45 protein-coding genes and 2 pseudogenes (1 of these 47 only partly in view) are annotated in these 53673 nt (G+C 59.8%); 26 read left to right on the top strand and 21 right to left on the bottom strand.

Features of this window, described 5'->3' with window-relative positions; translation table 11 throughout:
• A partial coding sequence (locus tag O8B93_RS15495; RefSeq protein ID WP_269710818.1) for a UxaA family hydrolase occupies nucleotides 1-242 on the bottom strand: 242 nt, incomplete at its 3' end.
• Between the two features lie 268 nt (nucleotides 243-510).
• Nucleotides 511-1653 (bottom strand): Gfo/Idh/MocA family protein, encoded by a 1143-nt coding sequence (locus O8B93_RS15490; protein WP_269710817.1) that lies wholly within the window; start codon nucleotides 1651-1653, stop codon nucleotides 511-513.
• A 67-nt stretch (nucleotides 1654-1720) separates the two neighbouring features.
• Here O8B93_RS15490 and O8B93_RS15485 point away from each other — a divergent pair, with 67 nt between their 5' ends.
• From O8B93_RS15485 to O8B93_RS15470, 4 genes are all read left to right on the top strand, one after another.
• Nucleotides 1721-2773: an aldo/keto reductase gene (locus tag O8B93_RS15485; protein WP_269710824.1), complete on the top strand. Its 1053-nt coding sequence runs from the start codon at nucleotides 1721-1723 to the stop codon at nucleotides 2771-2773.
• Nucleotides 2774-2813: 40 nt separating this feature from the next.
• On the top strand, nucleotides 2814-3863 hold the full coding sequence (locus O8B93_RS15480; RefSeq protein ID WP_269710816.1) for an ABC transporter ATP-binding protein: 1050 nt from the start codon (nucleotides 2814-2816) through the stop codon (nucleotides 3861-3863).
• Between the two features lie 81 nt (nucleotides 3864-3944).
• The gene (locus O8B93_RS15475) at nucleotides 3945-4367 is read left to right on the top strand and encodes a GntR family transcriptional regulator (RefSeq protein ID WP_269710815.1); all 423 of its coding nucleotides are present in this window, start codon (nucleotides 3945-3947) and stop codon (nucleotides 4365-4367) included.
• A complete protein-coding gene (locus O8B93_RS15470; protein WP_269710814.1) occupies nucleotides 4285-4944 on the top strand; it encodes a GntR family transcriptional regulator in 660 nt (219 codons plus the stop codon). The genes O8B93_RS15475 and O8B93_RS15470 overlap by 83 nt, the downstream gene beginning before the upstream one ends.
• Before the next feature lie 29 nt (nucleotides 4945-4973).
• Here O8B93_RS15470 and O8B93_RS15465 read toward each other — a convergent pair whose 3' ends face one another.
• The 3 genes and pseudogenes from O8B93_RS15465 to O8B93_RS15455 form a co-directional block, all read right to left on the bottom strand.
• Entirely contained in the window at nucleotides 4974-5315 is a 342-nt protein-coding gene (locus O8B93_RS15465) for an L-rhamnose mutarotase (RefSeq protein WP_405049066.1), read from the bottom strand.
• Nucleotides 5281-5436 (bottom strand): annotated as a pseudogene (locus tag O8B93_RS15460) (L-rhamnose mutarotase); the annotation flags it as partial. The pseudogene O8B93_RS15460 and the gene O8B93_RS15465, both read right to left, overlap by 35 nt.
• Before the next feature lie 10 nt (nucleotides 5437-5446).
• A pseudogene (locus O8B93_RS15455) lies at nucleotides 5447-5539 on the bottom strand (3-oxoacyl-ACP reductase); the annotation flags it as partial.
• Nucleotides 5540-5711: 172 nt separating this feature from the next.
• On the opposite strand from O8B93_RS15455, the gene O8B93_RS15450 reads away from it, so the two are divergent.
• On the top strand, nucleotides 5712-6119 hold the full coding sequence (locus tag O8B93_RS15450) for a low affinity iron permease family protein (RefSeq protein WP_269710813.1): 408 nt from the start codon (nucleotides 5712-5714) through the stop codon (nucleotides 6117-6119).
• A 220-nt stretch (nucleotides 6120-6339) separates the two neighbouring features.
• On the opposite strand, the gene O8B93_RS15445 is transcribed toward O8B93_RS15450, so the two are convergent.
• Complete coding sequence (locus O8B93_RS15445) at nucleotides 6340-6984, bottom strand: hydrolase (RefSeq protein WP_269710812.1); 645 nt, start codon at nucleotides 6982-6984, stop codon at nucleotides 6340-6342.
• A gap of 158 nt (nucleotides 6985-7142) precedes the next feature.
• Here O8B93_RS15445 and O8B93_RS15440 point away from each other — a divergent pair, with 158 nt between their 5' ends.
• Nucleotides 7143-8036 carry a LysR family transcriptional regulator gene (locus O8B93_RS15440; protein ID WP_269710811.1) on the top strand — a complete coding sequence of 298 codons (894 nt, stop codon included), beginning with the start codon at nucleotides 7143-7145 and terminating at the stop codon, nucleotides 8034-8036.
• Nucleotides 8037-8126: 90 nt separating this feature from the next.
• On the opposite strand, the gene O8B93_RS15435 is transcribed toward O8B93_RS15440, so the two are convergent.
• Nucleotides 8127-8993, bottom strand: a complete 867-nt coding sequence (locus tag O8B93_RS15435) for an aldo/keto reductase family oxidoreductase (RefSeq protein ID WP_269710810.1) — start codon at nucleotides 8991-8993, stop codon at nucleotides 8127-8129.
• A 124-nt stretch (nucleotides 8994-9117) separates the two neighbouring features.
• Between O8B93_RS15435 and O8B93_RS15430 the strand changes: the two genes are divergently transcribed.
• On the top strand, nucleotides 9118-10023 hold the full coding sequence (locus O8B93_RS15430; RefSeq protein WP_269710809.1) for a LysR family transcriptional regulator: 906 nt from the start codon (nucleotides 9118-9120) through the stop codon (nucleotides 10021-10023).
• A 65-nt stretch (nucleotides 10024-10088) separates the two neighbouring features.
• On the opposite strand, the gene O8B93_RS15425 is transcribed toward O8B93_RS15430, so the two are convergent.
• Nucleotides 10089-10547 (bottom strand): Lrp/AsnC family transcriptional regulator, encoded by a 459-nt coding sequence (locus tag O8B93_RS15425; protein ID WP_269710822.1) that lies wholly within the window; start codon nucleotides 10545-10547, stop codon nucleotides 10089-10091.
• 123 nt (nucleotides 10548-10670) lie between these two features.
• Here O8B93_RS15425 and O8B93_RS15420 point away from each other — a divergent pair, with 123 nt between their 5' ends.
• A complete protein-coding gene (locus tag O8B93_RS15420) occupies nucleotides 10671-11954 on the top strand; it encodes a cystathionine gamma-synthase family protein (RefSeq protein ID WP_269710808.1) in 1284 nt (427 codons plus the stop codon).
• Between the two features lie 95 nt (nucleotides 11955-12049).
• Here O8B93_RS15420 and O8B93_RS15415 read toward each other — a convergent pair whose 3' ends face one another.
• The 6 genes from O8B93_RS15415 to O8B93_RS15390 all read right to left on the bottom strand — a co-directional run bounded on the left by O8B93_RS15415 (nucleotide 12050) and on the right by O8B93_RS15390 (nucleotide 18997).
• On the bottom strand, nucleotides 12050-12997 hold the full coding sequence (locus tag O8B93_RS15415; protein ID WP_269710807.1) for an MYG1 family protein: 948 nt from the start codon (nucleotides 12995-12997) through the stop codon (nucleotides 12050-12052).
• Nucleotides 12998-13207: 210 nt separating this feature from the next.
• The gene (locus tag O8B93_RS15410) at nucleotides 13208-14416 is read right to left on the bottom strand and encodes an MFS transporter (protein ID WP_269710806.1); all 1209 of its coding nucleotides are present in this window, start codon (nucleotides 14414-14416) and stop codon (nucleotides 13208-13210) included.
• A gap of 269 nt (nucleotides 14417-14685) precedes the next feature.
• A complete protein-coding gene (locus O8B93_RS15405; protein WP_269710805.1) occupies nucleotides 14686-16188 on the bottom strand; it encodes an HAL/PAL/TAL family ammonia-lyase in 1503 nt (500 codons plus the stop codon).
• Nucleotides 16181-17014, bottom strand: coding sequence for a quaternary amine ABC transporter ATP-binding protein (locus tag O8B93_RS15400; protein WP_269710804.1), 834 nt, complete (start codon nucleotides 17012-17014; stop codon nucleotides 16181-16183). Before O8B93_RS15400 ends, O8B93_RS15405 begins: the two co-directional genes overlap by 8 nt.
• Nucleotides 17007-17864 (bottom strand): ABC transporter permease, encoded by an 858-nt coding sequence (locus O8B93_RS15395; RefSeq protein WP_080829089.1) that lies wholly within the window; start codon nucleotides 17862-17864, stop codon nucleotides 17007-17009. The genes O8B93_RS15400 and O8B93_RS15395 overlap by 8 nt, the downstream gene beginning before the upstream one ends.
• Before the next feature lie 95 nt (nucleotides 17865-17959).
• On the bottom strand, nucleotides 17960-18997 hold the full coding sequence (locus O8B93_RS15390) for an ABC transporter substrate-binding protein (RefSeq protein ID WP_269710803.1): 1038 nt from the start codon (nucleotides 18995-18997) through the stop codon (nucleotides 17960-17962).
• A gap of 527 nt (nucleotides 18998-19524) precedes the next feature.
• Here O8B93_RS15390 and hutC point away from each other — a divergent pair.
• Nucleotides 19525-20265, top strand: coding sequence for a histidine utilization repressor (hutC, locus tag O8B93_RS15385; RefSeq protein ID WP_269710802.1), 741 nt, complete (start codon nucleotides 19525-19527; stop codon nucleotides 20263-20265).
• 35 nt (nucleotides 20266-20300) lie between these two features.
• Here hutC and O8B93_RS15380 read toward each other — a convergent pair whose 3' ends face one another.
• Nucleotides 20301-20915, bottom strand: a complete 615-nt coding sequence (locus tag O8B93_RS15380; RefSeq protein WP_269710801.1) for a TetR/AcrR family transcriptional regulator — start codon at nucleotides 20913-20915, stop codon at nucleotides 20301-20303.
• Nucleotides 20916-21219: 304 nt separating this feature from the next.
• Here O8B93_RS15380 and O8B93_RS15375 point away from each other — a divergent pair, with 304 nt between their 5' ends.
• The 4 genes from O8B93_RS15375 to O8B93_RS15360 all read left to right on the top strand — a co-directional run bounded on the left by O8B93_RS15375 (nucleotide 21220) and on the right by O8B93_RS15360 (nucleotide 27373).
• Complete coding sequence (locus tag O8B93_RS15375; protein ID WP_269710800.1) at nucleotides 21220-22296, top strand: efflux RND transporter periplasmic adaptor subunit; 1077 nt, start codon at nucleotides 21220-21222, stop codon at nucleotides 22294-22296.
• Entirely contained in the window at nucleotides 22296-23381 is a 1086-nt protein-coding gene (locus O8B93_RS15370; RefSeq protein ID WP_269710799.1) for an efflux RND transporter periplasmic adaptor subunit, read from the top strand. Before O8B93_RS15375 ends, O8B93_RS15370 begins: the two co-directional genes overlap by 1 nt.
• Nucleotides 23378-26449, top strand: coding sequence for an efflux RND transporter permease subunit (locus tag O8B93_RS15365; protein WP_269710798.1), 3072 nt, complete (start codon nucleotides 23378-23380; stop codon nucleotides 26447-26449). Before O8B93_RS15370 ends, O8B93_RS15365 begins: the two co-directional genes overlap by 4 nt.
• Before the next feature lie 207 nt (nucleotides 26450-26656).
• Nucleotides 26657-27373, top strand: coding sequence for a FadR/GntR family transcriptional regulator (locus O8B93_RS15360; protein ID WP_269710797.1), 717 nt, complete (start codon nucleotides 26657-26659; stop codon nucleotides 27371-27373).
• On the opposite strand, the gene O8B93_RS15355 is transcribed toward O8B93_RS15360, so the two are convergent.
• On the bottom strand, nucleotides 27342-28775 hold the full coding sequence (locus tag O8B93_RS15355) for an aspartate ammonia-lyase (protein WP_269710796.1): 1434 nt from the start codon (nucleotides 28773-28775) through the stop codon (nucleotides 27342-27344). The two genes, O8B93_RS15360 and O8B93_RS15355, sit on opposite strands and share 32 nt — an antisense overlap.
• Before the next feature lie 270 nt (nucleotides 28776-29045).
• On the opposite strand from O8B93_RS15355, the gene O8B93_RS15350 reads away from it, so the two are divergent.
• The 9 genes from O8B93_RS15350 to O8B93_RS15310 all read left to right on the top strand — a co-directional run bounded on the left by O8B93_RS15350 (nucleotide 29046) and on the right by O8B93_RS15310 (nucleotide 39995).
• Nucleotides 29046-30503, top strand: a complete 1458-nt coding sequence (locus O8B93_RS15350; protein ID WP_269710795.1) for an amino acid permease — start codon at nucleotides 29046-29048, stop codon at nucleotides 30501-30503.
• Nucleotides 30500-31453, top strand: coding sequence for an asparaginase (locus tag O8B93_RS15345; protein WP_269710794.1), 954 nt, complete (start codon nucleotides 30500-30502; stop codon nucleotides 31451-31453). The genes O8B93_RS15350 and O8B93_RS15345 overlap by 4 nt, the downstream gene beginning before the upstream one ends.
• A 328-nt stretch (nucleotides 31454-31781) precedes the next feature.
• On the top strand, nucleotides 31782-31871 hold the full coding sequence (gene kdpF / locus O8B93_RS15340; protein ID WP_080829109.1) for a K(+)-transporting ATPase subunit F: 90 nt from the start codon (nucleotides 31782-31784) through the stop codon (nucleotides 31869-31871).
• A 32-nt stretch (nucleotides 31872-31903) separates the two neighbouring features.
• The gene (kdpA, locus tag O8B93_RS15335) at nucleotides 31904-33607 is read left to right on the top strand and encodes a potassium-transporting ATPase subunit KdpA (RefSeq protein ID WP_269710793.1); all 1704 of its coding nucleotides are present in this window, start codon (nucleotides 31904-31906) and stop codon (nucleotides 33605-33607) included.
• A 9-nt stretch (nucleotides 33608-33616) separates the two neighbouring features.
• Nucleotides 33617-33781, top strand: coding sequence for a hypothetical protein (locus O8B93_RS15330; protein WP_269710792.1), 165 nt, complete (start codon nucleotides 33617-33619; stop codon nucleotides 33779-33781).
• A gap of 43 nt (nucleotides 33782-33824) precedes the next feature.
• Nucleotides 33825-35909 carry a potassium-transporting ATPase subunit KdpB gene (gene kdpB, locus O8B93_RS15325; protein ID WP_269710791.1) on the top strand — a complete coding sequence of 695 codons (2085 nt, stop codon included), beginning with the start codon at nucleotides 33825-33827 and terminating at the stop codon, nucleotides 35907-35909.
• Nucleotides 35910-35921: 12 nt separating this feature from the next.
• Nucleotides 35922-36488 carry a potassium-transporting ATPase subunit KdpC gene (kdpC, locus tag O8B93_RS15320; protein WP_269710790.1) on the top strand — a complete coding sequence of 189 codons (567 nt, stop codon included), beginning with the start codon at nucleotides 35922-35924 and terminating at the stop codon, nucleotides 36486-36488.
• Between the two features lie 54 nt (nucleotides 36489-36542).
• The gene (locus O8B93_RS15315; RefSeq protein WP_269710789.1) at nucleotides 36543-39245 is read left to right on the top strand and encodes a sensor histidine kinase; all 2703 of its coding nucleotides are present in this window, start codon (nucleotides 36543-36545) and stop codon (nucleotides 39243-39245) included.
• Between the two features lie 60 nt (nucleotides 39246-39305).
• Nucleotides 39306-39995 (top strand): response regulator transcription factor, encoded by a 690-nt coding sequence (locus tag O8B93_RS15310; RefSeq protein ID WP_269710788.1) that lies wholly within the window; start codon nucleotides 39306-39308, stop codon nucleotides 39993-39995.
• Between the two features lie 32 nt (nucleotides 39996-40027).
• Here O8B93_RS15310 and O8B93_RS15305 read toward each other — a convergent pair whose 3' ends face one another.
• Nucleotides 40028-41080 carry a threonine aldolase family protein gene (locus tag O8B93_RS15305; RefSeq protein ID WP_269710787.1) on the bottom strand — a complete coding sequence of 351 codons (1053 nt, stop codon included), beginning with the start codon at nucleotides 41078-41080 and terminating at the stop codon, nucleotides 40028-40030.
• 371 nt (nucleotides 41081-41451) lie between these two features.
• On the opposite strand from O8B93_RS15305, the gene gltB reads away from it, so the two are divergent.
• The 3 genes from gltB to O8B93_RS15290 are packed head-to-tail and all read left to right on the top strand — an operon-like array spanning nucleotide 41452 to nucleotide 47834.
• Nucleotides 41452-46197, top strand: coding sequence for a glutamate synthase large subunit (gltB, locus tag O8B93_RS15300; RefSeq protein ID WP_269710786.1), 4746 nt, complete (start codon nucleotides 41452-41454; stop codon nucleotides 46195-46197).
• 8 nt (nucleotides 46198-46205) lie between these two features.
• Nucleotides 46206-46364, top strand: a complete 159-nt coding sequence (locus tag O8B93_RS15295; protein ID WP_269710785.1) for a hypothetical protein — start codon at nucleotides 46206-46208, stop codon at nucleotides 46362-46364.
• 15 nt (nucleotides 46365-46379) lie between these two features.
• Entirely contained in the window at nucleotides 46380-47834 is a 1455-nt protein-coding gene (locus tag O8B93_RS15290; RefSeq protein ID WP_269710784.1) for a glutamate synthase subunit beta, read from the top strand.
• Nucleotides 47835-47907: 73 nt separating this feature from the next.
• Here the strand turns inward: O8B93_RS15290 and O8B93_RS15285 are convergent, their stop codons facing one another.
• The 4 genes from O8B93_RS15285 to O8B93_RS15270 form a co-directional block, all read right to left on the bottom strand.
• Nucleotides 47908-49263 carry a sensor histidine kinase gene (locus O8B93_RS15285; protein WP_269710783.1) on the bottom strand — a complete coding sequence of 452 codons (1356 nt, stop codon included), beginning with the start codon at nucleotides 49261-49263 and terminating at the stop codon, nucleotides 47908-47910.
• Entirely contained in the window at nucleotides 49260-49934 is a 675-nt protein-coding gene (locus O8B93_RS15280; RefSeq protein WP_269710782.1) for a response regulator transcription factor, read from the bottom strand. Before O8B93_RS15280 ends, O8B93_RS15285 begins: the two co-directional genes overlap by 4 nt.
• Before the next feature lie 255 nt (nucleotides 49935-50189).
• Nucleotides 50190-51425: an SGNH/GDSL hydrolase family protein gene (locus tag O8B93_RS15275; RefSeq protein WP_269710781.1), complete on the bottom strand. Its 1236-nt coding sequence runs from the start codon at nucleotides 51423-51425 to the stop codon at nucleotides 50190-50192.
• Between the two features lie 63 nt (nucleotides 51426-51488).
• The gene (locus tag O8B93_RS15270) at nucleotides 51489-52709 is read right to left on the bottom strand and encodes a lytic murein transglycosylase (protein WP_269710780.1); all 1221 of its coding nucleotides are present in this window, start codon (nucleotides 52707-52709) and stop codon (nucleotides 51489-51491) included.
• Nucleotides 52710-52904: 195 nt separating this feature from the next.
• Between O8B93_RS15270 and galU the strand changes: the two genes are divergently transcribed.
• Nucleotides 52905-53673: the 5' portion of a UTP--glucose-1-phosphate uridylyltransferase GalU gene (galU, locus tag O8B93_RS15265; RefSeq protein ID WP_006313444.1), read on the top strand. Its footprint extends 119 nt past the window's final position; only the first 769 of its 888 coding nucleotides appear in the window; the start codon lies at nucleotides 52905-52907; its stop codon lies beyond the right edge, outside the window.

Genomic DNA, 53673 nt, shown 5'->3' with positions numbered 1-53673 from the left:
CTCTGCATCGTTACGTTATGTTCGTGGACCCATTGCCCCGGTTCGATGTCCTGCGTGGAAAAGCCGATGATCTGGCCATATTTGACGATGGGCATCCGGCTTGCGATCGCCTGAAGCGCCATTTTGTGACCGCGCGGAATGCGCTCGCGCGCAGCAATCTCTGCCACGGCCTCACCCGGCGCGATCGGTTCGATGGCGACGATGATGTTATCGGTTTCAGTCAGTTTGATGTAGCGAGCCATGATTTCTCTGCGTGAAACAGGCGGAAGCCGGAAATGCGTTGTCTACTGTATATTGGAATACTAGTATAATGTATCATCGTCAAGGGACTTGAAGAGGGTTGCCGTGTGAGCATTTCWGGCAAAKGRAAGCCGGGTTTTCTTTTGAAACATGTAAAAACAAAGAGATGCAGCGTTTGCGCGGCGAGCACGTGACGCGATGATTTTTCGGCGGGGCAATTCCTGCCTGTTATCTCCAGCTGGGGCGGAATCGCGCCGGCGCGGCAAAAGTTCAATCCGGACGGTCTATCGTCTGCCAGTTGCCGGAGCGGGCGGATGCGATCACCGCATCGGTGACGGCATCGGTCTGCATCGCCGCCCGGAAATCGGGAACCAGTGGCTGCCCGGTTTCCAGGCCTTTGAGAAAATCCGCGAATTGATGGATGAAGCTGTGCTCGTAGCCGATCTGCAGGCCCGGCACCCACCAAGCCTCCATATAGGGATGGTCGCCATCCGTGACATGGATGGTTCGCCAGCCGCGCGTGGCGCCGTCTCCGCCATGGTCGAAATAGCTCAGGCGGTGAAGATCGTGCAGATCCCAGGCGAGCGAGCCGTGTTCGCCATTGATCTCGAAGGTGAATTGCGCCTTGTGGCCGCGCGCGTAGCGCGTCGCTTCGAAGGTGGCGAGCGATCCGTTCGAAAAACGGGCGAGAAAGGCGCTGGCATCGTCGATGGTCACGGGGCGGCGCGTGCCGGTTGCGGCATGGATGCGCTCCTTGATGAAGGTTTCGGTCATGCCGCACACTTCGGCGATTGGGCCGTTCAGCCACATCGCCGTGTCGATGCAATGGGCGAGAAGGTCGCCCGTGACGCCGCTGCCCGCCGCCGCCTCATCCAGCCGCCATGTGCCCGCGCCGCCCTGCTGCAGATCGGCGGAAATGGTCCAGTCCTGAAGGAATTTCGAGCGATAGTGGAATATGCGCCCGAGCCTGCCGTCCTCTATCATGCGTTTGGCGAAGGTTACGGCCGGGATGCGCCGGTAATTGTACCAGACCATGCTGCCGACACCCGCCGCCGCGACGGCATCCGCCATCTGCTGCGACTGTTCGAGCGACATGCCTAGAGGTTTTTCACAGGAGACCATCTTACCGCTGGCGGCCGCGGCCAGCGCGATCTCGGCATGAAGGTGATTGGGGGTGGCGATATCGATCAGGTCGATGTCGTCGCGCTCCACCAGACGCCGCCAATCGGTTTCGTAACTGTCATACCCCCAGAGCGCGGCGAATTTCGCAGTATTGTCTTCGTTGCGGGCGCAGACTGAGGCGAGTTCGACGGCGGTTTTTCCCGGGAAAAACACCGGCGCCTGCCGGAATGCGTTGCTGTGCGTGCGGCCCATGAACCCGGTACCGACCAGACCGATACGTATCTTACCCATGCGTTTGCTCCTCAAAGAACCTTGATCCGTCATTATATTAGTGTAATGATCGGCAAATGCAAAGGAGATTGCGATGCGGGCAGGGGATAAACGACGTCTGGGAAGCACTGATCTCTCGGTAACGRCGCTCAGCATGGGTTGTGCATCGCTTGGCGGGCTTTATGCGCCAGTGAGCGCCACTGACGCGCTGGCGACGCTTCAGGCGGCATGGGAGTGCGGCATCCGTTATTTCGATGTGGCGCCGATGTACGGGCTTACCCGGGCGGAGCATCTGCTCGGGCAATTTTTGCGCGAAGAACCGCAGCGCGATGAGGCGGTCGTCAGCACCAAGGTCGGCAGGCTTTTCGCCAATGATCGTCCCGGTCATCGCCTGCCGCCGGAGCCGCCGAAAAACCCGTTGGATCCGGGCTGGCAGAACGGGCTGCCGTTTCGCGAAACCTTTGATTACAGCTATGACGGCATCATGCGCAGCTTCGATGACAGTCAGCAGCGCATGGGCACCAACAGGCTGGATATTCTTTTTATCCACGATATCGGCGTCCTCACCCATGGTGAAAGAAATGCCGCGCTATGGCGGCAATTGACGTCGGGCGGCTTCAGGGCACTCGGCGAATTGCGTGAGGCCGGCCTGATCACCGGTTTTGGGCTCGGCGTCAACGAGGCAGAGGCGATCGCTGCTGCCATGGACGAGGTTCATCTCGATTGCTGCCTGCTGGCCGGTCGGCACAGCTTGCTGGAACAGGATGCGGTGCCGCTGCTTGATCGCGCCCACCGGCAGGGCACGGCCATCGTCATTGGCGGCGTCTTCAATTCCGGCATTCTCGCCACGGGCACGGCTTCTAACGCCAAGTTCAATTACAAGGATGCGCCCGCCGAGATCGTGCGGCGCACGGAGGAGTTGGCGCGGGTCTGCGCCGCCTTTGACGTGCCGCTGGGGGCTGCGGCGGTGCAATTCCCGCTGTTCCATCCCGCCGTCGTTTCTGTCCTGGTCGGGGCCAAACATCCGGACAGGCTGCTGCAATCGGTCGGATGGTTCGAGACGGACATACCGGACGAATTGTGGCAGGCCTTGCAGGAAAAGGGCCTGCTGGCACCAACGCCGGCTTTGATGGAAACATGAGAGATCAATCGAAATAGAGGCAAATATGGAGGAGGCGGCCTTGGCCAGTGTGAACATAGAGAGCATCGTCAAGCGTTACGGTGCGTTTGAAGCCCTGAGGGATATTTCTTTCTCAATTGCCGACGGGGAGTTTGTCGCTCTGGTCGGCCCTTCGGGATGCGGCAAATCCACCTTGCTGCGGATGATCGCCGGTCTTGAGGATATTTCGGACGGCACGATCGCCATCGGCAGCCGCATCGTCAACGAACTGGAACCCAAAGAGCGCGATATCGCCATGGTGTTTCAGTCCTATGCGCTCTACCCGCATATGACGGTGCGCGACAATATGGCTTTCTCCCTGAAGCTGAAAGGCGCTTCCGCCGCCGAAATCACCGACAGGGTGCACCGGGCGGCGCAGATCCTCGGTCTTGAGCAATTGACTGGCCGCTATCCGAAGCAGCTTTCCGGCGGCCAGCGGCAGCGTGTGGCGATGGGCCGCGCGATCGTGCGCGATCCCCAGGTCTTTCTGTTCGACGAGCCGCTCTCCAATCTCGACGCCAAGCTCCGGGTGCAGATGCGTTCCGAAATCAAGGAACTGCACCAGCGGTTGGGCACAACGACGGTTTATGTGACGCATGACCAGGTCGAGGCCATGACGATGGCGGATCGGATCGTCGTGATGCGCGACGGACATATCGAGCAGATCGGCTCGCCGCTTGAGATTTACGACCATCCCGCCAACATGTTCGTGGCGGGGTTCATCGGGTCGCCGGCTATGAATTTCCTGTCCGGAACGGTGGTGGAGGACGGCTTCATGCTTGCCGACGGCAATATGCTGCCCCTGCCTTTACGGTCGAGCCGGCTCGCCGTTCATTATGGCGTTCGGCCGGAGCATCTGCGCATCGATCCCAACGGTGTTGCCGCCGAAGTGGTGGTGACCGAACCGACCGGTTCCGAGACGATGGTAACGGCGAAAATCGGCAACCAGCAGGTTCATTGTCTCTTCCATGAGCGGCTGGATCTCGGGCCGGGGGCGATCATCCATCTGCAACCGGAAGCGGGCAAGGTTCATCTGTTCGGCGCATCGGGCGAGCGGCTTGTCTCGAAATGATGAGGGAGGTTGGTTGCGGACAAGAAACCGGCTAAAGAAATTTCTGCCGGTCGGTCCGGTTTTTGATGGGAGAATACGGACGTGTCAAAAGAAGCGGCGAGTGCCGGCCATTCCGCGCAGGACAAATCCGATTTGACGGCRTTTCTCAGTGGCGTGACGATCACGCGGAATATGCCGCTTCGCGACCAGATCTACCAGCTCGTTCGCCGCGCCATCGTGACCGGCAGGCTCGCGCCCGGTTCGCCGGTCAATGAAATAGAGATTGCCGAGCGTCTCGGCACGTCGCGGACGCCGGTGCGCGAGGCCGTCAAACGTGTTGAAGATGAAGGGCTGATCGACGTCCGCGCCCAGGCCGGAACCTTCGTGACCCGCATCAGCCGCAGGCAGGTGGTTTCTCAGTGGCGTGACGATCACGCGGAATATGCCGCTTCGCGACCAGATCTACCAGCTCGTTCGCCGCGCCATCGTGACCGGCAGGCTCGCGCCCGGTTCGCCGGTCAATGAAATAGAGATTGCCGAGCGTCTCGGCACGTCGCGGACGCCGGTGCGCGAGGCCGTCAAACGTGTTGAAGATGAAGGGCTGATCGACGTCCGCGCCCAGGCCGGAACCTTCGTGACCCGCATCAGCCGCAGGCAGGTGCAGGAAGCCTATATCATCCGCATCGCGCTGGAGCGGGAAAGCGTTCGCCATGCGGCGCAAACGATCAGCGCGGATGGCGTGCAGCGCCTGCGCGACATCATCGATCTTCACGCCCTTTCGGTCAAAAGAAGCCGCTTCGAGGATGCGATCGATCACGATGACGCCTTTCACAGGGTCATTGCCGAGGTCAATGGTTATTCGATGTTGTGGCGCGTGGTGGACATTACCAAGGCGCAGATGGATCGCTGCCGTCTTCTGTCTCTGCCTTCGCCGGGAGCCGGTGAAACGACGATCGAGCAGCACAGCGCCATTGTTGACGCCCTGGAGGCGCATGACCCGGAAGCGGCCGAAAGGGCGATTAAGGAGCACCTGGAGACGTCGCTCAGCAATACGCTGAAACTGCTCGGCAGTATTGAAGCCAGCGGATTTGCCGGCGTCTGAAACGCGATTGAAGAGGACGATCGGCGCAATTACTCCATATGGAAGACTTCGCTCATCTGCGCCCACCATTCTCCCGGCAGGCGCATCGGGAAGGGTAATTGCAGGGGTTCGCAGATTGCCCACCATTGCCGCATCCGCTCGCTCCTGGCCATCTCCGCCATATCGGCGGAGAAATCATCGCCCGCATATTCCCAATAACCAAAGAGCAGGTTTTCCGGTTCTTTGAGAAAAATCGAATAATTGGTGATATTGGCGCGGGCGATGGCCTCGAGCACCTGCGGCCACACATTGGCGTGCAGCCTTTTATATTCCTCGACCGTACCGGGCCTGAGGTCAGAGCAGGTTTTCCGGTTCTTTGAGAAAAATCGAATAATTGGTGATATTGGCGCGGGCGATGGCCTCGAGCACCTGCGGCCACACATTGGCGTGCAGCCTTTTATATTCCTCGACCGTACCGGGCCTGAGGTTGAGGCAAAAACCCATGCGTGTCATCGAAGGCTCCTCAATAGGTCGTCCGGCCGCCGGAAAGGTCGAAAACCGAGGCGGTGGTGAAGCTGTTTTCGCGGCTCACCAGCCATGCGACCGGTGATCGGAGAGGGTTTGTCTGGCATGATGTGGAAATGACCGCGGTCGCTGTCTGGAGCCACGCGGGTGTCTCCGACGCGGCGTGAGTTGCGCTTCGGAACCATCATTCTCTTTTTTTGTTAGTGCTTTAGCGCCCTAACAGGCTTTTGATTGGTATCTGGGTTTGAGGGATACGGTGTGTCATGAACAAGGTCTTCACCCGCTTCGCAACCCGCATAGCGTCCTTTTCCGGCTCTCCGACCGCTTTCGTCGTGGCGCTTGGTACTGTCCTCGTCTGGGGGATCAGTGGACCGTTATTTGGGTTTTCGGAGGTCTGGCAACTGGTCATCAATACCGGAACGACCATCGTCACCTTTCTCATGATTTTTCTCGTGCAGAACTCACAGAACCGGGATTCCGCGGCGATGGAGGCAAAGCTGGACGAATTGCTGCGAGCTGTGGAGGAGGCGCGGAGTGATTTCATCGGGATCGAGCATCTCACCGAAGAGGAAATCGAGGACATCCGCGCACGTCTGGAAAGAGATAACGCACCGGAAACTGGCAAGCCTTCCCCGCATCATGCGATGGCTCGATTGCTTTCCAGGCGTTAAGCTGCGGCAGGAACCTGGGCAAGGTATATTGCGTCCAGTTTGGATAGATCGCGAAAGACCCGCGAACGAAGGGCATCCGGGGGGCGGTTAATCATAGCGGCCGCTCTCATGATTACATTGCTGCACCACCCCTTGCCTGGGGGCGGGCGGCATTAAGGTGGTAAAGGCCGATAGATGACGGTTCCGGCCCTCACCGAAATGTTTGCCATACGGGCTGGGATCAGCCAACCACTGGTGTGTTGAGAAGCTGCTGTTCCCAAAGATAGGCTATGCCGCTGCCACCGAAGTGCTGGATGAGAATCTCGGTCAGTGCCTCGACATGTTCGGTACGCGCCCAATCGCGTTGCCATTCTCCGGCAAGTGCCATGACGGTCATCACATTCGCGCCGGCCGTGATCATTCGCTGGATGGCAACTTCATGGGATTCCTTCGAAATTCCACCCGACGCGTCGGTGATCACGGTCACGTCCCAGCCTTCGCCGACGGCCTGGATCACGGGCATTGCGACGCAGACCTCGGTCCACAGGCCGGCGATGATCAGCTGCTTGCGACCGGTCGCCTTGACGGCGTTCACCACATTCTCGTCCTGCCAGGTGTTCACCCAGGTGCGATCGATGACGTCCTGATCCGGAAATACGTCGGTGATGTGCTTGAAGAGAAGTCCACCGCGCGCCGCGATCACGCTGGTGAGAATGGTCGGAACATTGAAGGCTTTTGCCAGCTTCGCCAAAGCGGTCGTATTGTTGACCACCATGTGCGGATCGTGGCTGTTGAGATTTGCGAGCTGGTAGGGCTGATGGTCGATCAGAACGAGGACCGAATCTTCGGGACGAAGAAGAGAATCGAGGCCGTTACGAAGGGTCATCAAGACTTCCTTTCTCTGCCGCCATGGACGGCGATGGGTTTGAGAGAGAGACACACGCGCCAGCGGGCGACGTTGTCGGGAAGCAGTTTGATGTTCCTTTTGGCGGCGAGATAGTGCCATAATCTGGCAAGCTGTGTCGCGAAATGAGGAACGCCGGAATGGACATCGAAGATCTACGGACATTCGTCGCAGTGGCCGATGCAGGTGGCGTCTCGGCCGCTGCGCGCCGGCTCGGCGTCTCCAAGTCAATCGTCAGCCGTCGGCTCTTTCGGATTGAGGCGGAGCTTGGCGTCCAGCTTCTTGCGCGGACAACGCGCGGTGCCGCCCTCACGGAGGCGGGGATCACCTTCAGGGACCATGCCGCCCGGGCCAGCGCCGAGATCGATACGGCCCGGGAAACGATCCTCCCCGCCGGCGAGCTGCACGGCCGTCTGCGGGTCGCAATGCCACTTACTTTCGGCCCCACCCACTTCGCCCCCGTGCTCGCGGAAATGGCGCGCCAGCACCCGCAGCTTCACATCCATACCTCCTACAGCGATCGTTTCGTCGATCTCATCTCAGAGGGTTTTGATTGCGCGATCCGGGGTGCCTATCTTCAGGACTCGAACCTGATCGCGAAGCGCGTTGGGCCGATCCATGGCAAGCTTGTCGCCAGCCCCGCTTACATCAAAGCGCATGGTTCCCCTGAGATGGTCGAGCAGCTCGTCAACCATCAGGCTTTGATGCAGGGAACGGAAGCCTGGCAATTCATGGATGGTGACAGGATCGTCACGGTTCAGCCGCAGGGCAAGTTCAAGGCCGACAGTGCCACGGCGCTTGCCGCAGCGGCGGCTGCAGGTCTCGGCATCGCCTGGCTTCCCGACTGCATCACACATGCACATCTGGCCTCCGGCGCGTTGGTTCCGATCATGACGCGCTATCCGGTTCCTCCGGGGGCCGTCTATGTCGTGCGTCCGCCGAGCCAGCATCCCGCTCGCAAAGTGCGGGTGCTGACCGAGATGCTGACGGAGTATTTTAAACGGACCCCGGAACTTTGGGGTGTGGATAGTTAAAACGTGAACGGAGTGAAACGTCTTCAAGAACAACGGCCTTTCGGCCAACTCCGCAGGATCAGATGCTCTTCTCCCGAAACTGTAGAGAATTCATCCGCCGATCGCGGCAAGAGCGGTCATGGCACTGTCCGGAAGATCAAGAGATGCGGCCGCAAGGTTCTGACGCAGATGCGCTCGCGAAGAGGTTCCGGGAATAACCAGAATATTGTCGGATCGCTTCAGGAGCCAGGCGAGTGCCACCTGCAGCGGCGAGGCGTTCAGTTGCGTAGCGACGTCTGAGAGCACTGTCGATTGCAACGGAGAAAAACCACCAAGGGGAAAGAATGGAACATAGGCGATGCCCTGTGCTGCGAGCGTATCTATCAGGGCATCGTCCTGTCGATGCGCCAGATTGTATTGGTTCTGCACGCAGACGATCTCCACCATTTTACCGGCTTCCGTGATCTGCCGCGGCGTCACGTTCGAGACGCCGATATGCCGGATCAACCCCTGCCGTTGCAGATCTGCCAGAACTTCAAGCGATGCCGCGATCGATCCCTCGGCAGGGCCGTGAACATCGAACATGGCCCGGAGATTGACGACATCAAGTACCTCCTTACCCAGGTTGCGAAGATTATCGTGAACTGCCTGGGTCAGCTCTTCCTTCGAGAAAGCGGCATTCCAGGAGGCATCGTCACCACGGGTCGCACCGACCTTTGTGACGATCAGAAGGTCGTCCGCATAGGGATGCAGTGCCTCGCGAATAATCTGATTGGTAATGTGGGAGCCGTAGAAATCGCTCGTATCGATATGATTGACGCCGCTATCCACGGCTTCCCGCAGTACCGCGATCGCTTCCTCGCGATCTTTCGGAGGGCCGAAGACGCCTTTACCGGCTAACTGCATCGCGCCATAGCCCAGCCGCCTGATATTGCGGCCTGCAAGGTGAAAAGTTCCAGACTGGTCGAGTGTCGACATTTGAGGTTTCTCCGCTGTTCCTGTCACCACTATAGAGGCGATATCATTGGAGTCACAATTCGCTATAGTTAGAACAGCCTGTCCGTCATTCCGGACAATATAAACGCCGCAGAGGGATACAGTCATGCCGGACTTCAACGATATCGGCGCATTCCTGCTGGTCGCCCGCGCCAGTGGTTTCCGCCAGGCTGCGCGTGCGAGTGGTATGAGTTCGTCGGCACTGAGCGATGCAATTAAACGTCTTGAAAACGAACTCGGGGTGCGCCTCCTCAACCGCACGACCCGCAGCGTTCTGCCAACCGAAGCCGGCGCAGAACTGCTTCGCCGGGTGGATCCCGCCTTTGCCGAAATCCGCTCGGCGCTCGACCAGATAAGTGGCGACCGGGACCAGGTGGCCGGCTCACTGAAGCTCAACGTTCCCGTCAGTGCCGCCCGGCTGGTTCTGCCTGACATCGTTCCGCCTTTTCTGGCAGCCTATCCGGATATTCGCCTGGAAATTGCCACCGACGAAAATTTTGTCGACATCATTTCCGCCGGCTGCGACGCCGGTATCCGCTATGATGAGCGGCTTGAGCAGGACATGATTGCCGTGCCGATTGGTCCCCGCACGCAGCGCTTCGCCCTTGCCGCAGCACCGGGCTACATTGCAACGCGAGGGCGCCCCACCCATCCGCGGGAACTGCTTGAGCACGCGTGCATCCGGGGCCGTTTCGCCGGCCGGGCCATCCCGCCGTGGGAATTCGAGCGCGATGGCGAGACGATGATCATCGATCCGCCGGGCCAGCTTCTCGTGCAATCGGGCGGAGGCACGGATCTCGGCGTCAGCGCCGCCATTGCCGGCATGGGTGTCATCTATCTCTTCGAGGATTGGCTGGAACCGCATCTGGCGAGCGGCGCACTTGAGCCATTGCTGGAGCCCTGGTGGCTGAGCTTTCCGGGGCCCTATCTCTACTACCCTGGTCGTCGCCTGGTGCCAGCACCTCTTCGCGCCTTCATTGATTTCGTCAAAAGCGGAAGAAAGGTAGAATAAGGATCGGTTCAGCAGCCGCAGTGATACGTTTCACATTTGCCGAGGCGGAGCGCCGGAAATCGGCATCAGATGCGACGCGCCTTGATCGTGTTCATCACGAAGCTAGTCTCGATGGTATCGACGCATTTCAGCTTTGCGATTTTTTCCTTGATGAAACGCTCGTAGTCATCCAACCCACCGCACATGATCTTGAGCATGTAATCCCTCGAACCCGTGACCAGATGACATTCGAGGACCTCCGCCCAGTCAAGAACGGCCGCCTCAAACATCCGGATTTCGTCATCGTGCTGGCGGCTAAGGCGGACGGATGCGAGAGCCGTCATTGTCCATCCCTCGAACGCCGGATCGATGATGGCGGAATAACCCTTGATAACGCCCAGTTCCTCCAGCCGCCGAAGCCGCCGCAAACATGCCGATGCTGACAGCCCCACTCGCTCCGCGAGTTCATTGTTCGTGATTCGCGCGTCAGCTGACAATTCCCTCAGTATCCGCCTGTCGATCTGATCTGCAATTTTCTGCGACATAAACCCTCTTTCTCCGCAATATCTTGCTTCAGGAGACATTTCCACGCTCCAGAATGCAAGATATTTTGGTTCTACCGCGTGTAACCTGCAACCAGTTCAACGCCAGCTGAGGGATCATCGGAAATGACCGCGCCGCATCCGTCCAAAACCCATATCGGCAACCACGCCCTCCATCCTGAAACCCAGATGCTCAATTACGGGTATGATCCGGAATTGTCGGAGGGTGCCGTCAAGCCCCCGGTGTTCCTGACGTCGACCTTCGTCTTCAAATCGGCAGAGGACGGTCGTGACTTCTTCGACTACGTTTCCGGCCGCAAGGAGCCGCCGGCGGGCAGGGGTGCGGGTCTCGTCTACTCCCGTTTCAACCATCCCAACAGCGAGATCGTCGAGGATCGCCTTGCCGTTTACGAACGCACGGAGAGTTGTGCGCTTTTCTCATCCGGCATGTCCGCCATTTCCACGACGCTTTTCGCCTTCGTCCGGCCCGGCGACACCGTACTCCATTCCCAGCCGCTGTATGGTGGCACTGAGACACTGCTGGCAAAGACCTTCCATAATTTTGGCGTCTCGGCGGTGGGTTTTGCCGACGGTGTCAGCGAGGCATCGGTAATGGCCGCCGCAGAGACCGCGATGGCGAAGGGCAGGGTATCGGTCATCCTGATCGAAACGCCGGCCAACCCGACCAACAGCATTGTCGATGTTGCGATGATGAGGCGTGTCGCTGACGTGATCGGCGAAAAGCAAGGCCACAGGCCGATCATCGCCTGCGACAACACCCTTCTCGGCCCGGTTTTCCAGCAGCCCATCGAGCATGGTGCCGATATTTCGCTTTATTCGCTGACGAAATACGTCGGGGGGCATTCCGACCTCATCGCCGGGGCGGCGCTCGGGCGCAAGGATGTCATGAAGCAGGTGAAGGCGCTGCGCGGAGCGATCGGCACGCAGCTCGATCCGCACTCCTGCTGGATGCTCGGGCGTTCCCTCGAGACGCTGCAAATCCGGATGGAGCGGGCAAATAGCAACGCGAAAATCGTTGCGGAATTCCTGAAAGCGCATCCGAAGGTCGAAAAAATTCATTATCTGCCGTTCAGTGATCCGGCATCAGCAGTCGGCAAGGTATTTGCCGCTCAATGCTCCGGCGCGGGATCGACCTTCTCGTTCGACATTGTTGGCGGGCAGCCGGCGTCTTTCAAGTTCCTCAATGCGCTGAACATATTCAAGCTCGCCGTGAGCCTCGGTGGCACGGAATCCCTTGCGTCTCACCCCGCAACGATGACGCATTCGGGCGTTCCCGCCGATGTCCGCCAGCGCATTGGTGTGCTCGATTCCACGATCCGCCTGTCAATCGGCATCGAACATCCCGACGATCTTATCGCCGACCTGACCCTCGCTCTGGACATGTCCTGACGGCGGGCGCTCTAGCGCGCCGGCGATGACGGTGTGAGACGGTTGCCATCCGCCTGAAAAGAACCGGATGGCAATCGTTTAGCTTGTGCGCAATGTTATTGCTTCGCCGTTGTCATCTGCGCCGAGGAGAGGGCTTCTTTCACGGCCAGTTCCGCCATGGCCAGAATCGCCTCGCGGGTTTTGGCGGCGGCGATAAAGCGGCCATTGTGACAGAAGCTCGCGCCTTCGACGCCACAAACCGCTTCCAGCTCTTTGCCCGTCAGGCCGGCCCAGGCTACCGGCAGGTCGGCGCGCAGTTCAAAGCCTTCATCCGCGCGGCGGATCCCGGTAAGGCACCAGTCGTTGTCTCGTGGATGGGCAACGAAGAGCAGGTGGTCGGCGCCAGCCTTTACGATGGCGGACCGAAATGGCATGCCCATCGGCAGTTCAAGGATATGCCCTTCGCCAGTATCGGCGATGGCCTTCTGCACCAGCGCTTCGGCGCGCAGTTTGGCCGCGCTTGTGGCCAGTTTCGCCTCGATGAAACTGCGGGCAACGGCGAGCGCTGCCATAAAACTGCGATCGTCCGCTTCCGGATCGGTTTCGTCAAAGACAGGCTTCAAAGTCTCCAGCAGGACGGGCAGCGTGAGCCCGGCAAGTGGGCCGGCAATGGCGGGGCTGAGAGCGCCGTTGTCGACCAGATCCACCGGCAATACAAATCCGGCATCAAAAGAGGCGTGCAGAGTTTCGATATGGTCTTCAGGAATACCTGATGCGGCAAGGTAGTCGCGTCCGAAATGCTTCCAGATCAGGCCGAAAGAACTATAGGGTTGACCGTCCTCGCGCAGCGGCGCACCACGCTGATGGTGATCGAAAATGCCCTTTGACGCGTCATAAGCGCCGCCCACGTCGTAGATGATGCGGTCTGCACCAGGCGTTATCCATTCGGGGGCTCTGCTGCGGACAAGCCGGGCCTGCGGAAAAAGCCGTGTCAACACGACGCTGGACAGCAGTTCGTCGGCGTGGAAGCCGCCGGAATGGGTGACGAGGAAGTCGGGGGTCATGTCAGGATGTACCTTGTTGCTTACCGAAGGTCCGGCCAGGACCGGAGCACCTGATACCCTCTGTCGGACACCATCTCAAGCCGGCAGTAGCGCCTTGACATCCTTGCGGGAGAAAAAAGCAGCGGTTGGGCGATGGAATGTCGTTCGCCTGCCCGTGATCACGGGCAGGCGTTCTACACCGTTCATGCATCGGCGATCATCGCCGGGAGATCAGCGGCGCGGCTGCACCAATACGAGGGCAAGCGTTGCTGCAGCCAGAACCGCAGTCAGAGACAGCGGGGCGGTGGCGCCATAATAGTCAACAATGTAACCACCAAAGACTGCACCGATGCTGATGGCGACCTGAAAAGACACTACCATCAGGCTGCCAGCCGCTTCGAGAGCATCGGGCGCGCCGCGGGACAGGTTCGTCGGCAGGACCACCGGCGCCATGCCGAAGGCAAAACCCCAGAGTGCGACGAGTGCAAAAGCGGCACTCATATGTGCGCCCCAGAACACCAGGAAAAGCGCCGCAAATCCCATCAGGGCAGCGGTGGTCGCAAGTGCCAGGCGAATGCTGTTGTCGGCCATACGGCCGCCAGCGACATTGCCGAGCACCGAGGCCACGCCGAACCCGAGCAGGGCGAGTGCGATCGGCTTGGTATCGAGATGTGTGACCTGTTCGAGGAAGGGACGGACATAGACAGAGCCTGCGAAATGGCCCGTCATCAACAGCAGGATGGCAAGCATCCCAAGCTGAACGCTCGGCCGCCGCGTCAGTCGGAAAACATCGGCAAGACTGTTGCTTGTGCTCGCCGGCAGCGTCGGCAGGCTCAGGATCTGCAGGAGCATGGCAATGGCGGCAAGTCCTGCCGTCATCGACATGGCGACACGCCATCCCACCCAGTCACTGATTAACGCCCCCATGGAAGGCGCCGCTATCGTGGCGAGCGAGACGCCGAGTGTGACGATGGCCATGCCGCGCCCGGTTGCGTTCGCGCCGACGAGCCTTGCCACAACGGCAACCGAGAGCGCCCAGAAACCGCTGAGCGCGATACCAAGTCCTGCCCGGCCCACCAGCAACAGCCAGAAATCGGTCGCGAATGATGCAAGGATATTGGAGGCGATTGCCAGCGCGCTAAGACCGACAAGCACGGTCTTGCGGTTCAGTTTGCCGATGAGAACGTTGCTGAACAGGGCCGTCACGGCGCCCACCGAGGCAGTAGCCGTGACGACCTGCCCCGCTGTCCCCTCGGTAATTCCAAGATCGCGGGCCATGGGCGTCAGAAGTCCGGCCGGCAGGAACTCCGCCGATACGAGTGCAAAGCTGGTGGCCGCCATCGAAAGGACCGCGAACCATGTCGCTGCGGTCCATGCCGGTTGCTCGGCGGCCTCCAGCGCGATTTCTGCCCCGTCGAACTGTGATGTTGTGTCCGTCATGGTGTCTCTCCTTGAGTTGGGAGAGTTTTAGACGAATTTATCTGGATGATATGTATCTAAAAATCCGAATTTCATGCCTATTTCTCCGAATTTTGTGCGCTGCACATTTTTCGTTGGGGACATCAGGCGCCTTTCACGGCGTGAAGACTGTTTTGGAAAGTGACCGTTACACTCCCATGGCACGCCCGTTGTCGGGAAGCCTCGAGAGGAATTCGGGGTGTGCCGGTATAGTCATATTCAGCGAAAGATTGAGGATGCGGTGGTCGCCTTCAGGGAAAGCTTTTAATCGCATCCGCTCTTTGAAGCATTTCCTGCACTGCTGCGACCATATCGTTGAGTGGGCGGTCGTCGCGGTAAAACGGTGCCGTCGTCCGTACATGCTGGTAGAGCGTATCGGTGCCGGGCGCACGGCCGCTCTGGTCAGGCTGCATGTCGTAAGCCTGTGCCGCACACATGATCTCGATTGCCAGAATGGTTTCCAGATTGCCGATAATCGACAGCGTCTTGTCGGCTGCGGCGGTGGCGTGCGTCAGTATATCCTCCTGCAATGCGGAGGTAATGCCGCCATCGAGGCTGGCGGGGGCGGCGAGGCGGCGGTTTTCCGCGACAAGCGCTGCCGCCGTATACTGGATGATCATGAAACCGGAGCAGACGCCGTTACCGTCGGCGAGAAAAGCGGGCAGTCCGCTGACAAGCGGATTAACGAGGCGGTCGATGCGACGCTCGGAAATCGCTGCAAGTTCGGCCGCAGCCGTTGCCAGCCCATCCATGGCGAGCCCCAGTGCCGCGCCGACGGCATGGGCCTGGGAATGAACCTCCGGTGCCTGCGGGGTCCCGGCGACGACCGGGTTGTCGGTGACGCTTGCGAGTTCGCGGTTCAAGACATCAGCACTCTGCGCCACGCTGTCGCGCACGGCGCCATGCACCTGCGGCACGGCGCGCAGGCTGAGTGGGTCCTGCGTGCGTGACCCGGCTGAGCGGGTGAGAAGCGGGCTTGCCGCTAAAAGGCGACGCAGGTTTTCGCCAACGGTCTGGATGCCTGGCGAGACGCGCAGCGCCAGCGGCCCGGCGGCGAAGGGATCTGCTTGTGCGCCAAGGTTTTCATAGCTCATGGCCGCTGCCGCATCGGCCCAGTCAAGCAGGCGGGTCGTGCGGGAAAGCGCGAGGCTGGCAAGGCCGGTGGCACAGGGTGTGCCGTTGACGAGGCTGAGGCCTTCTTTCGCCCGCAGAACCATGGGTTCAAGGCCGAGTGCTTCGAGCGCCTGCCGGCCGCTGATCAATTCGCCCCGGCGGCGGACCCGGCCTTCGCCGATCAGCACAAGGCCGATGGCCGCGGCATGGGTGAGATAACCCACCGAACCCTTCGAGGGAATGACGGGAAGAATATCGTCATTCAGCAGGGCCAGCAGCGTTTTCACCGTCTCCACCTGCACGCCGGAATAACCACGCGCGAAATTGTTGATCTGTGCGGCCATAATGGCGCGTGTTTCTTCGTGCCCCAGCGGTTCGCCGATGCCGCAGGAATGGCTGAGCAGGATGTTGCGCGAGAGTGCCTGCTGCTGGGGAATATCCACGATCACATCGCAGAGCGCACCCACACCGGTATTGATGCCATAACCGCGCACACGTTTTTCGACGAGCGCATCGACAATGGCGCGCGCCCGGGCAATGCGTTGCCAGACATCATCCGACAGGCAGAGCGTCGCACCCTTTGCGACAGCGGCGATCTGCTGCCAGGTGAGAGGGCGATCAATGGTGATCGTATCAGCCATGCTGGCTTTCTCCCGCCGCACCCGCGCGGCGTTCGACGAAACGGGCGACATAGTCGTTTGCGGGGCTGTTAAGAATCTGGTCCGGAGTTCCGACCTGAACCAGCTTGCCATCCTTCAGGATCGCGATCTGCGCGCCAATGCGAAGCGCCTCGTCGAGATCGTGGGTAATGAAGACGATGGTCTTGTGCAGGTTCTTCTCAAGCTGCAGCAGCTGGTCCTGCATGTCGGCGCGGATCAACGGGTCGAGCGCCGAAAAGGCCTCGTCCATCAGGATGACATCGGTATCGGCCGCGAGCGCCCGAGCGAGGCCGACGCGCTGTTTCATGCCGCCGGAAAGCTGGTGCGGGAACTTGTCCTCATAGCCCGAAAGTCCAACGGTTTCGATCCATTTCATGCCGATGGGCCTGGCATCCGCCTTGGTCAGCCCGCGCACGCGCTGGCCATAAACGACGTTCTGCAACACGGTGCGGTGCGGCATCAGGCCGAAATTCTGGAACACCATGCTGACGCGGCGATTGCGGAAATCCCGCAGCTCCTTCGCCTTGAGGGCGAGAACATTGTCTCCGCCGACGAGAATCTCGCCGCTTGTCGGTTCGATCAGGCGGTTGATGTGACGGACCAGCGTCGATTTGCCGGAGCCGGAAAGACCCATGATTACGAAAATACGGCCGGCTTCGATGTCGAGGCTGACATTGTCGAGGCCGACACTGCATCCCGTCTTTGCCAGGATTGCGCTTTTTTCCGCGCCCTGCTGGGCCATGGCCAGCGCAGCTTTCCAGTTGCCGCCGAATATCTTGGACACGTTGCGGATATGGATATCAGTCATTGCCCATTTCCTTCCGGCTGGATCGGCCAAAACCCTGGGTGATGCGATCGAGCACGATTGCGAGAATAACGATGCCGAGACCTGCTTCGAGGCCCTTGCCGACATCGAGCGTCTGGATGCCGTTCAGCACCTGCTCGCCAAGGCCGCGCGCGCCGATCATCGAGGCCACGACGACCATGGAGAGCGCCATCATGATCGTCTGGTTGAGGCCGGCCATGATGGTCGGTGTGGCAAGCGGTAACTCTACACCGAAAAGGATCTGTCTCGGGCTACCGCCAAAGGCGGTCGCCGCCTCCACCACTTCCCGGTCCACCTGCCGGATGCCGAGATCGGTCAGGCGGATCAGCGGCGGCACGGCATAGATGATGGTGGCAAGCACGGCCGGAACCTTGCCGAGGCCGAACAGCATGATGGCGGGGATGAGATAAACGAAGCTCGGCATGGTCTGCATGACATCGAGGATCGGCAGGGTGATGCGCCGCGCCCATTCGCTTTTCGCAAGCAGGATGCCCATGGGCACGCCGATGACGATGGAGATGAGGCTGGCAATCAGCATCAGTGCCAGTGTCTGCATCGTCAGGTCCCAGAGACCGAGCGCGCCGACGATGAACAGCATGACGGCGACCATGATGACCAGCGAAATCTTTTTCGCGGCAAACCAGGCGAGCACCAGAAAGACCAGAAAAATGGCCCACCAGGGCAGCCCGCGCAGCGCCCATTCCACGAAGAGGATCGCCTGCAGGATCGTCTGCGAGATCGCCTTGAAAACGTAGCCGTAGTTCACCACCAGCGAGCGCACGATTTCATTGATCGGGCCGCGGATGGAAATATGGAAAACTTCAGGAAACATCGGTGTAGTCCTCGCGCATGCCGGTCCCGGTTCCGGGAGCTGGCCCCTGTCCTGACGGGAAAATGCGCGCCGAAAGCCCGGCGCGCCTGCCATCCTTACTTGACGGCGGCTTCGATACGCGCCTTGGCGTCGGCCGAAACCCAGCCACCCCAGATATCTGCCTTGGTCTGCAGGAAGGTCTTGGCGGCGGCGGTCGCATCAACCTGCCTGTCCGTCATATAGGCGAGGCTGGCGTTGATTTCCGCCAGCGGGAAGGTCGCCTTTTCAAGGATTGCCATGATTTCCGGCGCGTCCTTCGCAAAGGTGCTGTTCACGCCATAGGCCACCTCGACGGAGGGGAATGCGCAGCCGGTATCGCGCTTTCCGTCCGCGCTTGTCAGCTCCTTCCAGCAGGCATCGCTATAGGCGGGTTCCTGCAGCTGAATGAGCTTGTATTTGCCCATGATCGCCGTCGGGCTCCAGTAATAGAACAGCATCGGCTCGCCCTGGAGGTAGCCGGCGGCAATTGCGGCATCAAGCGCGGTGCCGGTGCCGGGGCGGAAGTTCACATAGTTGCCATCGAGCTTGTAGGCCTGAAGCTTGGCGGTGTTGACGCCTTCGCAGGTCCAGCCCGACGGGCAATTGAGGAAGCGGCCCTTGGTCGGCTCTTCCGGGTCCTTGAATAATTCGACGATCTTCGGATCGGAAAGCTGGTCGACGCTCTTCAGATCAGGGGCCTTCGCTTCGATACCTTTGGCGGGGTCGCCCTTGACCAGATATTCCGGCACGAACCAGCCTTCGGCGGCGCCGACGAAGGTCTTGCCGACCGATTTCACTTGACCGGCTTCGGCGGCCTTGTTCCAGACATCGGAGCGGCCGATCCATTCTTCGGCGAAGATCTGCACGTCGTTATTGGCGGTCGCCTGTTCCAGCGTCACGGAATTGCCGGGAATGGAATCGACCTTGCAATCATAACCCTTGGACAGGATTTCCTTCATGACCTCGGTTATGAAAGCGCCGCTTTCCCAGTCGATGCCGGCGAAGGTGATGGTCTTTCCGGCGTTGCAATAGCCTTCCGCCCTGGCGGCGCCGGCATATGCTCCCATGACGAGCGCGGTCGTGGCCAGCGCGATTTTCAGTTTTGAATTCAGCATTGCATTCCCCTTTTGGTTTGATGATTGGCAAATTGCTGGCATGCGTTTTTGAGTTTTAGCCGGACGCTCCGATCAGACGATGGTCGCGCAGGGCGGTCGTCATCGAATCAAGGTGCAATCCGATGCTTGTATTGAAGCGGTTTGTTGGAAGTTCACTATACAACTTTGTGGTATTCGAGGTGCGCTGGTGTTCTGCAAATGTCGCATCTACGTCGCACGCGGTGGGCCGGCTCTTGAGGGAGTTCTCTTTAGGCGCGCGGCGACCCTGCTCACCCTCCCACGCAGCGTCGGCTTTATAAGGAACGCTCCTGCCACGGTGCCGGACAGGCGCGCGGCTATTGCCCCGACGGTCGGCGGCTGACTTGTGGCTGCTAGAGATCGAGTCTTCGCTCGCCATTATTTTTCCCTCAAGTTGTATATGTAACTTCACACATTTACAAAAGACAAGCAAGATAGGATGTGATAATTTTGTGCTTCTACGGATTCTGGCTGCGTTTTGTGCAGCCGCCCGATTTTTAGGAGTTTTAATGCTGCCCGTCATCGAAAGCGAGTTTCCTATCTCGGGCGATCGCTCCTCCCTGCCGCTGTACGAGCGCGTGAAAGAACAGATCAAGGAAAAGATCGCCAGCGGAGAGTGGTTGACGAACCACAGGATACCTTCGGAAAATGAGATGGTCGACATGCTGGGCGTCAGCCGCATGACGGCAAACCGCGCTTTGCGGGAACTGGCAACCGAGGGGGTGATTGTTCGTGTTCAGGGGCGTGGATCCTTCGTCGCCCCGAAAAAGCGAAGCGCCGGCATGATGGGTGTGCGCAACATTGCCGACGAGATCAAGGAGCGCGGGTCGACGCATCGGCCGAGCCTGATACTCGCCCAGACGGAAGTTTGCGGCCCGGATCTCGCAACGGCGCTGGAGATTGGTGTAGGAGCGAAGGTCTTTCATTCCATCATCGTCCACCACGAGGACGACGTGCCGATCCAACTGGAGGATCGCTTCGTGAATGCCGAGATCGCGCCGGATTATTTAATGCAGGATTTCACGACGCTCACGCCCAATGCCTATCTGACGGCGGCGGCACCCATTTCCCGGGCGGAGCAATTTATCGAGGCCGCATCACCCCAGCCCTGGGAATGCAAACTGATGGCCATCAGCCGGAATGAGCCCTGCCTTCTCGTGCGCCGTCGAACCTGGTCGTCGAGTCGCGCGGTGACGTCGGTCCGGTTACTGTATCCCGGTTCGCGATACCGGCTCGAAAGCCAGGAATAGCACCGGTCTTCTGCGATGCTGCGGCCGATTGACGATCAAGCCAGCAGCCCGCGCATGATCAGATCGAGATGAATCGACAGGACGGCCTGTTTGTCCAGGCTGCGCCGATCATCGAAGATCAGTCGAAATACCAATGTTCCGACCATGGGCGACATCACCACCTTGGCGAGTTCAGGGGGATTGGCCCGGAATCTTTTCTTCGCCACGCCCTCATTCAGGATCGTATCGATGCGCGCGAAAACCGGCGCCATCAGCGTGTCATGGTGCTGGTCGATGAGTTCAGGAAATTTTGCGCCTTCCGCAACGATCAGGCGAAATAGTTCGCGCATTTTTCGGTTGTCGACCAAGGCGTCGAACAGGAATTCGAGCAGCAAGCGAAGCTCCTCGACGGGGTCTTCTGATTTATGCGTATAGGCCTTGAAGGCCTCCTGAAACGGCAGGGAGGCATGTCTGACCATCGCCTCGAACAGCGCCTCCTTGGTCTCGAAATAGACGTAGACCGTGCCCTTCGTAACGCCCACCCGTTCCGCAATGTCCTCCACCCGCGTCGCCGTGAAACCTCTTTTGGTGAATTCCTCGAATGCGGCGTCGAGAATTTGCAGCGGACGTTGTATCTTCTGTTCAGCGCGTGTCAGTTTTGCTTTCGCCATGGCCCCCGGGTCCTTCTTTATTTTTGGCGCGTGCTCTTCTGTCCGTCGCGAATGGCGGAAATGAGTGTTGGTTGCCTATAGCACCGGCGCAAAAACCGGAACGGATTTTTGTGAAGGCGCACGCATGCTTCATATGCCGGAACATTGCCGATGCGCCCGCACGGATGTGCCGGACGAACCCGGAATGATCATTCGGGGAACTGGCCCGATACCTCGGACAGATCACCGATCAGCGGCATAAGAATTTCATTGACTATTCAGTTAGTCAAATATTATAGGATGAGGCGAAGATCAAGAGGTCACCATGAAAACCATCCTTATCGCGGCGGCGCTTGGCGGCATTTTCGCCCTGTCGTCCTGCAGTAATGAAGAACCGCCTGCCGAAAAGCCGCTGCGCACTGTCGATGTGGTGGCGGCTGAGAAAAAGCCTGTCGATCGCGGCAGCGTCATAACCGGTGAGGTGCGGGCAAGGGTCCAGACGGATTTGTCTTTCCGGGTCAGCGGCAAGATCATCGAACGGCTGGTGGATGTGGGTGCGCGGGTGAAGACCGGACAATTGCTCGCTCGTATCGACCCCGAAGAGCAGAAGGCCGACATTGATGTTGCCTTGGCCAACCTGCAATCCGCCGAAGCACAGCAGACACAGGCGCAGCTGACGTTCGACCGCCAGCAGAGCCTGTTCAAGACGCAGGTGACCTCGCGTTCGGCGGTCGACAAGGCTCAGGAAACCCTGCTCACCACGCAAGGGGCGGTGCGATCGGCGCAGGCCCAACTGGATACGGCACGCGATGCACTGTCCTATACCGAGCTGAGGGCGGATGCGGATGGCGTTATCACGGCGCGCAATGTTGAGGTCGGCCAGGTGGCGCAGGCCGCCCAGCTTGTCTTCACGCTGGCGCATGACGGGCCGCGCGATGCGGTCTTCGACGTCTACGAATCCCTTTTCCTCGAACGCGACATCGACAATCTCGTCAACGTCGGCCTCCTGTCGGATCCTGCGCAAACCGTCGCGGCGCCCGTGCGTGAGATTTCCCCGACGATCGATCCCGACAATGGAACGATCCGGGTCAAGGTCGGTCTGAACGGCGACATGACCATGCCGCTTGGCGCGCCCGTATCCGGCCATTTCCGCTTCAGGCAGGTCGATGCGATCGAGCTTCCGTGGTCGGCAATGACCTCGCAGGACGGCGTCCCCGCTGTCTGGCTGGTCGATCCGCGATCGTCGGAAGTCGCCATGCGACCGGTTCAGGTCGCCGATTACGAGACCGGCCAATTCGTCGTCACGGAAGGGCTCAATCCGGGTGATCTCGTCGTCACCGTCGGGACCAAATTTCTCCGCACCGGTGAAAAGGTCGCCTATGAAAAGGGGCAGGCACAATAATGTTCAGGATAAACAGAAGCTTGTTTTTATTGCTCCCCGCAATCGCCCTCTCGTCCTGCGAGGAAAAGCAGGAAGCGGCCGCTGAAGCGCCACGTCCGGTGCTTTCCGTTGTCGTTGAAGAAAAGTCGGCCGATGCATTGCGGCTGACGGGCACGGTGGAATCGCGCATTCAGACCGATCTTGGTTTCCGCGTTCTCGGCCGCATCATCGCCCGCAATGTCGATGTGGCCGATCTGGTCAAGAAAGGCGACGTGGTGGCCTCGATCGATCCGCTGGCGCTGGAACTGTCGGTGAAAAGTGCACAGTCCGATCTTTCCAATGCCGAGGCGCAACTCGCCAATGCGGTGACGACCGAACAACGCCAGCGTGTGCTGGCCGAAGCCCGCAGCGGCACGGAAGCGGCACTGGAAGAGGCGGAACAGGCCACGCGCACGGCCAATGCTTCCGTCGCCAAGGCCCGCGCCAATCTTGACAAGGCGGAGGAACAGCTGGGTTATGCGCAGTTGCGCGCCGAATTTGACGGTGTGGTGACTGCCACGTCGGGCGAAATCGGCCAGGTCGTTTCTGCCGGCCAGACGGTGGTGACCATCGCCCGTCCAGAAGTGCGCGACGTGGTGGTGGATGTTCCGCAATTTGCGGCGCAGCAGCTGGAAATCGGCTCGACCTTCGAGATTGCCCTTCAACTCGATCCGAAAATCCACATGACCGGGGTGGTGCGCGAGATCGCTCCGGAAGCCGAAACGGCGACGCGAACTCGCCGCACGAAGATCAGCCTGCAGGACGCGCCGCAGGCATTCCGGCTCGGTTCCGTTGTCACGGCTCTGGCGCTTGCCGCCTCCGAACCGCAGATCACGCTTCCCGCGTCGGCACTGTTGAAAACCGATACTGGCTGGGGCGTCTGGATCGTTAATACCGATACGGCAACGGTGACCTATCGCCCGGTCACGATAGAAGGCGAGCCCGCCGAGGGCGGCAGCGTGCGCATTACCGGCGGCGTCAAGCCCGGTGAGCGCGTTGCCAGCGCCGGTGTGCACAAGCTTAGGGATGGACAAGCCATCAGGATCGATCAGGAGGTCCGTCAGTGAAGAAATTCAATCTTTCCGACTGGGCGCTCGAACACCGTTCGCTCGTCTGGTACTTCATGCTGGTCTTCGTTCTCGCCGGCGTTTTCTCCTATCTCAACCTCGGCCGCGAGGAAGATCCGAATTTCACCATCAAGACCATGGTGATCAGCGCGCAATGGCCGGGTGCTTCCGCCGAGGAAGTGGCCCGCCAGGTAACCGACAGGATCGAGAAGAAACTCGAGGAACTCGACAATCTCGATCATCTGCGCAGCCAGACGGTAGCGGGCCGCACGACGATTTTCGTGGAACTGGTGCCGGAAACAAAGGCGCGCAACGTCGAACCCACCTGGGTGCGGGTGCGCAACATGATCGGCGATATCAAGGGAGAGTTTCCCTCCGGTGTCGTCGGCCCCTTCTTCAACGACCGCTTCGGCGACGTCTATGGCAATATCTATGCCTTCACCAGCGACGGTCTCAGCCAGCGGCAATTGCGTGATCTAGTGGAAGATGCCCGCGCCAAGGTGCTGACCGTCGACAATATCGGCAAGGTCGATGTCATCGGCGCGCAGGATGAGGCGATCTATCTGGAATTTTCCACCCGCCAGATCGCGGCGCTCGGCATCGACCAGCAGTCGATCATCAAGACGCTGCAATCGCAGAACGCCGTCACGCAATCCGGTTTCGTCAATGCAGGTCCGGAGCGCGTGGCGCTGCGCGTCAGTGGCCAGTTTACCTCGGAAGACAGCCTGCGGTCCATCAATCTGCGCGTCAACAACCGCTTCTTCCCGCTGACGGAAGTGGCGACGATCAGGCGTGGTTATGTCGATCCGCCATCCTCTCTGTTCCGTTTTAACGGCCAGCCGGCCATCGGCCTTGCGATCGGCATGAAAACCGGTGCGAACCTGCTGCATTTCGGCGAGGCGCTGGATGCGCAGATGAAGCGCGTGGTAGCGGATCTACCTGTTGGCGTCGATGTGCATCGGGTGTCCGACCAGCCGGCCGTGGTCGATGAGGCGGTCTCGGGCTTTACCTCGGCGCTTTTCGAGGCCATCGCCATCGTTCTCGTCATCAGCTTCATCAGCCTTGGCCTCAGGGCCGGCATGGTGGTTGCCGTCTCCATTCCGCTCGTGCTGGCAATCACTTTCGTCTACATGGAATACTCAGGCATTTCGCTGCAACGCATCTCGCTGGGTGCGCTCATCATCGCGCTCGGACTTCTCGTCGACGATGCGATGATCGCGGTCGAAATGATGGTGGCGCGGCTCGAGGTGGGAGACGATCTCAGGAAAGCGGCGACCTATGTCTATACCTCCACCGCCTTTCCGATGCTGACCGGCACGCTGGTCACCGTCGCCGGCTTCATCCCCGTTGGCCTCAACAACAGTGCGGCCGGCGAATTCACCTTCACGCTTTTTGTGGTGATCGCCGTTTCGCTGATCGTGTCATGGATCGTCGCGGTTTTGTTCACGCCATTGCTCGGGGTGACGATCCTGCCGAAGACGATGAAATCTCATCATGAAAAGAAGGGGCGATTTGCCTCGGCCTTTTCCTGGCTTCTCGGCCGGGCGCTGCGCTGGCGCTGGGTGACGATTGTCGCCACGGTCGCGTTGTTTGCCCTGTCCATCGGTGGCATGAGCCTGGTGCAGCAACAGTTCTTCCCGTCATCCGACCGCGTCGAGCTTATCGTCGACTGGAACCTGCCGCAGAACAGCTCGATTGCCGAAACCAACCGGCAGATGGCCAAGTTCGAGCAGGATATGCTGGCCAAGAATCCGGATATCGATCACTGGACAAGCTATGTGGGTGAGGGCGCGCCGCGTTTCATCCTGTCCTTCGACGTGCAGACGCCCGATGTCACCTTCGGCCAGACGGTCATCGTCACCAAGGGGCTGGATGTTCGCGACAAGGTGCGCGCCGAGTTGCAGGACTATCTGAACAAGACTTTTATCGGCACCGACGCGTTCGTGAAATTGCTCGATATCGGCCCGCCGGTCGGCAAACCGGTGCAATATCGCCTGAGCGGCCCCGACATCCAGAAAGTCCGTGAGCTCGGGCAGCAATTGTCGGGCATTGTCGGCGAACACCGGCTGCTGTCCAATCTGGTCATGGACTGGAACGAGCCGACGCGTGTGGTCAAGGTCGACGTTCTCCAGGACAAGGCCCGCCAGCTCGGGGTTTCCTCGGAAGATATCGCCAATGCCATGAACAGCATTGTCGAGGGCTCCACCGTTACCCAGGTTCGGGACGACATCTATCTCGTCAATGTGGTGGCGCGGGCGCAGCTGGCGGAGCGTGGTTCCATCGAGACCCTGCAGAACCTGCAATTGCCGGCAACGAACGGCAAGGCCGTACCGCTCTCGGCCATTGCCAATTTCCGCTATGAGCTGGAACAGCCGACCATCTGGCGCCGTGACCGGATCCCGACGGTTACCGTCAAGGCCGCTATAATCGGCCCGACGCAGCCTGCGACGATTGTGGAGCAGCTGAAGCCGAAACTCGAGGCCTTCGAGAAGACGCTTCCCGTCGGCTACAAGTTGGAGGTTGGTGGCTCGGTTGAATCCAGCGCGGATTCGCAAGCGCCGATCGTCGCGGTAGTGCCCTTGATGCTGTTTGCAATGGCAACGATTCTCATGGTTCAGCTACAAAGTTTCAGCCGGCTGTTCCTGGTCTTCGCCGTGGCGCCAACGGCCCTGATCGGCGTGGTGGTGGCGCTGCTTTTCTCCAATGCGCCGATGGGCTTCGTCGCCATTCTCGGCGTGCTGGCGTTGATCGGCATCCTGATCCGCAACTCGGTCATCCTCGTGGTGCAGATCGAGCATCTGAGGAGCGAAGGGGTCTCGGCCTGGCGCGCCGTCATCGAGGCGACCGAGCACCGCATGCGGCCGATCATGCTGACGGCAGCGGCAGCCACACTTGCCCTCATCCCCATCTCCCGGGAGATTTTCTGGGGGCCGATGGCTTATGCCATGATGGGCGGTATCGTGGTGGGCACGGCGCTGACGCTGCTTTTCCTGCCGGCGCTCTATGTCGCATGGTTCCGCATTCCGCGCGAGGATGACAAGCCGGAAGGACACGACGTCACGGCCTGATACTGGAAACGGAGTGAGGGCGTTACCCCTCACTCCCATAAAAATATCCGCCGTCGTTGTTCCCATGGGCAGGATAATGTTAGGAAGGTCGGCTTAGCTGCGAGAGCGGTGGCCGTCCTTTTGTTTTCGGACGCCGCATGATCTTGCATATCGAATCCGTATGTCGCCGATATTGCGGATCACATTGGGGTGTCGGAGGGCTTGAAGATGGGCGGGTTGTCGGATTGGCTAACGGAGGCACAGCCGATTAATCGCAAGAATGCCGCAGAAGCAGTGTTCGATGATATCCGTTCCGCCATTACCTCGGGGCAGCTTGCGGTCGGTACCCGGCTGCCTGCCGAGTCCCACCTGGCGGTGCGATATGGCGTCAGCCGGCCGATCATCCGCGAGGCGCTGCGCTCGCTTCAGACCCTGGGCCTGACGCAGACCCGCACCGGCAGCGGTACTTATGTGATGACGCCGACGCCGCCTTCCGAATTGAGTTATGGCGCCTATTCCGCCCGCGATCTGATCGAGGCCCGGCCCTTCATCGAGGTGCCGGCCGCCGGGTGGGCGGCACTGCGGCGCACGGATGCGCAATTGGCAACTCTGCTGCACCTCTGCGACCGGATGGAAGCCGAAGAGAGGCCGCATCCCTGGGTGTTGCTCGACGGGCAATTTCACTGCGCCATCGCGGAAGCTTCGGCCAATGGACTATTCGCGAAGGTGGTGGCCGATGCCCGTGAAGCGCTTTCCCAGCAGTCCGAGATGGTCAATCTGATGGCGGGCCGCCGTGTCGCCTCGAATTTCGAGCACCGCCGGATCGTCGAAGCGATCCGGCGGAATTCAGCACCCGAGGCGCGTGAGGCGATGGAGATTCACCTCGGCCAGGTGAAGCAGGTGGTGACGACGATCATCGGCGAAGATCGGCTTCGCCAGCCGTAACGGCAATGGCGGGAAGGTTGGCAAGATGCCGCGGGCTCAGCGCCTGCTGCAATTGCGCTTCCGTCAGATAACCCCGTTCCAGAACCACCTGCGGCACGGTGCGGCCGCTGGCAAGCGCTTCCTTCGCCACTTCCGTCGCTGCGTAATAACCGATCAGCGGATTGAGCGCGGTGGCGAGACCGATCGATTCTTCCACGCGCTGCGCCATGATGCCGGGATTTGCGACGATGCCCTCAACGCAGCGTTCCGCCAATGTGCGGCAGGCGGCGCTGAGCTGGCTGATGCTCTGCGACAAAGCCCGCACGATGATCGGCTCGAAGGCGTTCAACTGCAGTTGCCCGGCTTCGGCTGCCATGGTGATGGTGATGTCGTTGCCGATCACCGCATAGGCAACCTGGTTGACCACTTCGGGAATAACAGGGTTGATCTTGCCCGGCATGATGCTGGAACCCGCCTGGACGGAGGGCAGGGTGATCTCGCCGATGCCGGCGCGGGGGCCGGAGGAGAGCAGGCGAAGGTCGTTGCAGGTCTTCGACAGCTTGACGGCAACGCGTTTCAGCACGCCGGAAAGGTGCACGAAGGCGCCGGGATCCTGTGTGGCTTCGATCAGGTCCGCGGCCGTGACCAGCGGCCGTCCGGTCAGCTCAGCCAGATGCTGGCAGGCAAGCTCGGCATAACCGCGCGGCGCATTGAGCCCGGTGCCGATGGCGGTGGCGCCGAGATTGATCTCGTGCAGCAGGGCGGCGGATTCGATCAGGCGGGCCTGATCTTCGCCGAGCATCACCACGAAAGTGCGGAATTCCTGGCCGAGTGTCATCGGTACGGCGTCCTGCAGCTGGGTGCGACCGATCTTGATGAAGCCGGCAAATTCCTGCGCTTTGCGGTCGAAGGCGTCTTTCAGCAAGCCCATGGAGGCCGCCAGATCGTCGATCGCCTCGATCAGCCCGACATTGATCGCCGTCGGATAGGCGTCGTTGGTCGACTGGCTGAGATTGACATGGTCATTGGGATGAAGACGGGCATAATCGCCTTTTTCGTGACCGAGCAATTCAAGAGCGCGGTTGGCGATGACCTCATTGGCGTTCATGTTGGTGGAGGTGCCGGCTCCGCCCTGGATTTCATCGACCACGAATTGCTCGTGCAGCGCGCCGGCGCGGATTTCGCGGCAAGCTTCCGCGATCGCCTCCATGCGCTCCTTATCCAGCAGGCCGAGTTCGTGATTTGCGCGTGCGGCCGCCTCCTTCACATAGGCCAGTCCCCTGACGAGATAAGGGTTGTGGCCAATGGTTACCCCGGTGATCTTGAAGTTTTCCACGGCACGCGCCGTGTGCACGCCCCAATAGACATCAGCCGGAATTTCCTTCGTCCCGAGCAAATCATGCTCCCTGCGCGTCACACTCACTTTTTCCTCCACTGGCTTTTAAGTGTTGTAATATCTGTAAAGCTGTCTTACAGATTTTTCGACCTTAATCTTGGTGGAGGAGAAGGTCAATCATATCGAATACCCTTGACGAACGGCATTATCTGCCATTATGAGGGCAAAAATCTGTCATGCAGCTTTACAGCATGCATGTATTCGCTGGCCATGTTTCCAGCCCTGGGGACGACGCCAGTTCCACTTTGATTTCCGGCTTATTGCCGATTACAAGCGTTTTATCGGGAGGATAAATCCATGCATTCTGGAAAAACGGCACCCGCCGAACGTGAGGTCTTCATCGAGGAGGATCTCGGTTACCATAAAGCCCTGAAGCCGCGCCAAATCCAGATGATCGCCATCGGTGGCGCCATCGGCACGGGGCTCTTTCTGGGTGCCGGTGGGCGTCTCGCTCAGGCTGGTCCGGCGCTGGTTTTCGTTTATGCGCTTTGCGGTTTCTTCGCGTTTCTGGTGCTGCGCGCGCTCGGCGAGCTGATCATGCATCGCCCGAGCTCCGGTTCCTTCGTCTCCTATGCCCGTGAATTCTACGGCGAGAAAATGGCCTTTGCGGCCGGCTGGATGTATTGGCTGAACTGGGCCATGACCTCGGTGGCTGACGTGACCGCCGTCGCGCTCTATATGAATTTCTTTAAACAATACGTGCCCTGGCTTGCAGGCATCGATCAGTGGGTGTTTGCGATGACCGCGCTCGTCGTCGTGCTGGCGATGAACATGCTGTCGGTCAAGGTCTTCGGCGAACTGGAGTTCTGGTTCAGCCTGATCAAGGTTCTTGCGCTCGCCATTTTCCTCGTCGTTGGCGTCTACTTCGTTATTTTCGGCACGCCCATCGAAGGACACGTCACCGGCTTTAGCCTGATTACGGACAATGGCGGCTTTTTCCCGAACGGCATTCTGCCGGCCTTCGTGATCATACAGGGTGTCGTCTTCGCTTATGCCTCGATCGAGCTGATCGGCACGGCGGCGGGTGAAACCGAAGACCCGCGCAAGGTCATGCCCCGCGCCATCCGCGCCGTCGTTCTACGCCTTGTGGTGTTTTACGTCGGTTCGGTGCTGCTGTTCACGCTGCTTCTGCCCTACACCGCCTACAAGGCCGGTGAGAGCCCCTTCGTCACCTTCTTCGGCTCCATCGGTGTAGAGGGCGCTGACGTGATCATGAACCTCGTGGTTCTGACAGCCGTATTGTCCTCGCTGAATGCCGGTCTTTATTCCACCGGCCGCATTCTGCACTCCATGGCGGTTTCCGGCTCGGCTCCGGCAGCGCTCGCAAAGATGAACAAGAACGGCGTACCCTATGGCGGCATTGCGGTCACCGCCGTCGTCACGGTTCTCGGCGTTGCCTTGAACGCGGTCGTTCCATCTTCTGCCTTCGAGATCGCGCTCAACCTTTCGGCACTCGGCATCATCTGCGCATGGGCCGTCATCGTGCTCTGCCAGCTGAAGCTCTGGCAGCTTTCGCAGCGCGGTGAGATCGCGCGTCCGGATTTCCGCATGTTCGGCGCGCCCTATACCGGCATCCTCACGCTCATCTTCCTGTTCGGTGTGCTGGTGCTGATGGCCTTCGACTATCCCGTCGGCTCGTGGACGATCGCTTCGCTGATCGTGATCATCCCGGCGCTGGTCATCGGCTGGTATCTGCTGCGCGACCGCATCTATCGACTGGCCGCTGAACGGGCAGGATCGGGAGCGTCGCATTGAGCGGGCAGGGCATATCCCCACTGGTGGCGGTCATCGCCACCGGTGGCACCATCGCCAGCCGGCGCGGCGCCGATGGCGCCAGCACCCCGACCCTTTCCGGCGAGGACCTGCTGGCGCTGGTGCCGCAAATCAACGCCCGGCTGAAGCCTGTCAACCTGATGGCGAAGGATTCGTCCAGCCTGACATTGGCCGACATGCAGCGTATCAGCGATGCCGTTGGCATCGAACTCAGCGATCCCGCCGTGGCGGGCATCGTCGTTCTGCATGGAACCGACGCGATGGAAGAATCCTCGCTGCTCGTCCATCTGCAGCACACCCTTGCCAAACCGGTGGTCTTCACCGGCGCGCAATTTACGGCGGACCACAAGCAAGCGGACGGACCGGCCAATCTGGCCCGGGCCATAGAAACAGCGCTCGATCAGCGGAATGCTGAGAAGGGTGTGCTGCTTTCCTTCGGTGGCCGCTGTCTGCCGGCCTGGGGGCTTTACAAGCTGAGTGCGGATGCGGCGGATGCCTTCCGTTCGGCGCGACCGCTGGTCCAGGCCGCAGCATTGACGCTTGCTGCTCCCGTCACGGATATCAGGGTCGATATCGTCGCCATTCATCCCGGCTGCGACGCGACCCATATCGATGCGAGCCTTGAAGCTGGTGCAAAAGGTATCGTGCTTGCCGCACTCGGTTCCGGCAATGCCAATCCGCTTATTGCTGACGCGGTGAAGCGCTGCGCAGAGCGCAGCGTTCCGGTCGTGGTTTCCAGCCGTGTGCCGGAAGGACAGCTGGTCGCAAGTTATGGCGGCGGCGGTGGTGGACATGATCTCGTAGCTGTGGGCGCGGTGCATTCATCCACGCTTCGGCCAGGGCAGGCCCGCATTCTGCTGGCAGCGCTGCTCGCCGACAACAGCCCGGCAGAAACCATCCTGTCTGCCTTTGGCGAGCCGCTCTCACACTAAGAAGCGGATTAGGACGTGGAAAGGATGCCCGTCTCCGCGGGTATCGAAATTCCTATAGGATTCCTATTTTATTCCATCTGCGGCCGTCTCGAACCTTTATGCGGTTCGGGTGCATTCTTCTGTTCGGGAAGGGATGGTGTTCCCTTCTCAGCCAGAAAGAATGAAAAGCGGCGTCCCACATGGCGGCGCTTTTCTTCCTGTCCGGCTCCCAGATGAAAAAGGAGTCTCATCGATGATGGACGTTATTCTGATTGGTGCAGCGACGGTATTTTTCGCCCTCTGCTTTGCCTATACGCGCGCCTGCGACCGGCTTTAGGCGGAGGCTGCTATGACCTTCGATTACATCCTGAGCGGCGCCGTCACGATCTTTATCGCCGCCTATCTCACCTATGCTCTCATTCGCCCCGAACGCTTTTGACCGAAGCGACGGCTATTGAAAGTTAAAGTACCATGACCCTCAATGGATGGTTTCAGGTCCTGCTTTTCTGCGGGATCGTTTTTGCGCTAGTGAAGCCGCTCGGCTTTTACATGGCGCGTGTCTTTAATGGTGACCGCACCCTGCTGTCGCCGGTTCTCGCACCCGTCGAGCGCGGTCTCTACGCCCTTGCCGGCACCAGCGAGCGCGAGGAGCAGCACTGGACGACCTATGCGTTTTCCATGCTTCTTTTCAACCTTCTTGGTTTTGCCCTGCTTTATGCGCTGATGCGCTTTCAGGCCGTGTTGCCCTATAACCCGCAGGGGATGCCGGCCGTCGGGCCTGAATTGTCCTTCAATACGGCGGTCAGCTTCGTCACCAATACCAACTGGCAGAATTACGGCGGCGAAAGCACCCTGTCCTATCTGACCCAGATGGCCGGTCTCACCGTGCAGAATTTCGTCTCGGCCGCCACGGGCATGGCGATCGCCATCGGCCTCATCCGCGCTTTCTCGCGTGCCTCCGGCAAGGCCATCGGCAACTTCTGGGTGGATATGGTCCGCTCCACGCTCTACGTGCTCCTGCCGCTCTGCATTATTCTCACACTCGTTTATGTGTGGCTCGGCGTGCCGCAAACGCTTGGGCCCTATGTCACGGCGCAGACGCTGGAAGGCGCGCAGCAGACGATTGCCGTCGGCCCCGTGGCGTCGCAGCTGGCGATCAAGATGCTTGGCACCAATGGCGGCGGTTTCTTCAATGCCAATTCCGCGCATCCCTTCGAGAACCCGGACGCCATCTCCAACATGATCCAGATGGTGTCGATCTTCGCGATCGGCGCGGCCTTCACCAATGTCTTCGGCCGCATGGTCGGTAACCAGCGCCAGGGCTGGGCGATCCTTGCCGCCATGGGTGTGCTGTTCATCGCTGGCGTCGCCGTCACCTATTGGGCGGAAGCGGCCGGAAACCCGCTGATGCACGGCTTTGGTCTCGCTGGTGGTAACATGGAGGGCAAGGAGGTCCGCTTCGGCGTGGCGCTCTCGTCGCTCTTTGCGGTGATCACCACGGCCGCATCCTGTGGCGCGGTCAATGCCATGCATGGCAGCTTCACGGCGCTGGGTGGTCTTATCCCGCTTATCAATATGCAGCTGGGCGAAGTGATCGTCGGTGGCGTGGGCGCGGGTTTCTACGGCATTCTGCTCTTCATCGTCATTGCCATCTTCGTGGCGGGGCTGATGGTCGGCCGCACGCCGGAATATCTCGGCAAGAAGATCGAGGCCAAGGAAATGAAGATGGCGGTTCTGGCCATTCTCTGCCTGCCGCTCGCCATGCTGGCGTTTACGGCAACGGCCACGGTTCTACCCTCGGCGGTAGCGTCGATCGGAACGGCCGGGCCGCATGGCTTCTCCGAAATCCTCTATGCCTATACCTCGGCAGCGGCCAATAACGGCTCGGCTTTCGGCGGTCTGACCGGCAATACCACCTGGTACAACATCACCCTGGGTTTCGGCATGCTGATGGGGCGTTTTCTGGTCATCATTCCGGCGCTCGCGATTGCCGGCTCGCTGGTCACCAAGAAGACCGTTCCCGCCTCGGCAGGCACCTTTCCGACAGATGGCCCGCTGTTCGTTGGCCTGCTTGTCGGCACGATCCTGATTGTCGGTGGTCTCACCTTCCTGCCGGCACTCGCGCTCGGCCCAGTTGCCGAACACCTGGTCATGGCGGCAGGCCAGCTCTTCTGAGGTGATGCCATGAATGATGACGTATCTCGACGTAACCGCATCGTTCCCGCCCGCAAAGGCGCTCCCTTCAAAGGGAGCGCCACGCCCGGCGGCTGGTGCGCCTCCAATCTCATTCTTGCGATGATGGCGGCTCTGTTCGCCGCCGTTGTTGCTCTCGAAGTTATCACGGGCTGATCGACCGCCTCGGTCGCCCTGTTTCAAACGCTGGAGCCTCTTCATGAGCCAGTCCAAACAAGCGAGCATCCTCGATTCTCGCATTCTCGTGTCGGCCATCGCCGACGCATTCAAAAAGCTCAACCCGCGCACGCTTGCGCGCAACCCGGTCATGTTCGTGGTGGCGACGGTGTCGGTGCTGACAACGGTGCTGTTCATCCGCGATCTCATCACTGGCGGCACCAATCTCGCCTTTTCCTTCCAGATCAATCTCTGGCTCTGGTTCACCGTGCTGTTTGCCAATTTCGCTGAAGCCGTCGCCGAAGGGCGCGGAAAGGCGCAGGCGGATTCCCTGCGCAAGACCCGCACGGAAACCCAGGCGAAACTTCTAAACGGCGATGATCGCAGCCAGTATAAAATGGTTGCGGGCGACAGCCTGAAGGTGAACGATGTCGTTCTCGTCGAAGCAGGCGATATCATCCCCTCCGACGGTGAAGTCATCGAGGGTGTCGCCTCCGTCAACGAGGCGGCGATCACAGGCGAATCCGCCCCCGTCATCCGCGAATCCGGCGGCGACCGCTCGGCTGTTACCGGCGGCACGCAGGTTCTGTCGGACTGGATCCGCGTTCGCATCACCGCCGCTGCCGGCTCAACCTTCCTCGACCGGATGATTTCGCTGGTCGAAGGTGCCGAGCGCCAGAAGACACCAAACGAGATCGCGCTCAACATCTTGCTTGCGGGCATGACGCTGATCTTCGTTCTCGCCACCGCGACCATTCCGAGCTTTGCGGCCTATGCGGGCGGTTCCATCCCGATCATCGTGCTGGTGGCGCTGTTCGTCACGCTCATCCCCACCACCATCGGCGCGCTGCTGTCTGCCATCGGCATTGCCGGCATGGACCGTCTGGTACGTTTCAACGTTCTCGCCATGTCCGGCCGCGCCGTCGAGGCGGCGGGTGACGTCGATACGCTGCTGCTCGACAAGACCGGCACCATCACGCTTGGCAACCGGCAGGCGACCGAGTTCCGCCCTATCCCCGGCGTTTCCGAACAGGAACTTGCCGATGCCGCCCAACTCGCCTCGCTCGCCGACGAAACGCCGGAAGGCCGCTCCATCGTGGTTCTGGCCAAGGAAAAATACGGCATCCGCGCCCGGGACATGCAGAAGCTGCACGCCACTTTCGTACCCTTCACCGCCCAGACCCGCATGAGCGGCGTCGATTTTGAAGGCGCCTCCATTCGCAAGGGCGCGGTTGATGCGGTTCTTACCTATGTCGATGGCGGCGCTCTGCAACATGGCAATGCGGCGCTTGCCCTCAAAACCGAAACGGACGCTACGCGGGCTATCCGCACAATAGCGGAAGACATCGCCAAGGCCGGCGGCACACCGCTTGCCGTCGTGCGTGATGGCAAGCTGCTCGGCGTCGTGCAACTGAAGGATATCGTCAAGGGCGGCATTCGCGAACGTTTCGCGGAGCTTCGCCGCATGGGCATCCGCACCGTGATGATCACCGGCGACAATCCGATGACCGCCGCCGCCATCGCAGCGGAAGCAGGTGTGGATGATTTCCTCGCCCAGGCGACGCCGGAAAACAAGCTGGAGCTTATCCGCGAGGAACAGGCCAAGGGCAAGCTCGTCGCCATGTGCGGCGACGGCACCAATGACGCGCCGGCGCTGGCGCAGGCTGATGTCGGTGTTGCCATGAATACCGGCACGGTGGCGGCGCGCGAGGCCGGCAACATGGTCGATCTCGACAGCGACCCGACCAAGCTCATCGAGATCGTCGAAATCGGCAAGCAGTTGCTGATGACGCGCGGTGCGCTGACGACCTTCTCCATCGCCAACGACATCGCCAAATATTTCGCCATCATCCCGGCGATGTTCCTGGCGCTCTATCCGCAGCTTGGCGTCCTCAACGTGATGGGGCTTTCGACGCCGCAGAGCGCGATCCTGTCGGCGATCATCTTCAACGCGCTCATCATCATCGCGCTCATCCCGCTGTCGCTGAAGGGTGTCAAATACCGTCCTATCGGTGCCGGAGCGCTCCTGTCGCGCAATCTGGTCATTTATGGTCTCGGCGGCATCATCGTTCCCTTCATCGGCATCAAGCTCATCGACCTCGCCGTCACGGCGCTCGGTCTCGCCTGAGGAGTAAAGACAATGTTTAGACAGCTTCGTCCCGCACTGGTGCTGATCCTCGCCACCACGGCCATTACCGGCCTTGCCTATCCGCTGGGCATGACGGGTCTCGCGCAGGCGCTCTTTCCTGTTCAGGCCAATGGCAGCCTGATCGAGAAGGATGGCAAGGTGGTCGGCTCGCAATTGATCGGTCAGGCCTTCACTGGCGAGACCTATTTTCACGGGCGCCCCTCCGCCGCCGGCGACGGATATAATGCGGCCTCATCGTCCGGTTCCAATCTCGGCCCGACGAGCGCTAAGCTCATCGACCGGGTGAAGACGGATTATGAAGCCGCAAAGGCAGAAAACCCTACGGCCGAAGTTCCCGCCGATCTGGTGACGGCATCGGGCAGCGGCCTTGATCCGCATGTCTCGCCTGAGGCCGCCTATTTCCAGGTGCCGCGTGTTGCGAAGGCAAGGGGCATGGATGAAGCCGCGCTGCGCGCCCTCGTCGAGCGTCATGTCGAAGCGCCCGAACTCGGCTTCATGGGCGAGCCCGTTGTAAATGTGTTGGCACTCAATATGGCACTTGACGCAGCCGGCTCATAAACTGAAATGGCTATGGCTTCTCCGGAAGCCATAGCCTCGACCACTGGTGGTTAAATGCCCGACGATATCAGCAATATGCCGAGCCGACCGTCGCCCGATGCGCTGCTGGAAAATGCCCAGCGCGAGGCAAGAGGCCGGCTGAAGATTTTTCTGGGGGCCGCACCCGGCGTCGGCAAGACCTATGAGATGCTGATGTCCGGCCGGGCCAAGCTTGCGGATGGTGTCGATACCCTTATCGGCGTCGTAGAAACCCATGGCCGCCGGGAAACCGAGGCGCTGGTCGACGGATTGGATGTTATCCCCCGCAAGCGCATTGATTATCGCGGTCAGGTGCTTGAGGAGATGGATATCGACGCCATTCTCGCCCGTCGCCCCGCTCTGGTTCTGGTCGATGAACTTGCCCATACGAATGCCGCCGGCAGCCGCCATCCCAAGCGCTACATGGATGTTCAGGAAATCCTCGCGCAGGGCATCGATGTCTATACTACGCTCAATATCCAACATGTCGAAAGCCTGAACGATGTGGTGGCGCAGATCACCCGCATCCGCGTGCGCGAAACGGTGCCGGACAGCATCATCGACCGGGCCGACGATGTGGAAATCATCGATATCACCCCGGATGATCTGATCAAGCGGCTGCAGGACGGCAAGGTCTACCTGCCGCGTACCGCCCGGCGCGCCATCGAGAATTATTTCTCCCGGGGCAATCTGACGGCGCTGCGCGAACTCGCACTGCGCCGCACGGCGCAGCGGGTGGACGAGCAATTGCTAAACCACATGCAGTCCCATGCCATTTCCGGCCCGTGGGCGGCGGGGGATCGGGTTCTGGTCTGTCTCGACCATGGCGGCAACGGGCCGGGGCTGGTGCGTTATGCCCGCAGGCAGGCGGACCGACTGCGTGCGCCGTGGACGGCGCTGCATCTCGACACGCCGCGTTCGCAGCAACTATCTGAGGTGGAGAAGGATCGGCTGGCGGGCACCATGCGGCTTGCCCAGCAGCTGGGTGGCGAAACGGTAACCCTGCCGGCACTCGATCTCACACGCGAGATCATCGCTTACGCCAATGCCAATAATTTCACCCACATCATCATCGGCCGCCCGCGAAAATCCTGGTGGCAGCGGATTTTTCAGCGCTCGCTGACGCATGATCTGATCGACCACGCCGGCGACATAAGCGTGCACGTCATTTCCGGCGATAAGAATGAGGAAAAGACGGGGCAGGCCGTGAAGCTCGCACCGGCGCGATCCCGCCAGTCTTTCCGGTCCTATCTCAACAGCACCGTTTTCGTCGGTCTGGCGATCATCGTTGGCATCGTGCTCGATCAGACGCTCGACGTTCAAAATCTCGCGCTCGTCTTCCTGATGGCCGTTCTGGCTGCCGCCGTGCGCGGCGGTCTCGGACCGGCGCTTTATGCCTCGCTGCTCGGTGCGGTCGCGTTCAACTTCTTCTTTCTGGAGCCGCGTTATACGCTGACGGTCAGTTCTCCTGATAGCCTTGTCGCCCTTTTGTTTTATTTCGGCGTGGCTCTTGTTGCCTCCAATCTTACGGTTGCCGTGCAGCGGCAGGCGGCCTCCGCACGCTCGAGGGCGCGAACGACCGAAGATCTCTATCTGTTTTCGAAAAAGCTGGCCGGCACGGGAACGCTTGATGATGTGTTGTGGGCAGCTGCATATCAGATGGCGTCGATGCTGAAGGTGAGGGTGGTCCTGCTTATGCCGGAAAACGGGGCCATTGCCGTCAAGGCGGGTTATCCGCCTGACGATACGTTGGTGGATGCCGATATCGCCGCCGCGCAATGGGCATGGGAACATAACAAGGCGGCAGGTCGTGGCGCGGATACGTTGCCGGGTGCCAAAAGGCTTTATCTCCCGCTTCGCACCGGCAGCGGTGCGGTGGGTGTGGTGGGTCTGGATGACGACCGAAGCGGACCGCTTTTGACGCCGGAACAGCAGCGGCTTTTCGATGCGCTGGCCGACCAGGCCGCGCTGGCGGTTGAACGTATCCAGCTCGCCGCGGATGTCGACCGGGCAAGGCTGGCGGCTGAAACCGACCGCCTGCGTACAGCACTTCTGACCTCCATTTCCCACGACCTCAAAACCCCGCTTGCAGCGATCTTGGGTTCGGCCGGAACGCTCAAGGATTTTGCCGATGACATTCCGCCCGATGCGCGTGCCGAACTGCTGTCGACGATCGTCGAGGAATCCGAACGGCTGAACCGTTTCATCTCCAATCTTCTCGATATGACGAGGATTGGATCAGGTGCGATGGAGCCGAATTACGGACTGCATTTCCTTGGCGACATGGTCGGAACGGCGCTGTCGCGCGCGGCGAAGATCGTTGTCCGGCATGAGGTCGTTCTCGATATCCCCTCCGACCTGCCGATGCTGAAGGTTGATCCCGTGCTTTTCGAACAGGTGCTGTTCAACCTCATCGACAATGCGGCCAAATACGCTCCCGAACACACGACCATTGCGATACGCGGCTGGCGGCAGGGAAAAAATATCTTCCTGTCGGTCGCCGATGAGGGGCCGGGCATTCCGCCCGATGATCTTGAGCGGGTTTTCGACAGTTTTTACCGGGTCCGCAAGGTTGACCATGTGCAGGCGGGAACGGGGCTGGGTCTCTCCATCTGCAAGGGGTTCATCGAGGCTATGGGTGGCTCGATCCGGGCGGAAAACAGATCGGATCGCGGCGGAGCGCAATTTTCCATAGGCTTGCCCGTCGCGGTCGATACGCCGGTGCTGGATCATGATTAAGGCGCTATTGCCGGCGAGAGAGGATTACGCATTGCGCCGTGCCGCTGAAGGAGATCGGGAATGACCAATTCCGCCGTTCGTATTCTGATCGTCGATGACGAGCCGCCGATCCGCAAGCTGCTGCGGGTGGGTCTGTCGACCCAGGGATATGCGGTGAGCGAGGCGATGAATGCGAAGGTGGCGATGGAACTGGTCCGGGAAGACAAGCCGGATCTTGTCGTGCTCGATCTCGGGCTGCCGGATTTGTCCGGACATGATCTTCTGGAGAAGTGGCGCGGCGAAGGTCTGGCGCTGCCGGTCATCATCCTCTCCAGCCGCACGGATGAGGCAGGTATTGTCAGGGCGCTGGAACTGGGGGCGGATGATTATGTCAGCAAGCCTTTCGGCATGAACGAACTTGTCGCCCGCATCCGTGTGGCCCTGCGCCATCGCCTGCAAACACAGGGTGAGAAGCCAGTCTTCCAGACCGGTGACCTCTCGGTTGATCTTGTCCGGCGCATCGTCAAGGTGGAGGATCGCGAGGTGAAGCTCTCACCCAAGGAATATGATATTCTGCGTGTTCTGGTGCAGCATGCCGGCAAGGTACTGACACACCGTTTTTTGCTGGAGCATGCTTGGGACGAATTGACCGATGTGCAATATCTGCGGGTTTACGTGCGCCAGCTGCGCCAAAAGATCGAAAAAATCCCGGATCAACCGCGTTATATCCTGACGGAAACCGGGGTCGGTTACCGGTTGCAGGAGGTTTGAGGGCGCCGCAAGGCGACGCCCTCTGATCGGTGTCAGACGGCGGCGCAGATCGACAGGAATTCGTCCACATCGGCCTCGGTCGTCGCAAAGCTGGTGACCATGCGGATCAGCACTTCGTCCTTGCCGACATTTTCCGGCATGTCGCGCGGCTCCAGCCAGTCATAGAATTTCGCGCCTTTTTGCGTCGCCGCTTCGGCGGCTGCCTTGGGCAGAATGGCGAAAACTTCGTTGGCTTGTGTCGGCCATGCCAGACGGGCGCTGTTCAGTGAGCCGAAACCGGCGCGCAGCCGATTGGCCATGGCATTGGCATGGCCGGCGAGACCGAGCCACAGATCGTCCTGCAGGTAGGCTTCGAATTGCGCAGCGATGAAACGTGATTTCGAAAAAAGCTGGGCGGTGCGCTTGCGCAGGAAGGAGAAGTCCCGGGGAAGCGAAGGATCGAAAAACACGATCGCTTCGGCACACCAGCAGCCGTTTTTCGTGCCGCCGAAAGACAGAACGTCGACGCCGCGTTTCCAGGTCATTTCAGCCGGGGTCGTGCCGAGTGCGGCAAGCGCATTGGCAAACCGCGCGCCATCCATATGCAGTGGCAGGCCGTTGTCTTTTGCGATTTTGGCGATGGCGTCGATTTCATCAAGCGTATAAACGGTGCCGGCTTCAGTCGCCTGCGTCATGGTGATGGCAGCGGCGCGGCCGTGGTGCACGGCATCCTGCGGATAACGCGCAATGCGCTCGATCAGGTTTTCCGGCAGCATCTTACCATCAGGCCCTTCGACGGCGACCATGCGCATGCCGGAAAAGAAATCCGGGGCGCCGCATTCATCTTCGATCACATGCGCTTCGGAATGGCAGAAAGTCAGGCCGCCGGGACGGGCAATGCTGGCGAGCGAAAGCGAATTTGCCGCCGTTCCTGTCGCGACGAAAAACACCGCGACTTCGCGTTCAAAGATTTCGTTGAAGCGTTTTTCGATGGAGAGATCGAGTTCGCTGGTGCCGTAAGCGGCGGCAAAACGCGTGGATTCCCGCGACAGCCGTTCATTGACGGCCGGATGGGCGCCAGCCCAATTGTCTGAAGCAAAAAACATCTCTGATGGCTTTCCGATAGCTGAGGGTCTGTGTTGGGCTGCGTGAAGCTATGACGGACAAAGTTCTAGGACCTAAGATTGCGATTGGCAAATCGGGCAATGAAAGCAATGTCCCAGCGGCTGTTTCGACAAGAAAGTTTCGCACAATAGGTCAGTATCGAAACTTCGCTGCAAACAGGGGCATTCACTAATTGGATTCGGACCCTTGCTAAATTCAGCCATTTCTGCCAAAATTAGCAGGAATTGAGACAGTCTTGCTGTCCTAAATTTAATCCAGCCGGCATGAATGCGGATTTTGCGGGAAGCAGAAATCCGTATCGAGCCGGATCTTCGCATGAAACCGTGCAAGTAATTTTGCAGGAGGGACAAAAATGATGAACAAGCCGCAGGCGGATATCGCCGCCGCAACCCTGACCACAGACTGTCCCACCGCGGCTGCGGCCGCACCCGTTTCTGCGAAAGCGCGTTTCGCGGGCGGCTTGCCGGAAAAGCAGGGTCTTTACGATCCCGCCAATGAACATGACGCCTGCGGCGTCGGCTTCGTTGCCCATATGAAGGGCGTCAAGTCGCACCAGATCGTCAGTGACGGCCTGTTCATCCTCGAAAACCTCACGCATCGTGGCGCGGTTGGCGCTGATCCGCTGATGGGTGATGGCGCGGGCATTCTCGTGCAAATCCCCGACCGTTTCTTCCGCGAGGAAATGGCGACGCAGGGCGTGACGCTGCCGAAGGCAGGTGAATATGCTGTTGGCCACATCTTCATGCCGCGCGATCCTTCCCGCATCGAACATTACAAGAAGGTCATCGTCGACGTCATTGGCGAAGAGGGGCAACAGTTCCTCGGCTTCCGCGACGTGCCCGTTGATAATTCCTCGCTGTCGAAGGCGCCTGATATCGCCGCCACCGAACCGCACCATGTTCAGGTCTTCATCGGCGCCGGCCGTGATGCCGCGACCAATCATGACTTCGAGCGGAAGCTGTTCCTGATCCGCAAGGTTCTTTCCAACCGCATCTATGATGAGGGCGGCGGCAAGGAAACGCAGGATTTTTACCCGGTTTCGCTGTCGTCTTCGACCATCGTCTACAAGGGCATGTTCCTCGCCTATCAGGTTGGCGCCTATTACAAGGATCTGGCGGACCCGCGTTTCGAATCCGCCGTTGCGCTGGTGCATCAGCGTTTCTCGACCAACACCTTCCCGTCCTGGAAGCTGGCGCATCCTTACCGCATGGTTGCCCATAACGGTGAAATCAACACGCTGCGCGGCAACGTCAACTGGATGGCGGCGCGTCAGGCGTCGGTGTCGTCGGCGCTGTTCGGCGATGACATTTCCAAGCTCTGGCCGATTTCCTATGAAGGCCAGTCTGATACCGCCTGTTTCGACAACGCGCTAGAATTCCTCGTGCGCGGCGGTTATTCCATGGCGCATGCCGTGATGATGCTGATCCCGGAAGCCTGGTCGGGCAACCTGTCAATGTCGGCGGAACGTAAGGCGTTTTACGAATATCATGCCGCGCTGATGGAGCCGTGGGACGGCCCCGCCGCCGTTGCCTTTACCGATGGCAAGCAGATCGGCGCGACGCTTGACCGTAACGGCCTGCGTCCGGCGCGTTATCTCGTCACCGATGATGACCGCGTCATCATGGCGTCGGAAGCCGGCACGCTGCCGGTGCCGGAGGAGCGCATCATCAAGAAGTGGCGTTTGCAGCCGGGAAAGATGCTGCTGATCGATATGGAAAAGGGCGCGATCATTTCCGACGAGGATGTGAAGCACGAGCTTGCCGCCAAGCACCCTTACCGCACCTGGCTCGACCGCACCCAGCTCATCCTTGAGGATCTGAAGCCGGTGGAGCCGCGCGCGCTACGCCGTGACGTGTCCCTGCTCGACCGTCAGCAGGCCTTCGGCTACACCAGCGAAGACACTAAGCTCCTGATGTCGCCGATGGCGACGACCGGTCAGGAAGCCATCGGCTCGATGGGCACCGATACGCCGATTTCGGCCATGTCGGACAAGTCGAAGCTGCTTTATACCTATTTCAAGCAGAACTTCGCGCAGGTCACCAACCCGCCGATCGACCCGATCCGCGAAGAACTTGTCATGAGCCTCGTCTCGTTCATCGGCCCGCGCCCGAACCTTCTCGATCACGAAGGGGCGGCCCGCGCCAAGCGTCTGGAAGTGCGCCAGCCGATCCTGACCAATGGCGATCTGGAAAAGATCCGCTCCATCGGCCACACGGAAGACCGTTTCGACACCAAGACGCTCGACTTCACCTATGATGTGGAGCGCGGTGCCGAAGGCATGCCCGAAATGCTCGACCGCCTGTGCGAGCGGGCGGAATCGGCCGTTCGCGGCGGCTACAACATCATCGTTCTTTCCGACCGCCAGCTTGGCCCTGATCGTATCGCGATCCCGGCACTTCTGGCGACGGCCGCGGTACACCATCACCTGATCCGCAAGGGTCTGCGCACCTCTGTCGGTCTCGTCGTGGAAACCGGTGAGCCGCGCGAAGTCCACCATTTCTGCCTGCTCGCCGGTTATGGCGCGGAGGCGATCAACCCCTATCTCGCCTTCGACACGCTTCTCGACATGCACAAGCACGGCGCCTTCCCGAAGGAAGTGTCCGACGATGAAGTCGTCTATCGCTATATCAAGGCGGTCGGTAAGGGCATCCTAAAGGTCATGTCCAAGATGGGCATTTCCACCTACCAGTCCTATTGCGGCGCGCAGATTTTCGACGCCGTTGGCCTGTCTTCGCAATTCGTTGAGCAATATTTCTTCGGCACCGCTACCTCCATCGAAGGTGTGGCCCTGACGGAAATCGCCGAAGAAACCGTAACGCGCCATACGGCGGCTTTCGGCAAGGACCCGATCCTTGCCAATACGCTCGATATCGGCGGTGAATATGCGTATCGCATGCGCGGCGAAAGCCACGCCTGGACGCCGGATGCCGTCGCCTCGCTGCAACATGCCGTGCGCGGTAACAGCCAGGACCGCTACCGCGAATTCGCCGGGATGGTGAATGAGACGGCGCTGCGCATGAACACCATTCGCGGCCTGTTCAACATCAAGTCTGCGGAAGCGCTCGGCCGCAAGCCGGTTTCCATCGATGAAGTCGAACCCGCGGCAGACATCGTCAAGCGCTTTTCGACAGGCGCCATGTCCTTCGGCTCGATCAGCCGCGAGGCGCATACCACGCTTGCCATCGCCATGAACCAGATCGGTGGCAAATCCAATACGGGTGAGGGTGGCGAAGAATCCGACCGTTATCTGCCGCTGCTCAATGGCAAGCCGAACCCGGAACGCTCGGCCATCAAGCAGATCGCGTCCGGTCGTTTTGGCGTGACGACGGAATATCTCGTTAATGCCGATATGCTGCAGATCAAGGTGGCGCAGGGTGCCAAGCCCGGCGAAGGCGGGCAGTTGCCCGGCCACAAGGTGGATGCGACTGTTGCCAAGACCCGTCACTCCACGCCGGGCGTCGGCCTCATCTCGCCGCCGCCGCACCACGATATCTACTCCATCGAAGATCTGGCGCAGCTGATCTACGACCTGAAGAACGTCAATCCGGAAGCCGATGTTTCGGTGAAACTGGTGTCGGAAGTCGGCGTCGGCACGGTTGCCGCCGGCGTTGCAAAGGCGCGCGCCGACCACATCACTGTTTCCGGTTTCGATGGCGGTACGGGTGCTTCGCCGCTCACCTCGCTCAAGCACGCGGGCAGCCCTTGGGAAATCGGCCTTGCCGAAACCCAGCAGACCCTGGTGTTGAACGGCCTTCGCTCGCGCGTTGCGCTGCAGGTGGATGGCGGTCTGAAGACCGGCCGCGATGTCATCATCGGCGCGCTTCTGGGTGCGGATGAGTTCGGCTTTGCCACCGCGCCGTTGATTGCGGCCGGCTGCATCATGATGCGCAAGTGCCACCTCAATACCTGCCCGGTGGGCGTCGCCACGCAGGACCCGGTTCTGCGCAAGCGCTTCAAGGGTACGCCGGAACACGTCATCAACTATTTCTTCTTCGTCGCCGAAGAAGTGCGCGAAATCCTTGCCTCGCTGGGCGTTACCCGGCTGGACGAGATCATCGGCGCTTCCGAACTGCTCGAGAAGGATGAGATGCTGGCACACTGGAAGGCCAAAGGGCTGGATTTCAGCCGCATCTTCCACAAGGTCGAGGCTCCCAAGGAAGCGACCTTCTGGACAGAACGCCAGAAGCATCCGATAGACGACATTCTCGACCGCAAGCTGATCGAGAAGTCTCTGCCGTCGCTCGAAAACCGCGAGCCTGTCGTGTTCGAAGTGCCGATCAAGAACGTCGATCGTTCCGCCGGTGCCATGCTTTCGGGTGCGCTTGCCAAGCGTTGGGGTCACAAGGGCCTGAAGGACGATACGATCCACGTAACGCTGCGCGGCACGGCCGGGCAGTCCTTCGGTGCCTTCCTTGCCCGCGGCATCACCTTCGATCTGGTGGGTGACGGTAACGACTATGTCGGCAAGGGTCTTTCGGGTGGTCGCATCATCGTGCGCCCCCCGGAAAACACCCGCATCGTCGCGGAAAACTCGATCATCGTCGGCAATACCGTGCTTTACGGCGCGATCACCGGCGAGTGCTATTTCCGCGGTGTCGCGGGCGAGCGTTTCGCGGTGCGTAACTCCGGCGCTGTTGCTGTTGTCGAAGGCGTGGGCGATCACGGTTGTGAATATATGACGGGCGGCATCGTCGTCGTTCTTGGCGAAACGGGCCGTAACTTCGCGGCCGGCATGTCCGGCGGTGTAGCTTATGTTCTCGACGAGAAGGGCGATTTCGCCACCCGCTGCAACATGGCCATGGTCGAGCTGGAGCCGGTTCCGGAAGAAGACGACATGCTGGAGAAGCTGCATCATCACGGTGGCGACCTCATGCACAAGGGACGTGTGGACGTTTCCGAGGACATGACACGTCATGACGAGGAGCGCCTTTACCAGCTGATCTCGAACCACTTCCACTACACGAATTCGTCGCGCGCCAAGGATATACTCGACCGCTGGAGCGAGTTCCGTCCGAAGTTCCGCAAGGTCATGCCGGTCGAATACCGTCGTGCGCTTGAGGAAATGGAGCGCATGCGCATGGGCGTGGCGGCGGAATAATCCGCCGCGTGAGGACACTACACCAACTGGTCTCGCTGATAACAGCGGCCGCCGTTCCCACGGCGGTCACCTGGACGAGCGGCGAGACCGGATTTGAGTTCATCGTGCTGGGGGCGGCTATGGGTTTCGCTTACTGGTACTGGGGCCCGACAGGCGCTCCGCTTTGATGTGAGGACATAAACGTGGGCAAGGTAACAGGTTTTCTGGAGATTGACCGTCAGGTGGGCAAGTATCAGCCCGCATCTGATCGTATCCGCCATTTCCGCGAATTCACCATTCCGATGTCGGATGCCGAGGTGCAGAAGCAGTCGGCGCGCTGCATGGATTGCGGCATTCCCTATTGTCACGGCCCGACGGGCTGTCCCGTGCACAACCAGATCCCCGACTGGAACGATCTGGTCTATAACAACAATTGGGAAGAGGCGATCCGCAACCTCCATTCCACCAATAACTTCCCGGAATTTACCGGCCGCGTCTGTCCGGCGCCCTGCGAGGAAGCGTGCACGCTGAACCTCGAGGATGCGCCGGTCGCCATCAAGACGGTCGAGCAGGCGATCGCCGACAAGGCCTATGAGCTGGGCTTCATCGTGCCGAAGCCGGCAACGATCCATACCGGCAAGAAGGTCGCCATCATCGGTTCCGGCCCCTCGGGCATGGCGGCAGCGCAGCAGCTTGGCCGCGCCGGCCACGAAGTTCACGTTTATGAGCGTGAATCGAAGGCTGGGGGCCTGCTGCGTTATGGCATTCCGGACTTCAAGATGGAGAAAAACTTCATCGACCGCCGCGTCGAGCAGATCAAGGGCGAAGGCGTTACTTTCCATTGCGGCGTCAATGTCGGCGTGGATGTGACGGTCGAGGCGCTTCTCGCCGACCACGATGCCGTTCTTTATTGCGGCGGTTCGGAAACCCCGCGCCCGGCCGGTATCGGTGGTGCCGATTTTAATGGCGTTTACGATGCCATGCCTTACCTCGTGCAGCAGAACCGCCGCGTCGGTCGCGAAAACATCGACAGCGTCGGCTGGCCGGCCGATCCCATCCTCGCCGGCGGCAAGCATGTCGTCGTCGTTGGCGGCGGCGATACCGCATCTGACTGCGTCGGCACGGCGTTCCGTCAGGGTGCGGTGAAGGTCACGCAGCTCGACATCCGTCCGATGCCGCCTGAAAAGGAAGACAAGCTCGCGGTCTGGCCCTTCTGGGCAACCAAGATGCGCACCTCGTCCTCGCAGGCCGAAGGCGCCATCCGCGAGTTTCAGGTGGCGACGCTTGAATTCGTCGGCGAAGACGGCGTGTTGACGGGTGTGAAATGCTGTCAGGTGGATGATCGCCGCAAGCCGATCGCTGGTACTGAATTCATCATCAAGGCCGATCTCGCCTTCATCGCCATCGGCTTCTCCGGTCCCTTCACCGATAGCGTGCTGAAGGAAATGGAAGGCAAGCTGACGCTCAACACCGATCGCCGCGGCTCTACCAATGTCGTCGCCAACGAAACGGACTACAAAACCTCGGTCGACAAGCTGTGGACGGCGGGCGACGTTCGCCGTGGTCAATCGCTGGTGGTCTGGGCGATCCGCGAAGGCCGCCAGGCTGCGCGGGCGATCGATGAGGCGCTGATGGGCGCCACCGTTCTGCCGCGCTGAGCAGGCGGAATCGATAGGAAGCGGAAAGGCCTGTTGCAGACGCGACAGGCCTTTTTGTTTGACTGCTGCGTTCTCAGCAATAGGGAAGCGCGATGCGGAAGGAGGCGCCGCCGGTGGGGGAATCGCTGATGCTGATCTCGCCGCCGTGATACCGGACGATCTCCTGCACGAGGTTGAGCCCAAGTCCGGTGCCGTGATCCTTCGGTCTCATCCGGTGAAATGCATCGAAGACGAGTTCCCGTTCCGCCTCGGGAATACCGTTGCCTTCATCGGCTATCTCGATCACCCGGTTTGAGGCCACCCTTATAGTGATGGTTCCGCGATTGCCGCCATGTTCGATGGCGTTCTGCACGATGTTCATCAAAGCGCGCTGCAGCGAGGCGTCATCGGCAAGGGCGAGGATCGGTTCTTCTTCCGGCTCGAAGGACAGATTATATCCTTGTGAGATCGCAAGCGGTGCCATATCCGCGACGACGGACCTGCACAGGACGACGATATCAAGCGGAACAAGCGGTGCCTTCTGCCCGCCAAGGCGTTGCAGATCGAGCAATTGTTCGGCCAGCACGGCGATGCGGCTGGCATCCGCCAATATCCTGCTGCGGGCCGGGCCTTCCAGTAGGGTTTCAACGCGGGTCTGGAGAATGGCGACGGGGGTTCGCAATTCATGGGCGGCATCGAGAATGAAACGCTTGTGCCTTTCATAGCCATCGTCCAGCCGCTGCAATGCGCCGTTGACGGCATGCACGAGCGGCTGCACCTCCCTTGGAATATTGCCATCCGGCAATCGATATCCCCGTTTGTCGATATCGATGGTCTCCGCCGTACGGGCAATGGCGGACAGAGCCAAAAACTCTTTGCGGATGATCCAGGGAATGGTCACGATCGTCACGGCCGCCATGAGAATAAGAAACGGCATGATCAGGATGTTGGAGAAGAGGAGGACAGGAAAGGTCATACTGAACGGCTCGCCCTGGCCGATCATCGCAAATTCTCCAGCTGGCCCGGATACGCGGCGTACGATCGCGACGTACAAAACGGCGAAATAAGAATAGGACATTCCCGCGTCGCGTATATTGGAGATTCTAACATCGTTCAGCGTTTGACCCATGTCGCTGAAAGCTTCTGGCACCGGCCCACCCTGGATAATATCGTCATTTTCGGTCAGTGCAACGAACCAGAAATCCGGAGTCTCCCTGCGCAATTTTGCGTATTCAGGCGTCTCCTTGAGTACGATTTTTCCATCTGGCCCGCGAATGAGAGCGTTTGCTGTTATTTGCGCCGCCTCAGAGCTGAGGAGGGCACTTCCGGTGCCATCGGACAGCAAATAAACGAAGAATGCGACTGTGACGATGACCATGCTGCCGATCTGGAACAGCAGTAGTTGAATGGTCAGACGGCGTTTGAGTGATTTTTTTTTGGCGGGCTTCATGGGATGGCCCGCATAAGGTATCCAACGCCTCTGATGCCGTGAACCTCGACACCCGCATCCGTCGCCGCCAGTTTGCGGCGTAAGCGGGAGATATGGGAATCGAGTGCATTGGACTGGATTTCATCATCGAAATTATAGACGGCTTCCTCGAGTATCGAGCGCAGCACCGTTCTGCCCTGTCGTCGCAACAGGGCCTCGATGATCAGTAGTTCCCGTCTCGTCAGTGGAAGAAACTCGCCCTTGATGCGCACTTCGCGGGTTTCGAAGCAGAATTCCAGCCCGCCCAGTTTCGCCGTCATTGTCACGGTGCCGGCCGGTCGGCGCATCAGGGCGCGGATGCGGGCAAGCAGCTCCTCAACGGCGAAGGGCTTGGCCAGATAATCGTCCGCGCCGAGGTTCAGGCCATTGATCCGGTCCGCAAGCGCGCCTTGCGCCGTCAGCACGATGACGGGTGGGGTAACGGGCAGGAGACGCAGATCCTCGATGAGGTCGAGGCCGTCGCCATCGGGCAATTGCCGGTCAAGCACGACAAGGTCGTGAACACCGTCCATGATGGCGTGACGGGCCAGATCGAGCGTGCCGACCGCATCCACGATAATATCGAATCGGTGGAGCGCGGCGGACAGCGCAGCCGCCATTTCGCGTTCGTCTTCAACAAGCAGCAGGCGCATGAAATCGTCTCAGCATTATCCGGCGTCTTCTCGCGGAGAGAAGGAGGCGCGCAGGAAGTCAAAAAAAGACGGCGCCGTTGACGCTCAAGGCAAGCGACGCGTCGCCGTCAAATCAATGTCGCCTTGCGAGGAGAGGGATCGGAGATGACTGATGGGGCCATCCCCGCATTCCTGCAAAGCGGTCCTCAACCTGCCATGGCGGGATTGCATAAACATTACGCCCGCAGCGCTGCTACTGAAACGCGGGGACAGCGCCTATTGTTTTGCCTGCGCGGTATCAGGTACCAGGCGATAGTCATCGATACGCCCTGCCGGCGCGTCAGACATTTCTCCTCGTTTGGTCAGCCTCTCGCGAGGAGATTCCACCACGGATACGCGTGTGGGTCCGGCCGCAAGGGGAGCATCGCCCAGAAGCTTGTCGCCACCATCGAGATTAGGATCGGTCAGGCTGATCGGCTGGGTGCGTACCTGACCCGCATCGATGCCGAGCGCCGGCAAAGAGGTGAGTGCAGGCAGATTGCTGCCGTCCAGTTTGACCAGATCGGGTCCCGCGCTATCGAGGTGCCTGCGCACGAATTTTTCGACGTAAAAGGCGAGCTTGCGTTTGCCAGCCTGCGTCATGCCGATGCCGTCAGCCTCACGCAGGCGGGCCTGCTGGCCGTTCATGTCGTAACCGGTAATGACGAATTTCCCTGCCTCATCGACGAAGCCGTCCCATACATCCACAAATTCACCGCCATATTTTTCGACATGGCTGCGATAAAGCCGGTTGAAGCCGACGAGATCGGCCGAAAGCGAGGGCGACTGGAAGGCGGGCACGCCAACCCAAAGCACCGGCACCTTCGGGCGGCCTGCAAGGGTCAGAAGCTCGTCGATGCGCCGTTCATATTCCTTGAACCAGACTTCCGTGCCGAATTTTTCTCTGACATCACCGATCTGCATCTGCTGGCGATCGTTCGACCCCATCATGATGACGATGGTGGCCGGGTTGGTCTCGCTTATGAATTGCGGCAGATTGGTAGACCAGTCGTAATAATCCTTGCGGACGAGGCCGGAAGAGCCGTTGGCACGCACATCGACGGTGATCGCCGGCGAGCTGGCAAAGGCATTGACCAGCTCTTCCCCCATGCCGCCGGCCAGGAAATCGCCGATGACCAGAACGCGTCTCGCATTTTCAAGCTTGGCGGCAGGTTCCGGTTTTGCGGTTCGCATCTGAACCACCGAGGGGGCTTTTCTTGTGGGCTGTGGGCGGGTGACCGATCTTTCACGCGGAGCAGCCGGAAAATCCCGGCGGCTGCGGGGCTGATATTCGCGGCCGGAGCCGCCATCGCGGCCCACCGGCTTGCCGAACAGCATTTCGAAAAGGGTTCGCCGCTGTTCCTGTGCGAAGGTCTCGGAAGGAACCAGCGGCACACAGAAGACAGCGGAAAGAATGATGGCGCAGAAACGCCAACCCGTCTTTCCGTTTCTTGCCGCAGGTATCCTACTCATGACATCAACCTTTCCGGAGGCATCGGCGGCGTCCATGACGCCGCCGAATTCGCCGGGACATTATCAATTGCGCAGGGCTCTCAGTAATCGCTGCGATGGCTCGCCGTCATTCTGCATGCCCATGCGGGACTGGATGGCGCTGATGGCGGCTTTCGAACCGGAGCCGAAATTGCCGTCGATCTCACCATCGTAATAACCGAGTTCCTTCATACGCGTCTGAAGCTCGAATTTTTCGCGAATATCCAGCGTACCGTCCGGGCGCGGCCATTTCTGCTGCATGCCGCCATAACCGGCGATTTCATCCGCAAGCAGTCCAACGGCCAGCGCATAGCTGTCGGAGGCGTTGTATTTCTTGATGGTGAAGAAGTTCTTCATCATCAGGAAACCGGGGCCGTTTGGACCGCCCTGCAATTTCAGCATGGCGCGATCGGTTCCGCGGGTGAACGTCTTGCCGTTCGGGCGGGTGAAGCCGAGCTTCGACCATTCCGCGATGGACTTCGTCTGCCCTTCGTAACGGGCACCGCCACGCGGCACGGCGGTTTCGTAACCCCAGGTCCGGCCGGGTTCCCAGCCGTTCTTGGCAAGAAGATTGGCGGCCGTCGCCAGGGCGTCCGGAACGGAATGCCAGATGTCGCGCTTGCCGTTGCCGTCAGCATCGACCGCATAGAGCAGGTAGCTCGTGGGAATGAACTGGGTGTGGCCCATGGCGCCCGCCCAGGAGCCCGTCAGCTGTTTGGGGGTGACATCGCCGGACTGCAAAATCTTGAGCGCGGCGATCAGCTGCGTGCGCGCGAATTTCGCGCGTTTGGGATCGGAATAGGCGAGTGTCGCCAGCGCTTGTGGAATGTTGTGCAGCCGCTCCGGCTTTTCAAGAACCGCGCCGTAATTGGATTCCATCGACCAGATGGCAAGAATGATGTGTTTGTCGACGTTGAAGTTACGCTCGATCCAGTTGAGCGTCGTTGCATGTTTCATCTTCATTTCGCGACCGATCCGCACCGTATACGGATTGACGCGGGAATCGACGTAATCCCAGATCTGGGTGGTGAATTCCGGCTGGAAGGTCGCCTTGCGCAGCGCGTCCGGATCCGGCTCGCTGACACCGGCAAAGGCCTTCTGGTAGGTCGCCTTGCTAATGCCTTCTTTGGCGGCTGTTGCGTAGAACTGGTTGATCCACTGCTTGAACCCCTGATCGGCCCGGGCCGAGACGGGGGAAAACGAGATCGCCAGGCCAGCAAACATCATGCAACCGAATTTGCGGACATTTGAAAGGGTCTTTGTCATCGTCAGTCTTTCGTTCTCTCGAATATCATTTCGATTGCGAAAACGCATCGGGCGTCGTCATGGATAACAAAAGAATGTCAACAAATTCTTTACCATTAATAGATGGTAGCGTCACCCTTTACAAAACGTTGTTATTTTTGAAATAACAACAGTGTGCGGGGATTGTGATTAAGTTTTATCTCTCAGGAGGGATATGTGGTAGAACAGAAGAAAATTCGGAAGGCCGTATTTCCGGTCGCAGGTCTCGGTACACGTTTCCTGCCCGCCACCAAGGCAGTTCCGAAAGAAATGCTCACCGTCGTCGACAAGCCGGTCATTCAATACGTCGTCGATGAGGCGGCGGAAGCGGGCATCGAGCATTTTGTATTTGTCACCGGCCGCGGCAAGGCAGTGATCGAAGATTATTTTGATATTCAATTTGAACTTGAACAAATGCTGCGCGAGCGCAACAAGAATGCCGAGCTGACATTGCTGGCCGGCCTTCTGCCCAAGGCGGGCACCGCAAGCTTCACGCGCCAGCAGGTGCCGCTTGGTCTCGGCCATGCGGTCTGGTGCGCGCGTGATATCGTTGGCGACGAGCCTTTTGCCGTGCTTTTGCCCGACATGATCATGCATTCGCAGAAAAGCTGCCTGAAGGGTATGGTCGAACTTTACGACCAGACCCAGGGCAACGTCATCGCGGTGCAGGAATGCGCTCCCGACCAGACGCATAAATATGGCATTGTCGGCGTAGGAAATGCCGTCGGCGAAGGCTTCAAGATTACCGAAATGGTCGAAAAGCCGGCCAAGGGTACGGCGCCGTCTAATTTCTATATCAACGGTCGTTATATCCTGCAGCCGGAAATTTTCGATATTCTCGAAAATCAGGAACGCGGCGCCGGTAACGAAATCCAGTTGACGGACGGCATGCTCACTCTCGCCAAGTCGCAAGAGTTCTCCGGCTATCATTTCCGTGGGCAGACCT

Source organism: Martinezella rhizogenes (assembly GCF_027460065.1).
In the GTDB taxonomy this organism is placed as follows: domain Bacteria; phylum Pseudomonadota; class Alphaproteobacteria; order Rhizobiales; family Rhizobiaceae; genus Agrobacterium; species Agrobacterium rhizogenes_C.
This window is presented reverse-complemented; position numbering and strand designations above follow the sequence as displayed.

Coding starts and splice junctions, on each gene's coding strand:
- O8B93_RS15490 (WP_269710817.1), bottom strand. CDS start 1,653: ATGGGTAAGATACGTATCGGTCTGGTCGGTACCGGGTTCATGGGCCGC.
- O8B93_RS15415 (WP_269710807.1), bottom strand. CDS start 12,997: ATGACCCCCGACTTCCTCGTCACCCATTCCGGCGGCTTCCACGCCGAC.
- O8B93_RS15310 (WP_269710788.1), top strand. CDS start 39,306: ATGACCAATTCCGCCGTTCGTATTCTGATCGTCGATGACGAGCCGCCG.
- O8B93_RS15380 (WP_269710801.1), bottom strand. CDS start 20,915: ATGGCGAAAGCAAAACTGACACGCGCTGAACAGAAGATACAACGTCCG.
- O8B93_RS15425 (WP_269710822.1), bottom strand. CDS start 10,547: ATGTCGCAGAAAATTGCAGATCAGATCGACAGGCGGATACTGAGGGAA.
- O8B93_RS15405 (WP_269710805.1), bottom strand. CDS start 16,188: ATGGCTGATACGATCACCATTGATCGCCCTCTCACCTGGCAGCAGATC.
- O8B93_RS15410 (WP_269710806.1), bottom strand. CDS start 14,416: ATGACGGACACAACATCACAGTTCGACGGGGCAGAAATCGCGCTGGAG.
- O8B93_RS15400 (WP_269710804.1), bottom strand. CDS start 17,014: ATGACTGATATCCATATCCGCAACGTGTCCAAGATATTCGGCGGCAAC.
- O8B93_RS15450 (WP_269710813.1), top strand. CDS start 5,712: ATGAACAAGGTCTTCACCCGCTTCGCAACCCGCATAGCGTCCTTTTCC.
- kdpC (WP_269710790.1), top strand. CDS start 35,922: ATGTTTAGACAGCTTCGTCCCGCACTGGTGCTGATCCTCGCCACCACG.
- O8B93_RS15275 (WP_269710781.1), bottom strand. CDS start 51,425: ATGAGTAGGATACCTGCGGCAAGAAACGGAAAGACGGGTTGGCGTTTC.
- kdpB (WP_269710791.1), top strand. CDS start 33,825: ATGAGCCAGTCCAAACAAGCGAGCATCCTCGATTCTCGCATTCTCGTG.
- O8B93_RS15445 (WP_269710812.1), bottom strand. CDS start 6,984: ATGACCCTTCGTAACGGCCTCGATTCTCTTCTTCGTCCCGAAGATTCG.
- O8B93_RS15390 (WP_269710803.1), bottom strand. CDS start 18,997: ATGCTGAATTCAAAACTGAAAATCGCGCTGGCCACGACCGCGCTCGTC.
- O8B93_RS15470 (WP_269710814.1), top strand. CDS start 4,285: ATGCCGCTTCGCGACCAGATCTACCAGCTCGTTCGCCGCGCCATCGTG.
- O8B93_RS15270 (WP_269710780.1), bottom strand. CDS start 52,709: ATGACAAAGACCCTTTCAAATGTCCGCAAATTCGGTTGCATGATGTTT.
- O8B93_RS15395 (WP_080829089.1), bottom strand. CDS start 17,864: ATGTTTCCTGAAGTTTTCCATATTTCCATCCGCGGCCCGATCAATGAA.
- hutC (WP_269710802.1), top strand. CDS start 19,525: ATGCTGCCCGTCATCGAAAGCGAGTTTCCTATCTCGGGCGATCGCTCC.
- O8B93_RS15430 (WP_269710809.1), top strand. CDS start 9,118: ATGCCGGACTTCAACGATATCGGCGCATTCCTGCTGGTCGCCCGCGCC.
- O8B93_RS15280 (WP_269710782.1), bottom strand. CDS start 49,934: ATGCGCCTGCTGCTTGTTGAAGACGAACGCGAAATGGCGGCTGCGCTG.
- O8B93_RS15285 (WP_269710783.1), bottom strand. CDS start 49,263: ATGAAGCCCGCCAAAAAAAAATCACTCAAACGCCGTCTGACCATTCAA.
- O8B93_RS15370 (WP_269710799.1), top strand. CDS start 22,296: ATGTTCAGGATAAACAGAAGCTTGTTTTTATTGCTCCCCGCAATCGCC.
- gltB (WP_269710786.1), top strand. CDS start 41,452: ATGATGAACAAGCCGCAGGCGGATATCGCCGCCGCAACCCTGACCACA.
- O8B93_RS15420 (WP_269710808.1), top strand. CDS start 10,671: ATGACCGCGCCGCATCCGTCCAAAACCCATATCGGCAACCACGCCCTC.
- O8B93_RS15350 (WP_269710795.1), top strand. CDS start 29,046: ATGCATTCTGGAAAAACGGCACCCGCCGAACGTGAGGTCTTCATCGAG.
- O8B93_RS15305 (WP_269710787.1), bottom strand. CDS start 41,080: ATGTTTTTTGCTTCAGACAATTGGGCTGGCGCCCATCCGGCCGTCAAT.
- O8B93_RS15440 (WP_269710811.1), top strand. CDS start 7,143: ATGGACATCGAAGATCTACGGACATTCGTCGCAGTGGCCGATGCAGGT.
- O8B93_RS15330 (WP_269710792.1), top strand. CDS start 33,617: ATGAATGATGACGTATCTCGACGTAACCGCATCGTTCCCGCCCGCAAA.
- kdpF (WP_080829109.1), top strand. CDS start 31,782: ATGACCTTCGATTACATCCTGAGCGGCGCCGTCACGATCTTTATCGCC.
- O8B93_RS15315 (WP_269710789.1), top strand. CDS start 36,543: ATGCCCGACGATATCAGCAATATGCCGAGCCGACCGTCGCCCGATGCG.
- kdpA (WP_269710793.1), top strand. CDS start 31,904: ATGACCCTCAATGGATGGTTTCAGGTCCTGCTTTTCTGCGGGATCGTT.
- O8B93_RS15360 (WP_269710797.1), top strand. CDS start 26,657: ATGGGCGGGTTGTCGGATTGGCTAACGGAGGCACAGCCGATTAATCGC.
- O8B93_RS15435 (WP_269710810.1), bottom strand. CDS start 8,993: ATGTCGACACTCGACCAGTCTGGAACTTTTCACCTTGCAGGCCGCAAT.
- O8B93_RS15375 (WP_269710800.1), top strand. CDS start 21,220: ATGAAAACCATCCTTATCGCGGCGGCGCTTGGCGGCATTTTCGCCCTG.